The organism is Microbacterium songi, from assembly GCF_042747925.1.
Classification (GTDB): Bacteria; Actinomycetota; Actinomycetes; order Actinomycetales; family Microbacteriaceae; genus Microbacterium.
Map to the genome: position 1 here is coordinate 1 of NZ_JBHZIE010000007.1, position 55,381 is coordinate 55,381.

At 67.7% G+C, this 55,381-nt stretch carries 60 protein-coding genes (1 of these 60 cut by a window edge); 7 read left to right on the top strand and 53 right to left on the bottom strand.

Features of this window, described 5'->3' with window-relative positions; all coding sequences use genetic code 11:
• Positions 1–120 precede the first annotated feature (120 nt).
• Both ACFM35_RS09840 and ACFM35_RS09845 read right to left on the bottom strand, forming a co-directional pair.
• Positions 121–1,524 carry a glycosyltransferase family 2 protein gene (locus ACFM35_RS09840; RefSeq protein WP_378841720.1) on the bottom strand — a complete coding sequence of 468 codons (1,404 nt, stop codon included), beginning with the start codon at positions 1,522–1,524 and terminating at the stop codon, positions 121–123.
• Between the two features lie 257 nt (positions 1,525–1,781).
• Positions 1,782–2,405: a hypothetical protein gene (locus tag ACFM35_RS09845; RefSeq protein ID WP_378841491.1), complete on the bottom strand. Its 624-nt coding sequence runs from the start codon at positions 2,403–2,405 to the stop codon at positions 1,782–1,784.
• 215 nt (positions 2,406–2,620) lie between these two features.
• Between ACFM35_RS09845 and ACFM35_RS09850 the strand changes: the two genes are divergently transcribed.
• Positions 2,621–4,231: a sensor histidine kinase gene (locus tag ACFM35_RS09850; RefSeq protein WP_378841493.1), complete on the top strand. Its 1,611-nt coding sequence runs from the start codon at positions 2,621–2,623 to the stop codon at positions 4,229–4,231.
• Positions 4,228–5,397, top strand: coding sequence for a hypothetical protein (locus ACFM35_RS09855; RefSeq protein WP_378841495.1), 1,170 nt, complete (start codon positions 4,228–4,230; stop codon positions 5,395–5,397). Before ACFM35_RS09850 ends, ACFM35_RS09855 begins: the two co-directional genes overlap by 4 nt.
• A 17-nt stretch (positions 5,398–5,414) precedes the next feature.
• On the opposite strand, the gene ACFM35_RS09860 is transcribed toward ACFM35_RS09855, so the two are convergent.
• The 44 genes from ACFM35_RS09860 to ACFM35_RS10075 form a co-directional block, all read right to left on the bottom strand.
• Positions 5,415–6,107: an endonuclease/exonuclease/phosphatase family protein gene (locus tag ACFM35_RS09860; RefSeq protein WP_378841497.1), complete on the bottom strand. Its 693-nt coding sequence runs from the start codon at positions 6,105–6,107 to the stop codon at positions 5,415–5,417.
• Positions 6,108–6,178: 71 nt separating this feature from the next.
• Positions 6,179–7,045: a tRNA pseudouridine(38-40) synthase TruA gene (gene truA / locus ACFM35_RS09865; RefSeq protein WP_378841499.1), complete on the bottom strand. Its 867-nt coding sequence runs from the start codon at positions 7,043–7,045 to the stop codon at positions 6,179–6,181.
• Positions 7,046–7,357: 312 nt separating this feature from the next.
• Positions 7,358–7,927: a 50S ribosomal protein L17 gene (gene rplQ / locus ACFM35_RS09870; RefSeq protein WP_378841501.1), complete on the bottom strand. Its 570-nt coding sequence runs from the start codon at positions 7,925–7,927 to the stop codon at positions 7,358–7,360.
• A gap of 34 nt (positions 7,928–7,961) precedes the next feature.
• On the bottom strand, positions 7,962–8,951 hold the full coding sequence (locus ACFM35_RS09875; protein ID WP_378841503.1) for a DNA-directed RNA polymerase subunit alpha: 990 nt from the start codon (positions 8,949–8,951) through the stop codon (positions 7,962–7,964).
• Positions 8,952–9,149: 198 nt separating this feature from the next.
• Positions 9,150–9,548, bottom strand: a complete 399-nt coding sequence (gene rpsK, locus ACFM35_RS09880; protein WP_150448852.1) for a 30S ribosomal protein S11 — start codon at positions 9,546–9,548, stop codon at positions 9,150–9,152.
• Between the two features lie 37 nt (positions 9,549–9,585).
• Entirely contained in the window at positions 9,586–9,960 is a 375-nt protein-coding gene (rpsM, locus tag ACFM35_RS09885) for a 30S ribosomal protein S13 (protein ID WP_378841505.1), read from the bottom strand.
• A gap of 158 nt (positions 9,961–10,118) precedes the next feature.
• Positions 10,119–10,235 (bottom strand): 50S ribosomal protein L36, encoded by a 117-nt coding sequence (gene rpmJ, locus ACFM35_RS09890; RefSeq protein WP_378841507.1) that lies wholly within the window; start codon positions 10,233–10,235, stop codon positions 10,119–10,121.
• A gap of 79 nt (positions 10,236–10,314) precedes the next feature.
• Positions 10,315–10,536, bottom strand: a complete 222-nt coding sequence (gene infA / locus ACFM35_RS09895; RefSeq protein WP_017201569.1) for a translation initiation factor IF-1 — start codon at positions 10,534–10,536, stop codon at positions 10,315–10,317.
• Positions 10,537–10,803: 267 nt separating this feature from the next.
• Positions 10,804–11,487, bottom strand: coding sequence for a DsbA family protein (locus ACFM35_RS09900; protein ID WP_378841509.1), 684 nt, complete (start codon positions 11,485–11,487; stop codon positions 10,804–10,806).
• Positions 11,488–11,497: 10 nt separating this feature from the next.
• The gene (map, locus tag ACFM35_RS09905; protein WP_378841511.1) at positions 11,498–12,334 is read right to left on the bottom strand and encodes a type I methionyl aminopeptidase; all 837 of its coding nucleotides are present in this window, start codon (positions 12,332–12,334) and stop codon (positions 11,498–11,500) included.
• Between the two features lies 1 nt (position 12,335).
• Positions 12,336–12,971 carry an adenylate kinase gene (locus tag ACFM35_RS09910; protein WP_378841513.1) on the bottom strand — a complete coding sequence of 212 codons (636 nt, stop codon included), beginning with the start codon at positions 12,969–12,971 and terminating at the stop codon, positions 12,336–12,338.
• Entirely contained in the window at positions 12,968–14,290 is a 1,323-nt protein-coding gene (gene secY / locus ACFM35_RS09915) for a preprotein translocase subunit SecY (RefSeq protein ID WP_378841515.1), read from the bottom strand. The genes ACFM35_RS09910 and secY overlap by 4 nt, the downstream gene beginning before the upstream one ends.
• Positions 14,291–14,389: 99 nt before the next feature.
• A complete protein-coding gene (gene rplO, locus ACFM35_RS09920) occupies positions 14,390–14,950 on the bottom strand; it encodes a 50S ribosomal protein L15 (RefSeq protein WP_378841517.1) in 561 nt (186 codons plus the stop codon).
• A complete protein-coding gene (gene rpmD / locus ACFM35_RS09925; RefSeq protein ID WP_091484804.1) occupies positions 14,950–15,135 on the bottom strand; it encodes a 50S ribosomal protein L30 in 186 nt (61 codons plus the stop codon). Before rpmD ends, rplO begins: the two co-directional genes overlap by 1 nt.
• Positions 15,135–15,818: a 30S ribosomal protein S5 gene (gene rpsE, locus ACFM35_RS09930; RefSeq protein WP_394563820.1), complete on the bottom strand. Its 684-nt coding sequence runs from the start codon at positions 15,816–15,818 to the stop codon at positions 15,135–15,137. Before rpsE ends, rpmD begins: the two co-directional genes overlap by 1 nt.
• 20 nt (positions 15,819–15,838) lie before the next feature.
• Complete coding sequence (gene rplR, locus ACFM35_RS09935; protein WP_378841521.1) at positions 15,839–16,198, bottom strand: 50S ribosomal protein L18; 360 nt, start codon at positions 16,196–16,198, stop codon at positions 15,839–15,841.
• Between the two features lie 2 nt (positions 16,199–16,200).
• Complete coding sequence (gene rplF, locus ACFM35_RS09940; RefSeq protein ID WP_378841523.1) at positions 16,201–16,737, bottom strand: 50S ribosomal protein L6; 537 nt, start codon at positions 16,735–16,737, stop codon at positions 16,201–16,203.
• 7 nt (positions 16,738–16,744) lie between these two features.
• Positions 16,745–17,143, bottom strand: coding sequence for a 30S ribosomal protein S8 (gene rpsH / locus ACFM35_RS09945; protein WP_378841525.1), 399 nt, complete (start codon positions 17,141–17,143; stop codon positions 16,745–16,747).
• Between the two features lie 96 nt (positions 17,144–17,239).
• On the bottom strand, positions 17,240–17,830 hold the full coding sequence (gene rplE, locus ACFM35_RS09950) for a 50S ribosomal protein L5 (protein ID WP_378841527.1): 591 nt from the start codon (positions 17,828–17,830) through the stop codon (positions 17,240–17,242).
• The gene (rplX, locus tag ACFM35_RS09955; protein ID WP_378841529.1) at positions 17,830–18,189 is read right to left on the bottom strand and encodes a 50S ribosomal protein L24; all 360 of its coding nucleotides are present in this window, start codon (positions 18,187–18,189) and stop codon (positions 17,830–17,832) included. Before rplX ends, rplE begins: the two co-directional genes overlap by 1 nt.
• 2 nt (positions 18,190–18,191) lie before the next feature.
• Positions 18,192–18,560, bottom strand: coding sequence for a 50S ribosomal protein L14 (gene rplN / locus ACFM35_RS09960; protein ID WP_378841531.1), 369 nt, complete (start codon positions 18,558–18,560; stop codon positions 18,192–18,194).
• A gap of 34 nt (positions 18,561–18,594) precedes the next feature.
• Positions 18,595–18,897 (bottom strand): 30S ribosomal protein S17, encoded by a 303-nt coding sequence (rpsQ, locus tag ACFM35_RS09965; protein WP_378841722.1) that lies wholly within the window; start codon positions 18,895–18,897, stop codon positions 18,595–18,597.
• A 98-nt stretch (positions 18,898–18,995) separates the two neighbouring features.
• Positions 18,996–19,310: a 50S ribosomal protein L29 gene (gene rpmC, locus ACFM35_RS09970; RefSeq protein ID WP_378841533.1), complete on the bottom strand. Its 315-nt coding sequence runs from the start codon at positions 19,308–19,310 to the stop codon at positions 18,996–18,998.
• Positions 19,310–19,729, bottom strand: a complete 420-nt coding sequence (gene rplP, locus ACFM35_RS09975; RefSeq protein ID WP_378841535.1) for a 50S ribosomal protein L16 — start codon at positions 19,727–19,729, stop codon at positions 19,310–19,312. Before rplP ends, rpmC begins: the two co-directional genes overlap by 1 nt.
• Positions 19,729–20,490: a 30S ribosomal protein S3 gene (gene rpsC, locus ACFM35_RS09980; RefSeq protein WP_378841537.1), complete on the bottom strand. Its 762-nt coding sequence runs from the start codon at positions 20,488–20,490 to the stop codon at positions 19,729–19,731. Before rpsC ends, rplP begins: the two co-directional genes overlap by 1 nt.
• The gene (gene rplV, locus ACFM35_RS09985) at positions 20,490–20,885 is read right to left on the bottom strand and encodes a 50S ribosomal protein L22 (protein ID WP_378841539.1); all 396 of its coding nucleotides are present in this window, start codon (positions 20,883–20,885) and stop codon (positions 20,490–20,492) included. Before rplV ends, rpsC begins: the two co-directional genes overlap by 1 nt.
• Positions 20,886–20,909: 24 nt before the next feature.
• Positions 20,910–21,191, bottom strand: a complete 282-nt coding sequence (gene rpsS, locus ACFM35_RS09990; protein ID WP_378841541.1) for a 30S ribosomal protein S19 — start codon at positions 21,189–21,191, stop codon at positions 20,910–20,912.
• A gap of 12 nt (positions 21,192–21,203) precedes the next feature.
• Positions 21,204–22,043 carry a 50S ribosomal protein L2 gene (gene rplB, locus ACFM35_RS09995; RefSeq protein WP_378841543.1) on the bottom strand — a complete coding sequence of 280 codons (840 nt, stop codon included), beginning with the start codon at positions 22,041–22,043 and terminating at the stop codon, positions 21,204–21,206.
• Between the two features lie 26 nt (positions 22,044–22,069).
• Positions 22,070–22,369: a 50S ribosomal protein L23 gene (rplW, locus tag ACFM35_RS10000; protein WP_378841545.1), complete on the bottom strand. Its 300-nt coding sequence runs from the start codon at positions 22,367–22,369 to the stop codon at positions 22,070–22,072.
• Entirely contained in the window at positions 22,366–23,040 is a 675-nt protein-coding gene (gene rplD / locus ACFM35_RS10005; RefSeq protein ID WP_378841547.1) for a 50S ribosomal protein L4, read from the bottom strand. Before rplD ends, rplW begins: the two co-directional genes overlap by 4 nt.
• 4 nt (positions 23,041–23,044) lie before the next feature.
• On the bottom strand, positions 23,045–23,704 hold the full coding sequence (gene rplC / locus ACFM35_RS10010) for a 50S ribosomal protein L3 (protein ID WP_378841549.1): 660 nt from the start codon (positions 23,702–23,704) through the stop codon (positions 23,045–23,047).
• Between the two features lie 8 nt (positions 23,705–23,712).
• Positions 23,713–24,021: a 30S ribosomal protein S10 gene (gene rpsJ / locus ACFM35_RS10015; RefSeq protein WP_378841551.1), complete on the bottom strand. Its 309-nt coding sequence runs from the start codon at positions 24,019–24,021 to the stop codon at positions 23,713–23,715.
• A gap of 487 nt (positions 24,022–24,508) precedes the next feature.
• The gene (locus ACFM35_RS10020) at positions 24,509–24,724 is read right to left on the bottom strand and encodes a hypothetical protein (protein ID WP_378841553.1); all 216 of its coding nucleotides are present in this window, start codon (positions 24,722–24,724) and stop codon (positions 24,509–24,511) included.
• Between the two features lie 86 nt (positions 24,725–24,810).
• Positions 24,811–25,758 carry a class C sortase gene (locus ACFM35_RS10025; protein WP_378841555.1) on the bottom strand — a complete coding sequence of 316 codons (948 nt, stop codon included), beginning with the start codon at positions 25,756–25,758 and terminating at the stop codon, positions 24,811–24,813.
• A 9-nt stretch (positions 25,759–25,767) separates the two neighbouring features.
• Positions 25,768–27,273: a SpaH/EbpB family LPXTG-anchored major pilin gene (locus ACFM35_RS10030; protein ID WP_378841557.1), complete on the bottom strand. Its 1,506-nt coding sequence runs from the start codon at positions 27,271–27,273 to the stop codon at positions 25,768–25,770.
• Positions 27,274–27,353: 80 nt separating this feature from the next.
• Positions 27,354–31,646 carry a DUF7933 domain-containing protein gene (locus ACFM35_RS10035; RefSeq protein ID WP_378841559.1) on the bottom strand — a complete coding sequence of 1,431 codons (4,293 nt, stop codon included), beginning with the start codon at positions 31,644–31,646 and terminating at the stop codon, positions 27,354–27,356.
• A gap of 305 nt (positions 31,647–31,951) precedes the next feature.
• Complete coding sequence (gene tuf / locus ACFM35_RS10040) at positions 31,952–33,145, bottom strand: elongation factor Tu (protein ID WP_378841561.1); 1,194 nt, start codon at positions 33,143–33,145, stop codon at positions 31,952–31,954.
• Between the two features lie 159 nt (positions 33,146–33,304).
• Positions 33,305–35,419: an elongation factor G gene (gene fusA, locus ACFM35_RS10045; RefSeq protein WP_378841562.1), complete on the bottom strand. Its 2,115-nt coding sequence runs from the start codon at positions 35,417–35,419 to the stop codon at positions 33,305–33,307.
• Positions 35,420–35,524: 105 nt separating this feature from the next.
• On the bottom strand, positions 35,525–35,995 hold the full coding sequence (gene rpsG, locus ACFM35_RS10050) for a 30S ribosomal protein S7 (protein ID WP_378841564.1): 471 nt from the start codon (positions 35,993–35,995) through the stop codon (positions 35,525–35,527).
• 5 nt (positions 35,996–36,000) lie between these two features.
• The gene (gene rpsL, locus ACFM35_RS10055) at positions 36,001–36,369 is read right to left on the bottom strand and encodes a 30S ribosomal protein S12 (RefSeq protein WP_378841566.1); all 369 of its coding nucleotides are present in this window, start codon (positions 36,367–36,369) and stop codon (positions 36,001–36,003) included.
• A gap of 315 nt (positions 36,370–36,684) precedes the next feature.
• Complete coding sequence (locus ACFM35_RS10060) at positions 36,685–38,265, bottom strand: DUF5684 domain-containing protein (protein ID WP_378841568.1); 1,581 nt, start codon at positions 38,263–38,265, stop codon at positions 36,685–36,687.
• A gap of 108 nt (positions 38,266–38,373) precedes the next feature.
• Positions 38,374–39,045 (bottom strand): spermidine/putrescine ABC transporter substrate-binding protein, encoded by a 672-nt coding sequence (locus ACFM35_RS10065; RefSeq protein ID WP_378841724.1) that lies wholly within the window; start codon positions 39,043–39,045, stop codon positions 38,374–38,376.
• Between the two features lie 76 nt (positions 39,046–39,121).
• Positions 39,122–39,595, bottom strand: a complete 474-nt coding sequence (locus ACFM35_RS10070) for a DUF6121 family protein (protein ID WP_378841570.1) — start codon at positions 39,593–39,595, stop codon at positions 39,122–39,124.
• Positions 39,596–39,605: 10 nt separating this feature from the next.
• Complete coding sequence (locus ACFM35_RS10075) at positions 39,606–40,643, bottom strand: ABC transporter (protein ID WP_378841572.1); 1,038 nt, start codon at positions 40,641–40,643, stop codon at positions 39,606–39,608.
• A 130-nt stretch (positions 40,644–40,773) separates the two neighbouring features.
• On the opposite strand from ACFM35_RS10075, the gene ACFM35_RS10080 reads away from it, so the two are divergent.
• On the top strand, positions 40,774–41,403 hold the full coding sequence (locus ACFM35_RS10080) for a hypothetical protein (RefSeq protein WP_378841574.1): 630 nt from the start codon (positions 40,774–40,776) through the stop codon (positions 41,401–41,403).
• Between the two features lie 3 nt (positions 41,404–41,406).
• On the opposite strand, the gene ACFM35_RS10085 is transcribed toward ACFM35_RS10080, so the two are convergent.
• From ACFM35_RS10085 to pxpA, 6 genes are all read right to left on the bottom strand, one after another.
• A complete protein-coding gene (locus ACFM35_RS10085; RefSeq protein WP_378841576.1) occupies positions 41,407–42,015 on the bottom strand; it encodes a hypothetical protein in 609 nt (202 codons plus the stop codon).
• Between the two features lie 160 nt (positions 42,016–42,175).
• A complete protein-coding gene (gene rpoC / locus ACFM35_RS10090) occupies positions 42,176–46,066 on the bottom strand; it encodes a DNA-directed RNA polymerase subunit beta' (protein ID WP_378841578.1) in 3,891 nt (1,296 codons plus the stop codon).
• A 39-nt stretch (positions 46,067–46,105) separates the two neighbouring features.
• The gene (rpoB, locus tag ACFM35_RS10095) at positions 46,106–49,603 is read right to left on the bottom strand and encodes a DNA-directed RNA polymerase subunit beta (RefSeq protein ID WP_378841579.1); all 3,498 of its coding nucleotides are present in this window, start codon (positions 49,601–49,603) and stop codon (positions 46,106–46,108) included.
• Positions 49,604–49,870: 267 nt separating this feature from the next.
• On the bottom strand, positions 49,871–50,764 hold the full coding sequence (locus ACFM35_RS10100) for a 5-oxoprolinase subunit C family protein (RefSeq protein ID WP_378841581.1): 894 nt from the start codon (positions 50,762–50,764) through the stop codon (positions 49,871–49,873).
• Positions 50,761–51,414, bottom strand: a complete 654-nt coding sequence (locus tag ACFM35_RS10105) for a 5-oxoprolinase subunit B family protein (RefSeq protein WP_378841583.1) — start codon at positions 51,412–51,414, stop codon at positions 50,761–50,763. The genes ACFM35_RS10100 and ACFM35_RS10105 overlap by 4 nt, the downstream gene beginning before the upstream one ends.
• Entirely contained in the window at positions 51,411–52,166 is a 756-nt protein-coding gene (gene pxpA, locus ACFM35_RS10110; protein WP_378841585.1) for a 5-oxoprolinase subunit PxpA, read from the bottom strand. Before pxpA ends, ACFM35_RS10105 begins: the two co-directional genes overlap by 4 nt.
• Before the next feature lie 64 nt (positions 52,167–52,230).
• On the opposite strand from pxpA, the gene ACFM35_RS10115 reads away from it, so the two are divergent.
• The 3 genes from ACFM35_RS10115 to ACFM35_RS10125 all read left to right on the top strand — a co-directional run bounded on the left by ACFM35_RS10115 (position 52,231) and on the right by ACFM35_RS10125 (position 54,268).
• Positions 52,231–53,097 carry a spermidine synthase gene (locus ACFM35_RS10115; protein WP_378841587.1) on the top strand — a complete coding sequence of 289 codons (867 nt, stop codon included), beginning with the start codon at positions 52,231–52,233 and terminating at the stop codon, positions 53,095–53,097.
• 120 nt (positions 53,098–53,217) lie between these two features.
• Positions 53,218–53,745, top strand: a complete 528-nt coding sequence (locus tag ACFM35_RS10120; RefSeq protein ID WP_378841589.1) for a hypothetical protein — start codon at positions 53,218–53,220, stop codon at positions 53,743–53,745.
• Positions 53,746–53,779: 34 nt separating this feature from the next.
• On the top strand, positions 53,780–54,268 hold the full coding sequence (locus ACFM35_RS10125) for a SprT-like domain-containing protein (RefSeq protein WP_378841591.1): 489 nt from the start codon (positions 53,780–53,782) through the stop codon (positions 54,266–54,268).
• Between the two features lie 182 nt (positions 54,269–54,450).
• Here ACFM35_RS10125 and ACFM35_RS10130 read toward each other — a convergent pair whose 3' ends face one another.
• A complete protein-coding gene (locus ACFM35_RS10130) occupies positions 54,451–55,119 on the bottom strand; it encodes a 2-phosphosulfolactate phosphatase (RefSeq protein WP_378841592.1) in 669 nt (222 codons plus the stop codon).
• 261 nt (positions 55,120–55,380) lie between these two features.
• Between ACFM35_RS10130 and ACFM35_RS10135 the strand changes: the two genes are divergently transcribed.
• Position 55,381, top strand: partial view of a hypothetical protein gene (locus ACFM35_RS10135; RefSeq protein ID WP_378841594.1) — a 1-nt sliver only. Its footprint extends 515 nt past the window's final position; only 1 of the gene's 516 nt is visible here; the start codon is cut by the window's right edge — 1 of its three bases falls inside, at position 55,381; the stop codon falls past the right edge of the window.

A 55,381-nucleotide genomic window follows, 5' to 3' on the forward strand; every position in this document is an offset into this window, starting at 1 on the left:
CCCCCCCCCCCCCCCCCCCCCCCCCCCCCCCCCCCCCCCCCCCCCCCCCCCCCCCCCCCCCCCCCCCCCCCCCCCCCCCCCCCCCCCCCCCCCCCCCCCGCCGTCGTGTGCGAGGAGGTGTCAGACCTTGTAGCCGTGCTGACGGCGGATCAGCTTCGTGAACATCGACACGGTCTGCAGGATGGTGACGATCCCGACGATCGGCCATCCGACCCACAGGATCGAGGACTGGACCACCGGGCCGAGCATCGACCAGATCACGGCCATCGCGATCACGGCGACGATGAGGATCACGAGCGGGGTCCAGTGGCCGAGGCCGCCGCCGCGCTCCGCCTTGGCCTGCATGGCCCAGTTGTCCACCTTCTTGCGGGAGAGGAATCGCGTCCATGACCGCAGGAAGTGACTGAGCCTGATCCACATGAAGATCTCGGCGGGGAACAGCAGCACGGCGAACATCACGTCGCGACTGTTGTAGTTCTTGATGGTCATGGCCATGCGCAGGTTCAGCAGCATCGCCATCACGATCGGGATGATCCACCACGGCGAGAACACGAAGGCGTTGATCGAGAGCGACCCTGCCAGGAGCACGATGAACGCCACGCGCACGAACAGGTTCACGAGCATCCCGAAGTTCTCCAGCCACCGCACCCGCAGATTGGGGTGGAACGGCTGACCCTTCGTGTCGCCGCGCTGTCCGGGCCACAGAAGCTCGATGGCACCGTAGGTCCACTTGACCTGCTGCGCGTCGTAGCCGCGCAGGGTGGTCATACCGCCCACGTCGGCGCGTGCGTAGGGGCTGATCTTGGTGAGGTATCCGGCGCTCTTGATCTGCAGCGACAGCAGCGAGTCCTCGACCTCGCTGTCCTTCACCCACGGGGTGGACTGGTGGTTCTGCTGCATGGCGTCGCGCAGTGCCTGGGTCGCGAAGATGGAGAACTGCCCGCCCAGCACCGCCATGTTGCGTCCGCGCAGCATGTTCGTCAGGTTGAACGCGGCGAACTGCGTGCGCTGCCCGGTGATGAGGAACTTCGCGATCAGGCCCTTGATCGGCTTGTCATCGATCGAGTAGATCGCCGAGATTCCGCCGATGCGCGTGTCGGACACGGCCTCGGTCTCGAGGAACTCCACCGCGCGGCTGTCGGCGACCGTGTCGCCGTCGACGCCCAGCAGGTAGTCGTAGCCCTCGACTAGGGAGTACCCGTAGTTCAGGGCGCCGACCTTCTTGTCGGGGTTCTTTCCGATGTCGTGCACGAACACCTCGGTGAACTGCTCGCCGAGCTCGGTGGTGATCTCGTGCGCGCCGGCGAACTCGGAGGCGATCTTCACCGTGGCGTCGGAGCTGTTGTTCACGATCACGTGGATGACGTCGGGCACGCGCGTCTGGGCGAGAAGGCCCTCGATCACGTCGCGGATCGACTCCTCCTCGTTGTACGCGGGGATGATGCAGCCGATCGTCGAGCGGTGCACCGAGGTGTGCTCGAGGACCGACTCGAAATCGGTGGCGAGCTGGATGTCGGTGGACATCTCGTCCACGCTCGGCTCGGTCGCTTTGCGCGAGCTGTCGATACTGGTCACGGCGGTCTCGTCTCGTTCTCGTGGATGTCTTCGGAACGGTCCCCCCGCCCTATGGATCCAGAGTGGCGCACGCGCCAGAAGTAATCACCCGAAAACAGCGGACGTAAGCGCAAGGTTTGCGCAAGGAATCAGCGGGGGGCTGCCGACCCCGCCCGCGCCGGTGCGTGAGCGACTCGAGGGCCGACGGAGGCGACGATCGCGACGGGTCAGGAACCCGGGGCGATCGCGACGGTCACCGAGTCCGTCGCGGTCTGCTTCGCGTACTCGTTCGATGTCGGAGTGGTCTGCACAAGGAAGTCGTACGTGAACTGCAGCACGACGTACGTGGACTCCGCGGGGACCGGTCCGACGTTGAACGTCTGCGAGTAGCTGTACGGGCTGAGGACGAGATAGCCCGGGTTGACGCTGGCGGAGTCGATCTGCGGCGACAGCGACGACAGCGCACCATCCGCACTGAACGGGGAAGCCACCATGGTCGCCTTCTGCAGATACACCTTCTGGCCGTCGCTCGGGGTGATCGTGGTCTCGAGCGACATGCTCACCGGCTTCAGCGCACCGGAGGTCCAGTCCACCATCGCGAGGTCCGACCAGTAGTTGACGCTCGCGGCGACCGCGCCGGCCTGGAGTTCGCGCTGGGTGGAGCCCCCGGAGAGGTCGTTGGGGATCGGGGCGGGCACCTCCGACGTGCTCGGGCTGGCGCTCGGGCTCGGGCCGTTGCTCCCCCCGCTTCCCGGGGTCGCCCAGGGCGCCGCTCCACAGCCCGTCAAGACCATCGTCACTGCGACGGCGAGCGCACCCGCCGTCATCCGGCGTCGAGCAACATCGTTCACCTGGGGCCCCCGCTCCGATACGACGTTCCGCGTCGAGCGACCGACGCGAGAACTGAAGACCCGCTCAGTCTAGGGTTCGCGACGCGCGTGGCACGCCCGCGCCGCTCCCGGTGCGGGCAGGGTCCACGAGGACGGACGCGCGAGCGCCTACACTCGGAAACATGACGAGCGGGGGCGCGTCCTCAGTAGGTGAAGCTTTGACGGCGCGGATACGCGTGCCCGTCAGCTCTCGCACGCGATCGATCTGGTTGACGCAGCTCCTTCTCGGAGCCAGCATCCTGATCCTCGCCGTCCTGGTCTTCGCGATCTCCCCGCAGCTCCTCGCGACGTGGCACTTCACGGTGGGATCTCTGGTGATCGTCGTCATCACCCTCGCCTCGCTGGCGGTGCCGTGGGCGAAGCTGCCCCGGGGTGCCGTGCTCGTGCTCCCGTTCCTGGACGCTCTGGCGATCGGAGTGCTCGCCGGCACCACCGAACTGCGATTCGGCTTCCTCTGGGTGTTCCCCGTCGTCTGGGTCGCCATCCACTTCGATGTGATCGCGACGAGCGCGATGCTCGGCTTGATCACGATGATGATGGTGGTCGATCTGGCCAGCGCACCGACGAGCGCCAACGCCCTGCGGACGATCATCGTGACCCTCTCGTTCTCGTTCGTCGCCATCAGCGTGCACCAGGCCATGAGTCAGATCCGCGCCTATCGGCGACTGCAGCGGCGCCAGGCCCGCCGTCTGAAAGCGACGGCGATCCGCCAGGCCGAACTGGAGCGGCAGGCCAACGAGCTGCTGAACAGCGTCGACATGGGGGTGGCCCGGCTGTCGCTCGCGGGACGCATCCTCGCGGTGAACGACACGTACTCCCGCCTCTACGGGCTGGATGCGTTGGACCTCAACCAGCCCGGGAAGTCCGTCGAGTATGCGACTCAGCGAGGCATGCCCGTCCCGATACCCGATCGACCGTTCGCGCGCGCGGCGCGGGGCGAGACGTTCGAGGACGCACGCGTGTGGCTCTTCACGCCGGACGGCGAGTGGCGCGCCCTGTCGATCAGCGCGAGGCGGCTCGGCGGCGCCGATGAAGAGCAGTCCAGCACGCTTCTGCTCGTGCACGACGTCACCGCCATCACGCACGCCCAGCGTGAGCGCGAGCGTCTCGTGGCGATCGCCTCCCACGAACTGCGCAATCCGCTGACGATCATCATCAGCACCGCGGAGCTCGCCCTCGAGGACGACACCCTCGCACCTCGCATGCGGGCGCGGCTCGAGGCGATGCTGAACGCGGGAGACCGGATGCTGGAGATGACGACGACGATGCTCAGTTCGTCGCGCGCGGGCCAGGCAGCCCCGGCTCCGGTCGACGAGATCGACCTACGTGGCATCCTGATCGATTCCGTCGACTCCTTCCGTCCGTCCGCGCGCGCACACGACGTGTCGATCGACATCCGCGCCGACACCCCCCTGCGTGCGGCCGTCGACGCCTTCCGCCTGCGTCAGGTGATCGACAACGTGATCAGCAACGCCATCAAGTACACCCCGCGAGCGGGCGGCGTGAAGATCGTGGGGGCAGTGCTCGACGATGCGGTCGCCGTGACCGTCACCGACACGGGGATCGGGATCTCGCAGGACGATCTGCCGAAGATCATGACCCCCTACTTCCGCACCGCGAACGCCAAGGAGAAGTCCGGCGGGACCGGCCTGGGTCTCGGGATCAGTCGCGACATCGTGTCGGCGCATGGCGGCACCTTGACCATCGAGAGCGAAGCCGGTCAGGGCACGACGGTGACCGTCCGCATCCCCCAGCATGCCGGTGCCGACACGGATGCCGCGCGATGAGCGGCGTGATCATGCAATGGATGCCGTACCTGAGCATCGCCCTGGCCACCTTCGCGACGATCGGAGCCATGCTGTCGATCGGCGTTGCCTTCCTGTTGTCCCCCAGCCGGGCGACGCTGTACTGGTCGTACGCCTACACGCTGCTGATGGTGGGCACGTTCGCGGGCATCACGAGCGGCATCAGCGGCATCCCGCTCCTGCTCCCCCTGTCGTTCGGCGCGATTGCGGGCGTTCCCGCATTGATGTGGTCCGGCCTGCGTGCCGTGCGCGGCGTGCGCAGCCTCCCGTGGATCGCTGCCGTGGTCGCGGTGGGCGCCGGGACGTTGCTCGTCGTCACCTATGAGGCCGACGGCGCCGACGTGGCACGCCGTGCCGTCATCTTCGCCGCGGGAGCCTTCGCCGGACTCATCGTCGTGGAGTGGTGGCGGGTGCCGCGACCTCGACCGGGAATCCTCCTCCCGCTCGTGGTGGCTTCGGCCGCTTTCTTCCTCTTCGGACTCGCCAACGTGGCCGGCGGTTTCACGGTCCAGCTCGCGAACACCGACGCGAGCGTCGATGAAGTGCGCGTCACGTCGATGTTCGTCGTCCTCCTCTACATGGCCTGTTCACTCGTCACCGTGCTGGGGCTGGCGATCGGCCGCCGCTCGCGGCAGGGCCGGCCCGCCGCGGGGCAGTGGGAGGCCTTCGAGCGGGCGGCGTTCACCGATCTCGCGGAGGCTCAGCGTCTCGGCGAATCCTGGTCGGTCGTCGCGATCGTGCTCGATGACGTCGCCGACGTCCGTCAGACCGCAGGGGCCTCGGCCATCGGGGCGATCGTCCGGCAGTTCGAGGCCGAGATCGCGGCGGTGCTCCCGCTGGACAGCACCATCGGCACCCCCGAGCCCGGAGTCGTCATCGCGGTCGTCCCCCGCTCCGACGCCGTGGTGCGCGACCTTCTGCGGGACGTGCTGACGAAAGTGGCGGGGCTGGACGCCGGAGACCGGCCGCTGCAGCTTTCCGCGAGTATCGGCTGGGCGCAGACCTCGACTGTCGGCTACGAACTGAACGCCCTCGTCTACCTGGCACGTGCGGCGGCCGCCCTCGCCACGGACAACGGCGGTGACCGGTGGGAGCGCACGGGCGGTGCCGCCATCCAGACGCTGATCGGCAGTCTGCAGGCGCGCTGACCCGCTCTGTCGGCGGCTCAGGCGACGCCGACCGCCGTATCCGCAGGATGCCGCGCGGTCACCAGGATCGGGAGGTGATCGCTGAGTCCCTGCGGGAGGGTCCGCACTCCGTCGATGGTGAAGCCGACGGATGTCGCGAAGTCGTAGTGCCCGCGGAAGAACTTGTACCGCGTGTACGTGCGGGAATCGCTGAGGTTCAGCTCGTACCCGTGCTCGCGCACCTTCTGTCCGAGATTCTCTTTGAACACCGGGTAGTTGTAGTCGCCCACCATCAGCGCCGGCAGCCCCTCGCCGAGCGCGGACAGCTCGGTCAGAGCCGTCTTGATCTGATGGCGTCGGAGGGAATTGAGCGCCGTGAGCGGCGCCGCGTGGAACGAGGCCACGATCACATCGCGGCGGTCGTCGATGTCGTGGAGCCGGACCCCCAGCATCCGCTCCTCTGCGGGCTTGAGGACGCGGTCGTGCAGCGACTTCTTCAGTGCTAGGGCGCGTACCTCGACGAGCTGGAACGTGTTCTCGCGGTAATACACCGCGAGACCCAGCCTGTTGCGGTTCGTCGAGTCGGCGAGCCTCAGACCCGCGACGCGCTCGGGGATGTCGGTGGTGTCGGCCTCTTGCACGCACAGCACGTCGGCGTTGTAGCGTTCGACCAGAGCCGTCAGCTCTCCGGCGGCCCGATGCTTACGGAGGTTGTACGAGATGACCTTCATGAGGCCCCCAGTTTAGGCCCGCGCCGGTGACCGGAAGGTTACTTCGAAGGGGATGCATAGCGCCGCGACGGTTATCGCTCGCTGCCGCCGATGCGCCCGTCATCCGCGTCCCGCCGGGCCCGCGTCTGCTCCGCGCGCAGGGCCAGCAGGTCATCGGCGGGGTAGCCCACCTCCGTCAGGGTCAGACCGCGAGCAGCCAACACGGTGACGTCGGGCGTGCGCAGCCCGTCGTCCCGGATGCGCTGGACGTCGTCGACGGCGAGCCGCCCCTCCCCCACGGCGACGCAGGCGCCCACCAGCGCGCGGACCATGCTGTGACAGAACGCGTCGGCACGCACCTGTGCCTCGAGGATGCCTCGCTCGTCCCGTCGCCACGCGAAATCCAGGAGGGTACGGATGGTGGTCGCCCCCTCGCGGGGCTTGCAGTAGGCCGCGAAGTCGTGCAATCCGACGAGTGAACGGGCTGCGGCATCCATCGCCTGCTCGTCGAGCCGCGTGCGCACGTTCGTCGTCCGGTGTCGCTCGAGGGGGTCGTAGCCCGCCGACGCATCGGCGATGCGGTACTCGTAGCGGCGCCAGACGGCGCTGAAGCGCGCATCGAAGCCCTCGGGCGCCACGGCGCTGGAGCGTATGGTCACATCGGAATACACCCCGAGCGCGCCGTTTACGCGACGAGCGAGGAGAGCGTCGGAGGCCTCGGCCTGCGCCCTATGCTGCGAGAGCCGTGCCACCTGGGCCTCGTCGAGATCGAGGTGCGCGACCTGCCCGGTCGCGTGCACTCCGGAGTCGGTGCGTCCGGCGACGACCAGGCGCGGGTCGGACCCGAGCACCCGGGCGAGGGCATCCTCGAGGGTGCCCTGAACGGTGCGGAGGCCCGGCTGACGGGCCCATCCGCGGAACGCCGTGCCGTCGTAGGAAAGGTCGAGGCGGAGACGCACGCCCCCAGCCTACGTGCGCCGAGCGCGGCGGCTTCGATCGTTCCGACGTCGGCGACCGCGTGGGCGCTGGTCGGGTAGCCAGTTCATCGCCGCCGCTCGCTTTGCGTCCCCAAGTTCTGCCGCGTGACGCGGGAGTCGTGCTGTGGGGCTGATTCCCGCTGGTGCGCGGCGGTTCGACAGAAGTCGGGGACGGGCGGCCGTCGGGTCGGTCGACCGGTGAGCGGGATCCCTGCATGCACGACGAAGCCCCGCGTGCACGGGGCACGCGGGGCTTCGCGTCGAACGTCGCCGGGGCGAGCCGGCGGGATCGGATTACTCGGACTTCGCCTCGGCCGGGGCCTCGGTCGCGTCTTCGGCGGCAGCCTCGGCGGCCGCGCCCTCCTCGGGCGACTCGGCGCCGGCGTCTGCCGATGCGTCCTCGACCGGAGCGTCCTCGGCGGGAGCGTCCTCGACCGGGGCGGCCTGGACGGGCGCTGCGGCAGCGGCCGCGGCGGACTTCTTGGCCGACTTCGGCTTCGGGTTCACCGGCTCGAGCACGAGCTCGATGACCGCCATGGGGGCGTTGTCGCCCTTGCGGTTGCCGATCTTGGTGATGCGCGTGTAGCCACCCTCGCGGTCGGCGACGAGCGGAGCGATCTCGGTGAAGAGGACGTGCACGACCTCTTTGTCACCGATGACGCCCAGCACGCGACGACGCGCGTGCAGGTCGCCGCGCTTCGCGAACGTGACCAGACGCTCGGCCAGCGGGCGGACGCGCTTGGCCTTGGTCTCGGTGGTGGTGATGCTCTTGTGCGTGAACAGCGCGGCGGCGAGGTTCGCGAGGAGCAGACGCTCGTGTGCGGGTCCGCCTCCGAGGCGGGGTCCCTTTGTGGGCTTAGGCATTCTCAATTACTCCAGATCAGAATTCGGGTGGGGCTCAGACGGCTTCGTCGTCGTAGCCGCCGTAGAAGTGAGCGCCGTCGAACCCGGGGACCGAGTCCTTCAGCGACAGGCCGAGCGAGATGAGCTTGTCGCGCACCTCATCGACCGACTTCTGACCGAAGTTGCGGATGTTCATGAGCTGCGTCTCAGAGAGTGCGACGAGCTCGCTGACCGTGTTGATGCCCTCACGCTTGAGGCAGTTGTACGAACGCACCGAGAGATCGAGGTCTTCGATCGGCATCGACAGTTCGTTGGAGAGGACGGTCTCGACCGGCGCGGGGCCGATCTCGATGCCCTCGGCCTCGACGTTGAGCTCGCGCGCCAGACCGAACAGCTCGGTGAGCGTGCGACCGGCGGAGGCGACGGCATCGCGCGGGTTGATCGAGTTCTTGGTCTCGACGTCGAGCACGAGCTTGTCGAAGTCGGTGCGCTCGCCGGCGCGGGTCGCGTCGACGCGGTAGCTCACCTTGAGGACCGGCGAGTAGATCGAGTCGATCGGGACCTGTCCGGCCTCGGCGTACTCGTTGCGGTTCTGCGTCGCGGAGACGTAGCCGCGTCCACGCTCGATCGTGAGCTCGAGCTCGAACTTCGCGGTGTCGTTCAGGGTGGCGATGACGAGCTCGGGGTTGTGCACCTCGACACCGGCGGGGGCGGAGATGTCGGCTGCGGTGACCTCACCGGCGCCGGTCTTGCGCAGGTACGCCGTGATGGGCTCATCGCGCTCGCTCGAGACCACGAGCTGCTTGATGTTCAGGATGATCTCGGTGACGTCTTCCTTCACACCGGGGATCGTGCTGAACTCGTGGAGCACGCCGTCGATCCGGATGCTGGTCACGGCTGCACCGGGGATGGACGACAGGAGGCTGCGACGCAGCGCGTTGCCGATCGTGTAGCCGAAGCCAGGCTCCAGCGGTTCGATGACGAAACGGCTGCGGAACTCCCCGACCTTCTCCTCGGTCAGTGTGGGACGCTGTGCGATAAGCACTATGTGTTCCTTTCGGCGAAGTGCCCGCTATATGGCACTTGCATGTGGTGAGGTGTTGAGTTTTGTTCGGGATGCCGTGGGGTTCCCGCGATGGCACGGGGCCGAGGCATCCGCTGTCTGAATGCGTGTGGGCCGCCGAGCGACCGTGCCGACCGGCCGGGTGCGGATCCCGTAGGACCCGCACCCTGCGCGAGTCGGTCAGACGCGGCGGCGCTTCGGCGGACGGCAGCCGTTGTGCGCCTGCGGCGTCACGTCGTTGATCGAGCCGACCTCGAGGCCGGCGGCCTGCAGCGAGCGGATCGCGGTCTCGCGGCCCGAACCCGGGCCCTTCACGAAGACGTCGACCTTCTTGACGCCGTGCTCCTGCGCCTGGCGCGCAGCGGACTCGGCAGCCATACCGGCAGCGTACGGGGTCGACTTGCGCGAGCCCTTGAAGCCCACGCCACCCGACGAGGCCCAGCTGATGACGGCGCCGGCCGGGTCGGTGATCGAGACGATGGTGTTGTTGAACGTCGACTTGATGTGGGCCTGGCCCAACGCGATGTTCTTCTTCTCCTTGCGGCGCGGCTTGCGCGCGGCGGTCTTGGCCTGAGCCATAGTTCTGTTCTCCTGAATCCTGAGCGCAGGCGGCGGCCTAGCGCGCCTTCTTCTTGCCGGCGACGGTGCGCTTGGGTCCCTTGCGGGTGCGGGCGTTCGTCTTGGTGCGCTGTCCGCGCACGGGCAGGCCGCGGCGGTGGCGGATGCCCTCGTAGGATCCGATCTCGACCTTGCGGCGGATGTCGGCGGCGACCTCGCGACGGAGGTCACCCTCCACCTTGTAGGTGCCCTCGATGTGATCGCGCAGCTGGATCAGCTGGTCGTCGCTCAGGTCCTTGACGCGGACGTCGGGGCTGATCTCGGTGGCGGTGAGGATCTCGGTGGAACGGGTACGGCCGATGCCGTAGATGTAGGTCAGGGCGATGACCACGCGCTTATCGCGCGGGATGTCGACGCCGGCGAGACGTGCCATGCGGCTCTCCTAGGAGTGTCGTGGAGGTGTGGAGCAGAACCTGTGCCCGGGCCTCCAGCCCGGGGTGTCCCCTCTCGCGAGGTTCTGGTGCTGCCGATGTGTATTCAGTTGTGGGATCCGGATGCCGCGTCGCCGCGGCATCCGGAGAAATCTGTGTCTCAGCCCTGGCGCTGCTTGTGGCGCGGGTTGCTCTTGCAGATGACCATGACGACACCGTGGCGGCGAATCACCTTGCAGTGCTCGCAGATCGGCTTGACGCTGGGCTTGACCTTCATGTTGTGCTTCTTTCGCTGTCTTCGAGTCGATGATCGGATGCCGGAGCACCCGCTCTTCGCTCGTTACTTCTCGACCGGTCTAGCGGTAGCGGTAGACGATGCGCCCGCGAGTCAGGTCGTAGGGGCTGAGCTCCACGACCACGCGGTCCTCGGGGATGATGCGGATGTAGTTCTGCCGCATCTTGCCGGAGATCGTCGCGAGGACTTTGTGTCCGTTGCTCAGCTCAACACGGAACATCGCGTTGGGCAGGGCCTCTGAGATCACGCCTTCGATCTCGATGACACCGTCTTTCTTCGCCATACACTCGCTCACACTTGTGCAGACCGGTCGGTCTGCGTTGGATGGGATTGTGGTGCTCGGGTTCCGCGGATTTCTCCGTCGGACACGCCGAAACGGGCGCAAGCACCAAAGATCAAGTGTATGTGTTATCGGCACTCTCGGCAACTCGGGCGTGTCGCGGAGATCGCGGGTGCGCGACCGAACGATCGATGGGCGCTCGCCCTGCTCCGCACCGCAGCAACGCATCCCATGAACGGTCGTGACACGCCGCCCCCAGCCCGGCTGCTGCTACTGGAAGAGCGACGCCAGTTCGGCCGGCGCGGGCAGCGTCGAGTTCGCGATGACCTCGCCGTTGACCGCGATCGTCGGGGTGCCGATCCCCGACGACCCCGGCGCGACCGGGGTCTTCGGAGTCATCGACGCCACGTACTTCGTGTAGGTGCCGTTCGTGATGCAGTCCGAGGCATCCGTCACGCCCGCGCCCTCGGCGATCGAGACGATCTCCTCATCGGTGAGACCGGTCGAACCCTCGGCGGGGGCGTTCGCGAACATCGCCTGCATGAACGGCAGCGCGTTGTCGGGGTCGGCGGCCGCCACGCAGTACATCGCGCTGGCCGCGCGGGTGGAGAACTCGGTGCCCGACGAGGCGCGGTCGAGGATCGAGATCGGGTGGATGTTCAGCGTGATCGTGCCGTCGTCGACGAGCCCCTGGATCGACGATCCGTAGGACGTCTCGAACTGCTTGCAGACGGGGCACATGAAGTCGATGTAGGTGTCGAGCGTTCCGCTCCCCTCACCTACGGCGATGGCTCCGGTCTCGGCGTTGATGTTCGCGGCCTCGGGTGCGGTCCCGGGGCCCGAGGCGGCGTTGTTCAACACCACGACGAGAGCGGCGACAGCGACGAGAACTACTACCACCGCCACACTGATCCAGATCGCGAACCAATTCCTCTTGCGCACTGCCGTAGCCATAATCCCGTTCCTAGTCCTTTATCGCGACAGGTTCGATGCCGAACGGCGCCAGACCCGCTGCCCCACCATCGGGCGCGGTGAGCACCCAGATTCCGCCATCATGGACGGCGACGCTGTGCTCCCAGTGTGAGCCCGCCGAGCCGTCCACGGTGGAGACCGTCCAGTCGTCGTCCTCGACGAGGGTGGCCTGATCGCCGATCACGACCATGGGTTCGATCGCGACCGCCAGACCCGGGCGCACCTCGGGGCCCGGATCGGCGACGCGGTAGTTGAAGATCGACGGCGCCTCGTGCATCTTGCGACCGATGCCGTGCCCGACGTAGTCCCGGAGGATGCCGTACCCGTGCCCGGTGGCGTCGATGTGCGCCTGGATGGCCGCGCCCACCTCACCGAGATGGGCTGCCGTCGCCAGCGCGGCGATTCCGGCCCAGAGCGATCCCTCGGTCACGCGGGACAGCTCTTCGCGCTCGGCCACGACCTCGGGGCGGGTCTCGTCCGGGATCACGATCGTGAAGGCGGAGTCCCCGTTCCACCCTTTGTACTCGGCGCCCGCATCGATCGAGAGGATGTCGCCGGGCTCGAGTACCCGATCGCCGGGGATCCCGTGCACGACCTGCTCGTTCACCGACGAGCAGATGGTGTGCCGGTACCCGCGCACCATCTGAAAGTTCGACTTCGCCCCGCGGCCCGTGATCACCGCGGATGCCGCGGCGTCGAGTTCGAGCGTCGTCACCCCCGGTGCGACCAGCGCGCGGACGGCGGCCAGCGCGTCAGCCGTGATCAGCCCGGGTTCGACCATGGCCCGCAGCTGCGCGGGGGTCTTGTAGATCGAGCGGCGCAGTCCCACGTCAGGAGGCGGGGACGATGCCGCGCTCGGCCAGCGCGGCCACGATCCGGTGTGTCACGGCATCGAGGGAGCCGACACCGTCGATGTCGTCCACGATGCCGTGGTCGCGGTACACGTCGAGGATCGGCGCCGTCTCGCGTTCGTAGATCGCGAGACGGTTCGAGATGATCTCCTCGGTGTCATCCGATCGACCCTCGACACGGGCGCGCTCGGCGAGGCGGGAGACGCTGATCTCGCGCGGTACGTCGAGGGCGATGACGGCGGTGAGCGCCTCGGACCGCGGAGCCAGGAACTCGTCCAGGAGCCCGAGCTGCGCGAGGTTGCGCGGGAAGCCGTCGAGGAGGAAGCCGCCGCCGGTGTCGCCCTCGTTGAGACGATCGCGCAGCAGCGCGAACGTCAGTTCATCGGAGACCAGGTCGCCCGACTCGATGACCGCCTTGACCTTCGTGCCGAGCTCGGTCTCGTCCTTGATGTGCGTGCGGAAGACGTCGCCGGTCGAGATGGCGGGGATGCCGAACATCTCGGCGACCCGCGCGCCCTGCGTTCCCTTGCCCGAGCCCTGCGGCCCGACGATGAGCAGGCGGGGCTGCTGCGCCGCGGGCCGCCTGTCGTCGGCGTTCTGCGAGGCGTTCGTCATCGGAGGAGCCCTTCGTAGTGACGCTGCTGCAGCTGAGCATCGATCTGCTTCACCGTCTCGAGTCCGACGCCGACGATGATCAGGATGGACGCCCCGCCGAACGGGAAGTTCTGGTTCGCGCCGACCAGGGAGAGCGCGATCAACGGGAGCAGGGCAATCAGACCCAGGTAGATGGACCCCGGGAGGGTGATGCGGGTGAGCACGTAGTCGAGGTACTCGGCGGTGGGCCGACCGGCACGGATGCCGGGGATGAACCCGCCGTACTTCTTCATGTTATCGGCGACCTCGACCGGGTTGAACGTGATGGCGACGTAGAAGTACGTGAAGCCCACGATCAGGAGGAAGTACAGCGCCATGTAGAGCGGGTGATCGCCCTTCGTCAGGTACGTCGTGATCCACACGACCCAGCCGGGGGCGGTCTCGCCGGCCTGCGGCTGGTTGAACTGCGCGATCAGTGCGGGGATGTAGAGCAGCGACGACGCGAAGATGACCGGCACGACACCGGCCATGTTCACCTTGATCGGAATGTAGGTGTTCGTGCCGCCGTAGGTGCGGCGACCCACCATGCGCTTGGCGTACTGCACGGGGATACGTCGCTGCGACTGCTCGACGAACACCACCAGGGCGACCACGACGATGCTCACCGCCACCACCAGCAGGAAGACCTCGAAGCCCTTCGCCTGCCAGATGGACCAGAAGGCGACGGGCACCGATGCCGCGATCGACGTGAAGATCAGGATGGACATGCCGTTGCCGATGCCACGCTCGGTGACCAGCTCGGCGAACCACATGATGAGGCCGGTACCGGCCGTCATGGTGATGATCATCAGGAGCTGAGCCCACCACACGTCATTCGTCAGAAGCTGCTCGCACTCCGGAATGCCGGTGGTGCCGAACAGTGCCCCGCTGCGCGCGACGGTGACCAGCGTGGTCGACTGCAGCAGCGCGAGAGCGATCGTCAGGTACCGGGTGTACTGGGTCAGCTTCGACTGGCCCGCCTGGCCCTCCTTATAGAGAGCCTCGAAGTGCGGGATCACCACGCGGAGCAGCTGCACGATGATCGTCGCGGTGATGTACGGCATGACGCCCAGCGCGAAGATCGACAGCTGCAGGAGCGCGCCACCGGAGAAGAGGTTGACCAACGACAGCAGCCCCTCGGTGCCGGAGCTCTGCGCGAGGCAGGACTGCACGTTGGGGAAGTCGACGAATGGCGCGGGAACGTGGGCGCCGAGGCGGTAGATGGCGATGATCGCCAGAGTGAATGCGATCTTCCGACGTAGGTCGGGGGTCCGGAAGACCCGCGCGATGGCGCTGAACAAGAGGTTGCCTCCAGAGGGGATGCCGGAGCGCGCAGGCGCACCGGCATCCAGGGTAACTCAGAAGGGGCCGGAGCGAACTCCGGCCCCTCCTGTGATGCACTACTTGACGGTGCCGCCTGCGGCGACGATCTTCTCCTGTGCGGAACCGGAGACCTTGTCGACCGCGACGTTCAGCTTCACGCCGATGTCGCCGGCGCCGAGCACCTTGACCTTCTCGTTCTTGCGAACCGCACCCTTGGCCACCAGGTCGGTGACGGTGACGTCGCCGCCCGCCGGGTAGAGCTCCGCGAGCTTCTCCAGGTTCACAACCTGGTACTCGACGCGGAAGGGGTTCTTGAAGCCACGGAGCTTCGGGGTGCGCATGTGCAGCGGCATCTGCCCACCCTCGAATCCTGCCTTGACCTGGTAACGGGCTTTCTGACCCTTGGTACCGCGACCTGCCGTCTTGCCCTTCGAGCCCTCACCGCGACCCACGCGGGTCTTGGCCTTGTGGGATCCGGGCACCGGACGCAGGTGGTGCACCTTGAGCACGCCGGGACGCGATGCCGGAGCATCCGTCTTCGTCGATGCCTTCTTGGGAGCCTTGTCGGCGGCCTTCTTGGAGGCGGCCTTCTTCGGCTCGACGGCGGTGTTCGCCGTGTTGTCAGCCTTGTCGGCCATTAGTCGATCTCCTCAACCTTGACGAGGTGGGCGACGGTCTTGACGTAACCGCGCGTCTGCGCGTCGTCGGGGCGGACGACAGAGTCGTTGATCCGCTTGAGACCGAGGCTGCGCAGCGTGTCGCGCTGGTTCTGCTTCTCGCTCACCTTGGACTTGATCTGGGTCACCTTGAGCCGGGCGGCCATCAGGCACCTACCTTCTGGGCGGCCAAGGCGTCAGCCTCGGCGCGGACGAGACGGGCCGGAGCGACCTGGTCGAACTCGAGTCCGCGACGTGCGGCGACCGCACGCGGCTCTTCGAGCTGCTTCAGCGCCGCGACGGTCGCGTGCACGATGTTGATCGTGTTCGACGAACCGAGCGACTTCGACAGGACGTCGTGGATTCCGGCGCACTCGAGGACGGCGCGGACCGGGCCACCGGCGATCACACCGGTACCGGAGGACGCGGGACGCAGAAGCACGACACCGGCAGCGGCCTCACCCTGCACGGGGTGCGGGATGGTCGAGCCGACACGCGGAACGCGGAAGAAGTTGCGCTTGGCCTCTTCGACACCCTTGGAGATGGCCAGGGGCACTTCGCGCGCCTTGCCGTAGCCGACGCCCACGATGCCGTTGCCGTCGCCGACGACCACGAGTGCCGTGAAGCTGAAGCGACGGCCGCCCTTGACGACCTTCGACACGCGGTTGATGGTGACGACGCGCTCCAGGAACTGGCTCTTGTCATCCCGCGAGCTGTTGCGGTCCCGCTGGTTCTGGTTGCGCTCACGTCCGCCGCGGCGGGGCTCACGCTCACGCTCGACCGGCGCCTCGGTGGCAGCAGCTGCCGCCTCGGTGGTCGCCTGGGCCGGAGCTTCGGTCTCGGCGGTCACAGTGTTCTCCTTGTTGTCACTCACAGGTTCAGACCTCCTTCGCGGGCGCCGTCCGCAATAGCGGCGACGCGACCCGCGTAGCGGTTGCCACCACGGTCGAACACGGCGTCAGAGACGCCGGCGGCCTTCGCACGCTCGGCGACGAGCTCGCCGACCTTGCGCGCCTTGGCGGTCTTGTCGCCATCGAACCCACGGAGATCGGTCTCGAGCGTCGACGCCGAGGCCACGGTGTGACCCTGGCTGTCGTCGACGAGCTGCACGAAGACGTGACGCGCGGAGCGGGTCACGACCAGGCGCGGCCGCACGGACGTACCCACGACCTTCTTGCGAAGACGGGCGTGACGGCGTGAACGGGATACGGACTTAGATGTCACGGCCATGACTACTTACCACTCTTTCCGGCCTTGCGACGAACGACCTCGCCGGCGTACCGCACACCCTTGCCCTTGTAGGGCTCGGGCTTGCGGATCTTGCGGATGTTCGCGGCCGCCTCGCCGACGGCCTGCTTGTCGATGCCGCTCACGGTGACCTTGTTGTTGCCCTCGACGGTGAGCGTGATGCCGGCGGGCGGCTCCACGAGCACGGGGTGCGAGAAGCCGAGGGCGAACTCGATCGAGCCGCCCTTCTGCGCAACGCGGTAACCGGTTCCGACGACCTCGAGGCCCTTTGTGTAGCCCTCGGTCACACCGATGATGTTGTTGTTGATGAGCGTGCGCGTGAGGCCGTGCAACGAGCGCGACTCGCGCTCGTCGTCGGGACGGGTGACGAGCACCTGGCCCTCTTCGACCTTGACCTCGATGGGCCGCGACACGACGAGCGACAGGTCGCCCTTGGGGCCCTTGACCGACACGGCCTGACCGTCGACCGCAATGGTCACGCCGGCCGGGATGTCGATGGGAAGACGTCCGATACGAGACATTCGGGGGTCACCACACGTAGGCGAGAACTTCTCCGCCCACGCCCTTCTGCTCTGCCTGGCGGTCTGTGAGCAGACCGGAGGAGGTGGACAGGATCGCCACGCCGAGGCCACCGAGGACGGTGGGGATCTCGGTCGACTTCGCGTAGACGCGGAGTCCGGGCTTCGAGACGCGCTTGATGCCGGCGATCGACCGCTCGCGGTTCGGGCCGTACTTCAGCGTCAGGGTCAGCGTCTGGCCGACACGAGCTTCCTCGACGAGCCAGCTGCCGATGTAGCCCTCCTGCTTGAGGATCTCGGCGATGTGCGTCTTGAGCTTCGAGCTCGGCAGCGACACGGTGTCGTGGTGCGCCGAATTCGCGTTGCGCAGACGGGTCAGCATGTCTGCGACCGGGTCTGTCATTACCATGTGTGTTTTTCCTTCGTTCACCAGGTTTCGACGCGCGGTGCACGCCCGCCGACCTGTGGTGGTGTGGACCCGGAGAATTCCGGGTCCACGAGAGTCTTACGCCTTCGCGTCCTCGTTGCGAAACGGGAAGCCGAGGTGACGCAGCAGCGCACGGCCCTCGTCATCCGTCGCCGCGGTCGTGACGACCGTGATGTCGAAGCCGCGGACGCGGTCGATCTTGTCCTGGTCGATCTCGTGGAAGACCGACTGCTCCTGCAGACCGAACGTGTAGTTGCCGTGTCCGTCGAACTGCTTGCCCGACAGGCCGCGGAAGTCGCGGATACGGGGCAGAGCGAGGTTCACCAGGCGATCCAGGAACTCCCAGGCGCGGTCGCCACGAAGCGTGACGTGGGCGCCGATGGGCTGTCCCTCGCGCAGCTTGAACTGCGCGATCGACTTGCGTGCCTTGGTGACGATCGGCTTCTGGCCGGTGATCTTGGTGAGGTCGTCGACCGCACCATCGATCACCTTGCCGTCGCGAGCTGCCTCGCCGACGCCGGTGTTCACCACGACCTTCACAAGGCGGGGGATCTGGTTGACGTTCGTGTAGCCGAACTCCTCCTGCAGCTTCTGCAGGATTTCGCCACGGTACTTCTGCTTCAGGCGGGGCTGGGTCTTGCCAGCCTCCACGGCAGTGGTGCTGCTCATCAGAGGTCCTTGCCTGACTTCTTCGCGAAGCGCACACGGACGGTGCGCTTGACGCCGTCCTTGGTCTGCTCCTCGACACGGTGTCCGACGCGGGTCGGCTTCTTGGTCGAGGGGTCGACGAGTGCGACGTTCGAGATGTGGATGGGGGCTTCGAAGGTCTCGATGCCACCCGTCTTGGTGCCGCGCTGGGTCTGGCCCACACGGTTGTGCTTCGTGACGTAGTTCACGCCTTCGACGATGACGCGGTTCTGCTCGGTGAGGATCTCGAGGACCTTCCCCTGCTTGCCGCGGTCTCCGCCACGCTCGGGCTTGGCGCCCGCGATGACCTGAACCAGGTCACCCTTCTTGATTTTCGCCATGATCAAATGACCTCCGGGGCGAGCGAGACGATCTTCATGAACTTCTTGTCGCGAAGCTCACGACCGACCGGTCCGAAGATGCGGGTGCCGCGGGGCTCCCCGTCGCTCTTCAGGATGACGGCGGCGTTCTCGTCGAACTTGATGTACGAGCCGTCGGGACGGCGGGTCTGCTTGACGACGCGAACGACGACAGCCTTGACGACATCGCCCTTCTTGACGTTGCCGCCCGGGATCGCGTCCTTGACCGTGGCGACGATGGTGTCACCCAGGCCGGCGTACCGACGCTGCGAGCCACCGAGCACACGGATCGTGAGCAACTCCTTGGCGCCGGTGTTGTCGGCGACCTTGATGCGGGATTCCTGCTGAATCACTTCTTACTCCTTGGGTTCCAAGTGGGCCGGAGGCCTACTTGGCCTTCTCGAGGATCTCGACCAGACGCCAGCGCTTCGTAGCACTGAGCGGGCGGGTCTCGTTGATGAGCACGAGGTCGCCGATACCGGCGCTGTTGCTCTCGTCGTGGACCTTGACCTTCGACGTGCGGCGGATGACCTTGCCGTAAAGCGGGTGCTTCACGCGGTCTTCGACCTCGACGACGATCGTCTTGTCCATCTTGTCGCTCGTGACGAGGCCACGACGCGACTTGCGGTAGCCACGCGCGGCGGCGTCGCGGACGTCGTGCTCGGAGCTCTCGTGACCCTTGGCCTCCACGACCTCGGCCACGGGGGCCTCGGCAGCAGCCTTCGCGGGTGCACTCTTCTTGGGCGCAGCCTTCTTGGGCGCGGCCTTCTTCTCAGTGGTCTCAGCCATCACTCGGCCTCTTCCTTCACGGCCTCGTCGGCGGCGTCCGCCTTCTTGGCCTTCGTCTTCTTCGCCTTCGTCGCGACCTCAACGGGAGCGGGCGTGGCACGGATGCCGAGCTCGCGCTCACGGATCACGGTGTAGAGCCGCGCGATGTCGCGCTTGACCGCACGGATGCGGCCGTGGCTCTCGAGCTGGCCGGTGGCCGACTGGAAGCGCAGGTTGAACAGCTCTTCCTTGGCCTTGCGCAGCTCCTCGACGAGGCGCTGGTCTTCGAACGTATCGAGCTCGCTCACAGCGAGCTGCTTGGTGCCGATCGCCATTACGCGTCGCCCTCCTCGCGCTTGATGATGCGTGCCTTCAGGGGCAGCTTGTGGATTGCACGGGTCAGGGCCTCGCGAGCGAGCTCCTCGTTGACACCGGCGACCTCGAAGAGGACGCGACCCGGCTTGACGTTCGCGACCCACCACTCGGGCGAACCCTTACCGGAACCCATGCGGGTTTCGGCGGGCTTCTTGGTCAGCGGACGGTCGGGGTAGATGTTGATCCACACCTTGCCGCCACGCTTGATGTGACGGGTCATCGCGATACGAGCGGACTCGATCTGACGGTTCGTCACATAGGCGGGCGTCAGGGCCTGGATTCCGTACTCACCGAACGACACCTTCGTGCCACCGGTTGCCTGGCCCGAACGACCCGGGTGGTGCTGCTTGCGGTACTTGACCTTGCGGGGGATAAGCATCAGGCAGACGCTCCTTCTGCGACGGGGGCCTCGGTGCGGGGCGCACGACGACGGTCGCCACCACGGTCGTCACGACCGCGGGGAGCCTTCGGCGCGTTGGCCTGCTCGCGTGCGAGTTCCTTGTTGGTGAGATCGCCCTTGTAGATCCAGACCTTCACGCCGATGCGGCCGAAGGTGGTCTTGGCCTCGTAGAAGCCGTAGTCGATGTTCGCCCGCAGCGTGTGCAGCGGCACACGACCCTCGCGGTAGAACTCCGACCGGCTCATCTCGGCGCCGCCGAGACGGCCCGAGACCTGGATGCGGACACCCTTGGCGCCGGCGCGCTGGGCGCCCTGCAGACCCTTGCGCATCGCGCGGCGGAATGCCACACGAGCGGTGAGCTGCTCGGCGATACCCTGCGCCACCAGCTGAGCGTCGGCCTCGGGGTTCTTCACCTCGAGGATGTTCAGCTGGATCTGCTTGCTCGTGAGCTTCTCGAGGTCGGAGCGGATGCGCTCGGCCTCGGCGCCGCGACGACCGATCACGATGCCCGGGCGGGCGGTGTGGATGTCGACGCGAACGCGGTCACGGGTGCGCTCGATCTCGATGTTGCTGACGCCCGCGCGGTCCAGGTTCTTCTGGAGGAGCTGACGGATCTTGATGTCCTCGGCCACGTAGTCGGCGTAGCGCTGTCCGGGCTTCGTCGAATCCGAGAACCACCGCGACACGTGATCAGTGGTGATGCCGAGGCGGAAGCCGTACGGGTTTACCTTCTGGCCCATTACTTGCTCGCCTTCTGCTGGGCGGCCGGAGCCGCGTCAGCGACCTCGGGCGTGGAAAGCACGACCGTGATGTGGCTCGTGCGCTTCTTGATCTGGAACGCGCGACCTTGTGCGCGGGGCCGGAAGCGCTTGAGCGTCGAACCCTCGTCGACGAAGGCGTTCTTGACGTACAAGTCCTGGTCATCCAGGTGCTCGTTCGTCGAGTCTGCCTTCACTCGAGCGTTCGCGATCGCAGACGCAACCAGCTTGTAAATCGGCTCACTCGCGCTCTGCGGCGCGAACTTCAGGATGGCGAGGGCCTCTTCGGCCTGCTTCCCCTTGATGAGAGCGACGACACGACGAGCCTTCTGAGGGGTCACGCGGATGTGTCGCACGCGTGCGATGGAGTCCACCATTTCTCTCTCCTCTGCGCCACCGCGTTAGCGGCGACGGCCCTTCTTGTCGTCCTTCACGTGGCCGCGGAAGGTGCGGGTGGGCGCGAATTCGCCCAGTTTGTGTCCGACCATGGTCTCGGTCACGAACACGGGGATGTGCTTGCGACCGTCGTGGACGGCGATCGTGTGGCCGAGCATGGCCGGCACGATCATCGAGCGACGTGACCAGGTCTTGATGACGTTCTTGGAACCCGCCTCGTTCTGGACGACGACCTTGCGAAGCAAGTGATCGTCGACGAAGGGGCCCTTCTTAAGACTGCGTGGCATCTTCCTCTACTCCTACTTGCGCTTCTTGCCGGCGTTGCGACGACGGACGATGTACTTGTCGCTTTCCTTGTTGGCGTGACGCGTGCGGCCCTCTTTCTGGCCCCACGGCGACACCGGGTGACGTCCACCGGACGTCTTGCCCTCGCCACCACCATGCGGGTGGTCGACCGGGTTCATCGCGACACCGCGGACGGTCGGGCGGATGCCCTTCCAGCGGTTGCGACCGGCCTTGCCCCAGTTGATGTTCGACTGCTCGGCGTTGCCGACCTCGCCGATGGTCGCGCGGCAGCGCGAGTCGACGTTGCGGATCTCACCAGAGGGCAGACGCAGCTGGGCGTAGATGCCGTCCTTCGCCACGAGGCGAACGGATGCTCCGGCGGAACGCGCCATCTTGGCACCGCCACCGGGACGCAGCTCGATCGCGTGGATCACGGTACCGGTGGGGATGTTGCGCAGCGGCAGGTTGTTGCCGGGCTTGATGTCCGCGCCGGCACCCGACTCGACGACGTCGCCCTGCGAGAGCTTGTTCGGCGCGATGATGTAGCGCTTCTCACCGTCTGCGTAGTGCAGGAGGGCGATGCGCGCGGTGCGGTTCGGGTCGTACTCGATGTGAGCGACCTTCGCGTCGATGCCGTCCTTGTCGTTGCGACGGAAATCGATGACACGGTACTGGCGCTTGTGCCCACCACCGATGTGACGGGTGGTGATGCGACCCTGGTTGTTGCGGCCACCCGTCTTGCTGAGCGGGCGGAGGAGCGACTTCTCGGGCGTCGATCGGGTGATCTCAGCGAAGTCGGCCACCGACGAGCCGCGACGACCCGGGGTCGTGGGCTTGTACTTGCGAATTGCCATTGTTCTCTAGTCCTCTGTCCCGGCCGTCAGCCGACTGCCGTGAAGATGTCGATGGTGCCCGACTTCAGGGTCACGATGGCGCGCTTGGTGTCCTTGCGCTTCCCCGTGCCGAAGCGGGTCCGGCGGGCTTTGCCCACGCGATTGATCGTGTTGACCGCGGCCACCTTGACGCCGAAGATCTTCTCGATCGCGAGCTTGATCTCCGTCTTGGTCGCACGGGTGTCCACATAGAACGTGTACTTGCCCTCGTCGATGAGCCCGTAGCTCTTCTCCGATACGACCGGCTTCAGGATGATGTCGCGGGGGTCCTTGTTGACGGCGGTCATGCCGTCACCTCCTCGTTGGCGTCGGCCTTGGCCGCGAGCTTCGCCGAGACGAAGGCGTCGTATGCGGCCTTGGTGAAGACGATGTCGTCCGAGACGAGCACGTCGTAGGCGTTGAGCTGGTCGAACGTCAGCACGTGAACGTACGCGAGGTTGCGCACGCTCTTGACCGTGATCTCGTCGTTGCGGTCGATGACCACGAGGACGTTCTTGGTCGCGGAGAACCCGGCGAGCACCGAAGAAGCCGCCTTCGTCGAAGGCGCGCCCTCGATGGCGAAGGACTCCACGACGTGCAGCCGGTTACCCCGAGCACGATCGCTGAGCGAGCCCAGGAGGGCTGCCGCGATCATCTTCTTGGGCGTGCGCTGCGAGTAATCGCGCGGCTTGGGTCCGTGGACGATGCCACCACCGGTCATGTGCGGCGCGCGGATCGATCCCTGACGGGCGTTACCCGTGCCCTTCTGCTTGAAGGGCTTGCGGCCGGCGCCCGAGACCTCACCGCGACGCTTGGTCGAGTGGGTTCCCTGGCGAGCCGCCGCGCGCTGCGCGACGACGACCTGGTGGATGAGCGGGATGTTCGTCTTGACGTCGAACACCGTGGCGGGCAGCTCGACGGAGCCTGCCTTCTTGCCATCGGCGGTCAGGACGTCGAGCGCGAGAGTCGAGTCGGCCATGAGACTAGGCCCCCTTCACTGCGTTGCGGACGTAGACGATGCGGCCGCGAGCACCGGGGACGGCGCCCTTGACGAGCAGCAGACCCTTCTCGGCGTCGACGGAGTGCACCGTGAGGTTGAGGACGGTCACGCGCTCGCCACCCATACGGCCGGCCATGCGCATGCCCTTGAAGACACGGCTCGGAGTCGACGATGCGCCGATCGAGCCGGGCTTGCGGTGGTTGCGGTGCGAACCGTGCGATGCCGAGACGCCCTTGAAGTTGTGACGCTTCATGACACCGGCGAAGCCCTTGCCCTTGCTCGTGCCGACGACGTCGACGAGCTGGCCGGCCTCGAACGCGCCGTCCACGGTGAGCTCCTGGCCCAGCGTGTAGTCGGCGGCGTCCGCGGTGCGGACCTCGGTGAGGTGACGGCGCGGCGTGACGCCGGCGGCCTCGAAGTGCGCGGTCAGCGGCTGGTTCACCTTGCGGGGGTCGATCTGCCCGTAGGCGATCTGCACGGCCTTATAGCCGTCCTTCTCGGGGGTGCGAACCTGGGTGACCACGTTCGGCGCCACCTCGATGACGGTGACGGGGACGAGCTTGCCCTGGTCGTTCCAGACCTGGGTCATGCCGAGCTTCGTGCCCAGCAGTCCCTTCGAAATCTTTGAGTTGATGTCAGCCATGTCGAACCTCAGAGCTTGATCTCGATGTTGACATCGGCCGGCAGGTCGAGACGCATCAGCGAGTCGACGGCCTTGGGCGTCGGGTCGATGATGTCGATCAGACGCTTGTGGGTGCGCATCTCGAAGTGCTCGCGGCTGTCCTTGTACTTGTGGGGCGACCGGATGACGGCGACGACGTTCTTCTCGGTCGGAAGGGGCACGGGGCCCACGACGGTCGCGCCTGCACGGGTCACGGTGTCGACGATCTTGCGGGCCGACGAATCGAGGCCTGCGTGATCGTACGACTTCAGGCGAATGCGGATCTTCTGTCCCGCCATTGTCTGCTCTCTCTCTTCTCGCGTCTTACGTCCCCGGCCCTGTGTCAGGACCGTGAACCGCATTGGACGCACGGGGGTGTGGGATCCGTTATCCCGCACCCATAGGCACTTCGTTCACCGCGTTGCCGCGGCGCATGCTGCACCACTGTTCAGCTGTCAGACCGGCTGCCGAGGCATCCGGCTCCGCTTCCCCGGCACGCACGCGTGCGCCCGGCGCGAACCGGGTGGAGAAGTGGATTATCGTCCTGCTGCCCGCGGCCTAGACTGTGCGCCGGAGCGCCGCCTATGCACTGCCCTGGCAGTGATCCGGGGCACACGAGTGCAACCGCCGGAATGTGGAACCTCAGTAGTCTACGTGTCGCCCGGGCGTGTCGCAAACTCGGGCGTGTCGCGCAGCCCTGGACTCAGCCGCTTCGCAGGTGGGTCGCCCACACACGCGGAAGCGGCCGGCGGGATCATCCGCGCCGGCCGCCTCTGGTGCGAATGCCTACTCGGTGCCGATCTGCTTGTCGACGGAGGCACGGATGCCGTCGACCTTCTCGTCCACGCTGTCGGGAGCGATCTTCTTCACGAACTCGGCGGCCGCGTCGAGCGCCTTGTCGCTCACCTGCTCGGCCTGATCGCTCTTCAGTGCGTCGCCGATCTTGTCCTTGTTCTGATCGAGGAACTGCTTGCCCTGGTTCACGAGGTCATCGATGCCCATATCCCACTCCTTCTTCGCCCGACGTGGACGTCGAGATACATTGTGGCGGCTCGGCCCGCCGCCCGCCACACCCCGGTCACCCCGCGTCACGGCCGTCGATGAGGCCGACCGGAGAGCCAGACGTAGAGCACCAGCACCAGGATCACCCCGACCGCGATGAGGACCCACCATGGAAAGGTGGGGATGTCGGGGCGCTGGCCGGCGTCCGCGAGATCCTGCACCGGAGTGGGGATGATGCGCTCCCCCGTCACCAGGATGCGATGGCTGTTGACGCCCAGCGGCGTGCAGGTCACCAGGGTGATGAGGTCCTTGCCCGTCTCGGGGAGCAGAGCCTCCGTCTCGGACGGTTCTACGACCCGTGTGTCGATCACCCGGTAGGCCAGCACCTCGCCGAAGACCTCCACGGTGAAGACGTCGTCGAGTCGGACCCGGTCGAGGTGCGTGAACAGTTCCGACGTCGCCAGGCCACGGTGCGCCGTCAGGACGGAGTGAGTGGATGCTCCGCCCACTGGAACGGCCGTGCCTTCGAGGTGGCCGACACCGTGGTCCAGGACCTCGTTGCTCGTGCCGTGGTAGATCGGCAGGTCGACATCGATGGACGGGATCTTCAGGCGCGCCATGAGTCCGTCGGCATCGGCGCGGAGTACATCCGCGTAGTCGCCGTCCGGGGTGGGCTCGTCCGCCAGCGGCAGTCGCTCGTTCGCGGCGATGTTCGCGCCGCCGCCGGTCAGCGCTGCGTTGTACGCCCGAGCCTCCTGCACGCGCTCGTGCAGCGTCTCGGCGCCGAGGTCGGCGACGTCGTGGGTCAGTTGATCGATGCGCTGCGACTGCTCGTATTGGCTGAACCAGGAGACGATCGTCGGAAACAGAAGCAGTCCGGCGCCGGCGAGACAGACGAGCGCGATCGCGAGCGGGACGGCGGGAAGCCGCCACCCCGTCGATCGGCGCAGCATCCGGCGCGTCGGGGCCTGCGTGGCCGCTGCCGGGAACGACGAAGGCGGAGCGTCGTGCCGACGCCCCGCCTTCGCTGTCATCACGTCAGGCTACGCGGACGCGCGCTCGGCCAGCGCACGGCGACGCGACACGATGAGCGCGGCGCCGATCGCCAGCATGACGAGGGCGCCACCGCCGACACCGAACCACACACCGCCATCGCCACCCGTGAGCGGCAGGAGGAAGTTCGCTGCCGACACCTGGGTGTGGTTGAACTCGACGTAGTTCTGCACCGGCGGAACGGTCGAGCTCGGGCCGGCGACGACGACCGTCTGCACCGGGTTCGACGTCGGCAGGTTGAAGCCGGTGGGCGGGGTGATCTCACGCACGTAGTAGTTACCGGGGGTGATGATCGGGATCGCGACGAGGCCGTTCGCCGCGGTCGTCCAGTCCGTGATCCCGTTGATGAGGATCGCGTTCTGCTGCAGGTTCGCGTCGTTCTGGTTCAGGTACACCTGATAGACCGCGCCTGCGAGCTGTGCCCGCGGGCTGCCGTTGCCGGCCGAGTACGCGGAGACCGTCAACTGACCGATCGGCGTCGTACCCGTCACCGTCTCGACCGCGCCGTTGATGTTGCCCGTGGCGCTGTTGACGATGAGTCCGTTGCCGGGGATCGACACGGCCCGCGTCAGCACGTTGAAGGACACGACCCCACCCTGCAGAAGAGTCAGACGAGCGAGTCCCGCGGGGGTGAACGCCAGTGTCGAGGTCGCGGCCGTGTTCGTGACCGTGTAGTCCGTGCCGATGGCGAACGACTGCGCGATGCCGGCGGCACTGGTGACCGTCACGGTCGTGGGCGAGACGCCTGCCGGCGGCGTGGCGACGAACTCCAGGTCGGTCGGGACGTTGTCCACCAGCGTGAAGTTGGTGATCGTGTCGCCCGCCGCCAGCGTGGGGATGCTGGAGGCGATCGCCCAGCGGATCAGGTCGGGGTTGCGCGCCTCAGCGGAGTTCGCCGCGGGAACCACCCTCGTCTTGGTCAGCTCGGTCACCGCGTTCTTCGGGTAGACGTGCACGTCGTAGATCCACTGGTTCGCCGGCGCGCCGGACGGTCCGGTGGGCAGCGGCAGGGACACGAGGAACGGTGCCGTGGGGTTGGTCGCGTCTGCGGGCAGGACCGTCTCCTGCACGTAGAACAGGCCGATCGGCATGGTCGACGGGAAGGTCGCGGTGCCGTTCGCGGACGAGGGCGCTGAGGTGAACGACGTCGTGGAGAGGCGTGTCGACGCCGTCTGCGGGGTCAGGTTGGTCGCGATGGCCCAGCCCTCGGGCGTCGTGAGGTCCACGCCCGCGACCAGCGTCGCGGTGAAGACCGCCCCCGGCAGGGGGGTGCCCAGGTTGGTGCCGGCAGGGAGCTCCTGACCCGTGCCCGCCTGAGCCCCGTTTCCGGGGCCGAGCGCGAACTTGTGCACGGTGAGACTGCGTGGCTGCGTGGTGTCGATGTTTCCCGGCGAGGTGACGGCCTGCGCGGGTGTGACGGTCACGATCGCCGCGCCGGCGGCCAGAGCCAGCGCGCCGAGAGCGGCGGTGACCCGCCGGAGAGTGGACGAGGACATGGGATTTCTCCATTCGGTGATGAGGTGGTGTGGAACTGTGTGAGGTGAGGAACGGGTACCGGGCGCAAGAGTCATCGGTGTCAGAAGGCACTCCTTCGCGTACGGCGTCGCCCGTGCCAGACGGCGAGGGCAAGTGCGAGGACCAGCACGGCGGATCCGGTGTACAGGTACACGTCGGTTCCGGTGCCGCCGGTCAAGGGCAGCTGGGGAGGGAGCACGGGCGCGTTGACGAATCGGTAGATCGCCGCCTGGCCCGCTGCCGGGGCCGTGACGGTCGCGGACGACACGGGAGTCCATGTCGATCCGACGAGGCGCTCGAGACGCAGCTGTCGGTACGCCAGGGGACGCGCGGGGTCCGCCGCGGCCTCCGTCAGGGTGTAGGAATGCCCGGGCCGCACCTCGAAGGTGCTCGACGGATTTCCCGTCGCGGAGTAGTCGGCACCCAGCCGGCTCTCGGTCGGAACCACTCCGCCACTGATCGCGGCAGGTGTCGCCGTGACCCGGAAGTTCGCGGGCTGGAAGCCGGTCTGCGGACTCTGCACCTGTTTCAGCAGGGTGATGGATGCTGTGGCATTGGTCACCGTGCAGGTCACCGTCGACGACGACGGCGCGACGACGTCTCCTGCCGACGAGACCGCGACCTGCTGACCGGTACCAGTGACGCACTGCCATGCTCCGGTCTGCACGTACACCAGCGAGCCGGCCGATTCGCCCAGCCGGTAGGGCAGGCCCGGCGTCACCGGGACGGCCGTCGCCTGAGCGCTCCCGGAACGTCCGCTCGGACCGGGGAGGGCGCCTGTGGGGCCGACGGCCGAGAGCACCCAATCGGTGGGGAGCGCGGACCCGGAGCTGACGATCTTCACCAGGGTCAGCGACGCCGTCGGCCGATTCGTCATGGTGCACGCGACGGTCGACGCCGACTGCACACCGGCGATCGTGCCGCTGACGATCCCGGAGCTCGAGGTCGAGAACGACACCGGGGTCGCGACGCCGTTGACCGTGCACGATCCGGAGACGAATGTGAAGCCCGTACGCTGCACCTCCGAGATGGTGAGCGTCGCGCGCGCCGTGACAGCGCTGAACAGCACCGACCAGACAGCCGTCCCCGCAGCATCCGACTGCTGCTGTGGAGCCTCACTGGGGAGAACCGTCGCGGCCCCGGCTGTGGCCGCGGCGGACACGCCGAGTGTCCAGCCGGCGCTGGGCTGCGTGACGCCGGACACCGGATCCTGGACGAGTTTGGTGACGGTGACGGACGATGCCGCCCGGGGCGAATTGAAGTAGGTGCAGACGACCTGAGCACTCAGCCGGGCGGGTATCGTCACGGAACCCGTCGTGGTCGTGCCGGTGGCGAGCCTGACACCGTCGGCCCAGCACTCGTAGATGGTCGTGTAGATCCCGATCACCGACGTCGAGCCTGTCGCCATCGCCTCGGAGATGGTGACGGAGGTGCCCGTGACGACGGGCACGGGTCCGATCTGCGCGGGTTGCCGACCGACCGCCGAGCCCGTGGTGGTGGCCGTGGCGATGGTGACGGCGCCGTTGCTCGCCGTCAGCTGGAACTGGTCGGCCGTCGCGGCCCGGCCGACGATGTTCTTCTGCACCGTCAGGGTGGACGGCGACGTGCACCCCGCGAGGTCGGTGGAGTCGATGGCCACCCGAGGGGTGTTCGGGACACGGGTCCACGTCGTGGGGTCGAACTCGTACGCCGATGTCGTCGAGGACAGGTAGGCGGTTCCCCGCGGAGTGAAGGCGATGCCGTTGACGCTTCCGAAGGTCGGGCTCGTATCGGTGCCGGCCAACACCTTCGACGTGGATGCTCCGACGGCGAGCGTTCCCCCCGTCCCGGCGGCCAGTGCCGCGGCGGTGACCGTGAAGATCGCGGCGCTGTTGGACGTGTCGCTGGTCGCGCCCAGCACGTACAGGTTTCCCCGGGCGTCGAAGGCGATGTCGCCGTTGCCGTTCGGCGCGGATCCGGTGGGGAACGACCCCAGGAACGCGAACCGGGTGGCGGTGGGGTTCGATTCGGTGAAGCTCCAGAGATAGAACTGCGAGTTGGCGAACTTGCCGAAGACATAGCGCTGGCCCGACAGGTCGACCGCTCCGGCCACGATCGAGCCGGTGATCTCTGTTCCGCCGGCGACCGTGGCGAAGCTCGAGCCGGGGAGGGTCTGGAATCCGCCGCCGGCGCTCCACTTGAGAACGGAGGTGACGTCCGTGCCATCCGAGGACCTGTCGATCGAGTAGGCGATCGTGCCCCCCGCACCGATGCCGAGCGCGTTGCTGGACGTCGCCGCGGACCACGAACCCACCGTCGTCGTCGTCCCCGAGACGATGTCGCCCTGCACCAGCGACCCGGCGGGGCTCACCGAGTAGAAGTGGTTGGTGTCGCAGGCGAGCCGCACCGTCTGCGTCGTGTTCGTGAAGGTGCAGACGATCTCGGCGCCCTGGTCGGCCGGTGTCGTGATCGTCCCCGCCGGATTCGCCCCGGCAGCCACGACGGTTCCCCCGCGGACGCACTCGTAGCTGCTTCCGTACGCGAGTCCCGCACCCGATACGGGGGCTTCATGGATCGTGTATGTGGTGTTGGGCTGGACGATGTACCGATTCACCTGAGCGGCCTGGAGACCCGTCGCGGTGCCGGTCGTCGTCGCGGATGCGAGTACCGTCGTGCCGTTGCGGAGCGACAGCGTGAACTGATCCGTCGACGACGCGCGAGACACGATGTTCTTCCGGACGGTGATGGTGGTGGCCGCCGTGACGGCGAGCGTCGCCGTGGTGTCGTCGAGGAGCGGCGTCGTCAGGTCGGCCTGCCCGACCGTGTAACTGCCGACAGAGGTCGACAGCACGTTCACGGTGACGGTGCACGACGTCGTGCCAGCTACCAGGTCGCCGCCGACGGCGGAGACGGTGGACGCGCCCGCCGCGGCCGTGACGGCGAAAGCCGTTCCGGTCGAGTTCGCGCACGTCCCACCCACGGCGGGTGTCGGTGCCACGACGAGACCCGCCGGGAGGCTGTTCGAGAACGACCAGTCGGGCTTGGCAGCTGCTTCGCTGGTGTTCGTGACGGTGTAGGTCAGGGTCGAGACCGTGCCCGCGGGCACCGAGGCCGGCGCGAAAGCGACATCCAGCGCCGGGGTCGCATCGAGCAGCCGAACGTTGTCGATCGCGAAGACGTTCCCGTTCACTGCGCCGGTGCGGTTCGTGACGCGCACACGTGCCGCGGTCGCCTCTGCGGCGGTGAGCAGCACGGCGGTGTCGGCGGTCAGCCGGGCCGCCTTGACGGATGCACCCCACGCGACGTCCACGGGGTTCGTGGTGCTGATCGTGGGCGACGTGTAAAGGTTGCCGGTGAGCGCGCAGGCGTTCAACGCGGACGCCGTCAACTGACGCGGCGTCGTGCCGATGAGCAAGAACATGTCGAGCTGGGCCTGTGTCGAGCCGCACTCGTCGCCGACCATGTCGAGACCCAGGGTGTAGTAGCGCGATGCGGTCGGAGCGATGCCCGTCGCCGCCGCGGACTCGATCACGATCTGATTCGCGGAGGACGAGATGGTCGCCGCGGTGGTCGCCGCGAGTGCGTGGTTGGCCCGCGTCGTCGCCGAGGATTGATTGACGGCCGTCGTCGCTCCACCCACCACGCCGGCCGACACCTGGCCGAGCACATCCGCCATGCGACGCGTCTGTCGTTGCGGGAGGGTACCCAGGCCCAGCAGCGTCGAGCAGTAGGTGTTGCCCGGGAACACCGCGTCGTAGTTCGTCAGCACACCCGTGCAGTTCGACGTGGACTGCCAGAATGCCGCGGCCGTGTAGCGCGCCGCGCCCGAGGTCGGGTATGTCGCGATGCCCGTCGGCACGTTCGCCTGATTCTGCTCGAATGTCTCGATCGCCAGTTGCGTCGGCGCGTCGGGGACACCGGCGGCGAGGATCCCGAATTCCGCCCTGGCCGAGAATGGTCCCGCGCGGGGCTGCTCCTCCCAGCTGTGCGGGTCGGGCGCCGGCGCGTCGGTCGTCGGACTGGACGCCTCCCCCGCGGGGGTCTCACCGGGCACCGGTGCGGTCGTGGGCACCGGAACGCCCGCGTCGGCCGTGTCCGGGTCATCCGTGGGCAGCGCGGGTGAGGAGCTGTCGCTGGGCTCCGGTGTCGCGGTCTCCGCGAGATCGACGCCTTCCGAGGGCTCTTCGGTCTCCGAGGGCGTCGGCGCCGGTGTTTCGACCGCGGACGTGGTCGTCGGCGTCGGTGAGGGCACCGCTGCCGCCGCCTGCCCGCTCGGGGATCCGAGAAGGCCGCCGATCAGCGCGGCCACCAACGCCGTCGACACGGCGAAACCGCCGCCTCGCACGTGTCTGCGGGCGCGACGAAGAGAGTCCATCGGCATCCTTGTTCAGTGGTCCCCCCGGACCACGGGACGAGACTGCCGGGCGAGGACCGGCCGCATCGAGATCGGGCAAAATCGTCGCCTATAGAGGCAACGCTTTCACGCTATGGCCGATCTGGAAGGCCGTCAACCCGGACAAATGGGGGACAAGGACACCGCTTTCCGACCAGGATCACGCACGATCGACGCCCAACCGGGCTGTCAGGACCGGGAGCGACAGGCCCGCCGCCCGATGCGGACGCGCCGGGTACGACGAAGGGGCCGTGCCCGAAGGCACGACCCCTTGCGAGTAGGAGAACCTACTTGATGATCTTCGTGACCGTGCCGGCGCCGACGGTGCGGCCACCCTCACGGATCGCGTAGCCGAGGCCCTCTTCCATGGCGATGGGCTGGATCAGCTCGACCGTCATGTCGGTGGTGTCGCCGGGCATGACCATCTCGGTGCCCTCGGGCAGCGTGATGACGCCGGTGACGTCCGTGGTGCGGAAGTAGAACTGCGGGCGGTAGTTCGTGAAGAACGGGTTGTGACGCCCACCCTCCTCCTTGGACAGGATGTACGCCGTGCCCTCGAAGTTGGTGTGCGGCGTGACCGAACCGGGCTTCACGACGACCTGGCCGCGCTCGACGTCGTCACGCTTGGTGCCACGCAGGAGCAGACCACAGTTCTCGCCGGCCCAGGCCTCGTCGAGCTGCTTGTGGAACATCTCGATACCGGTGACGATCGTCTTCTGCGTCGGGCGCAGACCAACGATCTCGACCTCGGAGTTGATCGACAGGGTGCCACGCTCGGCGCGGCCCGTGACGACCGTGCCACGACCGGTGATCGTGAAGACGTCCTCGACGGGCATGAGGAACGGCTTGTCCTTGTCGCGGATGGGGTCGGGAACCGACGAGTCCACGGCCTCCATGAGCTCGAGGATCTTGTCGACCCACTCGGCGTCGCCTTCGAGAGCCTTCAGGCCCGAGACGCGGACGACAGGGGCGTTGTCGCCGTCGAAGTCCTGGCTCGAGAGGAGCTCGCGGACCTCGAGCTCGACGAGCTCCAGGATCTCTTCGTCATCGACCATGTCGGACTTGTTCAGCGCGACGAGCAGGTAGGGCACGCCGACCTGCTTGGCGAGCAGCACGTGCTCACGCGTCTGAGCCATGGGACCGTCGGTCGCGGCGACCACGAGGATCGCGCCGTCCATCTGGGCGGCACCGGTGATCATGTTCTTGATGTAGTCAGCGTGACCCGGGGCGTCGACGTGCGCGTAGTGGCGCTTCGGCGTCTCGTACTCGACGTGCGAGATGTTGATCGTGATGCCGCGCTGGCGCTCCTCGGGAGCCGAGTCGATCGACGCGAAGTCGCGCTGGACGTTGGTCGCCGACGGGTACTTGTCTGCAAGCACCTTGGAGATCGCTGCGGTGAGCGTGGTCTTGCCGTGGTCGACGTGACCGATCGTTCCGATGTTCACGTGCGGCTTGGTGCGCTCGAACTTGGCCTTAGCCACTGGGTCCTCCTCAGGACGTTCTTGTAGGAGTTCCGGGCACTGGTTTGCGACCGGTTCTCTACGGGGATTGGTTCCTACTTTAGTAGGGAGGGATGGGGTGAAACTGTGAAGTTGTGAATGAGCGGATGCCGCGACCCTGGGGCCGCAGTATCCGGCGGACTACTCGCCCTTGGTCTTCTGGACGATCTCATCCGCGACGGCGCGCGGGACCTCGGCGTAGCTGTCGAACTCCATGGAGTAGACGGCGCGGCCGGAGGTCTTCGAGCGGAGGTCGCCGATGTAGCCGAACATCTCGGACAGCGGGACGTTCGCACGGACCACCTTGACGCCGGCGGCATCCTCCATCGACTGGATCTGGCCACGGCGGCTGTTGAGGTCGCCGATGACGTCGCCCATGTACTCCTCGGGAGTACGGACCTCGACCGACATGATCGGCTCGAGGATGACGGGGTTCGCCTTGCGGACGGCCTCCTTGAAGCCCATGGAACCGGCGATCTTGAACGCCATCTCGGACGAGTCGACGTCGTGCGACGCACCGTCCATGAGGATGGCCTTCACACCCACCATGGGGTAGCCGGCGAGCACGCCGACGTTCATGGCGTCCTGGAAGCCCTGGTCGACCGGCGCGATGTACTCGCGCGGGATACGACCACCGGAGACCTTGTTCTCGAACTCGTAGGTCTTGTCGGCCGTCACCTCGAGGGGCTCGAGCGCGAACTGGATCTTCGCGAACTGACCCGATCCACCGGTCTGCTTCTTGTGCGTGTAGTCGTGACGGTCGACCGACTTCTTGATGGTCTCGCGGTACGCGACCTGCGGCTTGCCGACGTTCGCCTCCACGCGGAACTCGCGCTTCATGCGATCGACGAGGATGTCGAGGTGAAGCTCGCCCATGCCCTTGATGACGGTCTGACCGGTGTCGGAGTTCTGCTCGACGCGGAACGTCGGGTCCTCCTCGGCGAGCTTCTGGATCGCAAGACCCAGCTTCTCCTGGTCGGCCTTCGTCTTCGGCTCGATCGCGACCTCGATGACCGGCTCGGGGAACGTCATCGACTCGAGCACGACCTGGTGCTGCGAATCGGAGAGCGTGTCGCCCGTGGTGGTGTCCTTGAGGCCGATGACGGCGTAGATGTGACCGGCGGTGACCGAATCGACCGGGTTCTCCTTGTTGGCGTACATCTGGAAGATCTTCCCGATGCGCTCCTTCTTGGACTTGGTCGAGTTGACGATCTGCGCACCCGAATCCAAGTGGCCGGAGTACACGCGGATGTAGGTCAGGCGACCGAAGAACGGGTGCGTGACGATCTTGAACGCCAGGGCCGTGAACGGCTCCTCGCGGTCGGAGTGGCGCAGGATGACCGTCTCTTCGTTCTTCGGGTCATGAGCCTCGATGGCCGGTACGTCCAGCGGCGACGGAAGGTAGTCCACGACCGCGTCGAGCATCGGCTGGACGCCGCGGTTCTTGAACGCCGAGCCGCAGAGCACGGGGTAGATCTCCGAGTTGACGGTGAGCTTGCGGATCGCAGCCTTGATCTCGGCGACCGTCAGGGGCTCGCCACCGAAGTGCTTCTCGAGCAGCTCCTCGTCGGTCTCGGCGACCGTCTCGAGCAGCATCTCGCGGTACTTCGCGACGACATCGGCCATGTCGGCCGGGATCTCCTGCACGTCGTACTTGGCGCCCATGGTGACATCACCCTTGGAGTCGCCCGCCCAGACCAGCGCTCGCATCTCGACCAGGTCGACGACGCCGACGAAGTCGTTCTCGACGCCGATGGGCAGCTGGATGACCAGCGGCTTGGCCTTCAGCTTGTTGATGATCGTGTCGACGGTGAAGTAGAAGTCCGCGCCGAGCTTGTCCATCTTGTTGACGAAGCAGATACGGGGGACGTTGTACTTGTCGGCCTGACGCCAGACGGTCTCGGACTGGGGCTCGACGCCCTCCTTGCCGTCGAAGACGGCGACGGCACCGTCGAGGACGCGGAGCGAGCGCTCCACCTCGACCGTGAAGTCCACGTGGCCGGGGGTGTCGATGATGTTGATCTGGTTCTTGTCCCAGAAGCAGGTCACTGCAGCAGAGGTGATCGTGATGCCACGTTCCTGCTCCTGCTCCATCCAGTCGGTCGTCGAGGCGCCGTCGTGGGTCTCGCCGATCTTGTGGTTGGTTCCCGTGTAGTACAGGATGCGCTCGGTCGTCGTCGTCTTGCCGGCATCGATGTGAGCCATGATGCCGATGTTGCGGACCTTGGTGAGGTCGGTGAGCACGTCTTGTGCCACGGGGATGTCCTTACTTGTGGTTTTGGTTCAGAGGCGTTCCGTCTCGCCCGCTCGCTCACCGACCGGGGTCGGTCGGTGAGCGAGCGAAGTCGGAGACGAAGCGGGTTACCAGCGGTAGTGCGCGAAGGCGCGGTTCGACTCGGCCATCTTGTGGGTGTCCTCGCGGCGCTTGACCGCGGCACCCAGGCCGTTCGAGGCATCCAGGATCTCGTTCTGGAGACGCTCGATCATCGTCTTCTCGCGACGGCCCTTGGCGTAGCTCACGAGCCAGCGCAGCGCCAGCGTGTTCGCGCGGTGCGGCTTGACTTCGATCGGCACCTGGTAGGTGGAGCCACCGACGCGGCGGCTCTTGACCTCGAGGGTGGGGCGGACGTTGTCGAGCGCCTTCTTGAGGGTGGCGACCGCGTCGCCGCCGTTCTTGGCCTCCACGCCGCGGAGGGCGGTGTAGACGATCGACTCGGCGATGGACTTCTTGCCGTCCACGAGGATCTTGTTCACGAGCTGGCTGACGATCGGAGCACCGTAGACCGGGTCGTTGACGACGGGGCGCTTGGTGACGGGACCTTTACGAGGCATCGGGGTCAGCCCTTCTTCGCGCCGTAGCGGCTGCGAGCCTGCTTACGGTTCTTGACGGCCTGGGTGTCCAGGGCGCCACGGACGATCTTGTAACGCACACCGGGGAGGTCCTTCACGCGACCGCCGCGGACGAGCACGAGCGAGTGCTCCTGCAGGTTGTGACCCTCGCCGGGAATGTAGGCGGTGACCTCGGCGCCGTTGCGGAGCTTCACACGGGCGACCTTGCGCATCGCCGAGTTCGGCTTCTTGGGCGTGGTCGTGTACACGCGGGTGCAGACACCCGCCTGCTGCGGGTTCGCCTTGAGCGCCGGCGCCTTGGTCTTCGTGACCTTGGGCGAGCGTCCCTTGCGAACCAACTGCTGAATAGTTGGCACGTTCTCTCCTTGTTGTTGCTGCACGGTGACAGCGTTCGTGTTCTCTCCACCGAGGCATCCCGAATCTTTCGATTCGTGACGAACGGGTTCACGTGGATCCACCTGCGCGACAGAATGACCGTCGGGTGTGTGGTGGACATGCCGTGGGGGTTGACCTGTTCGCAGGTCGGTTCCCTGAGATGGTGCGGCAGCTCCCCATGCTGTGCCGAGGCACAACGCAGGGCGCGCATGAGCGCACACCCTCCAATGATACGCGTGATCACCCGGGTGGGTCAAACGTGGCCGGTCTCGCGATGATCGCCTGCCGCGAACACCTCAGGTCAGGGGGACGTCCCTGATCAGATGGAGCTCCGCGTCGCCGAGGAGGAAGCTCGTGCCGACGGGCTCGGCCACCCCCGGTGCGGCGTCCTCCTCCGTGCCGTCGTCCCGCAGCAGGACGACGCCGTTCGTCGAATCCAGGTCGATGATGACCCACTCGTCGCCGCGCAACTCCAGCCGGGCGTGCGTCTTGGACATCGTCCGCGTCTCGTCCGAGATCGGGACGAGCTGAGCGTCGGGGAAGTCGGGATCGGTCGCCGGTCGCCGACCGAGGATCAGCACGTCGCTCGTCACCGCGATCGGTGCGCCCAGCGGCGGGCTCAGGTGCCACACCGCGCGACGGCGGACGGCCACGACGGTCTCGTCGAAGACGTCATCGTCGTCGTCGAGCGGCGACTCGTCGACGCGGAACACCGCGTCGTCCGGCAGAGCTGCACCGGTTTGGACGGCCGAGACGGAGGACATCGCGGACACCGGCGCACCCAGCGTGGGGGCCCCTGCAACCGCCGAGACCTCGAAGGACGTGTCGAACGGTTCGTCCGCGAATTCGTCCGGCGCCGGTGCGGCACGACGAGACCGGAGCGGCCCCGCCGAGTACGCCGGCGGAGGCGGCGCGATCTCGGGAGCAGCCCACGCATCCGCATCGGCAGGCACGGCCGCATCGTCACGACCGAGGCCGCCGACGTCGCGGGTGTCCTCATCGAGGGGATCGAGCCCCACCGCGTTCGAACGACGGGGCAGCGGGGGTTCGTCGGCCAGAGGCGGGACCGGGGGGACCGCCCACCAGTCCAGCGGCGCGGCATCCTCCTCTCGGGACGAGGACGTCGCCGAAGGCGCAGGGGCAGGCGACGCGGTCGGCGCCGCAGTCGGCACGGGCGTCGGCACGAAGGCAGGAGGCTGAGCGACGGTCGCGGTGGGGTGAGAAAGCTCGTCTGCGGAGACGGCGGACGAACGGCGGGGCGCGGGAGCCGAGTCGACGCTCGGCGCCCAGGCCGGAGCGACGGGACGGCGGGTGTCGTCGGTCCTGCCGGTCGACGACGGGCTCGTGTGAGGCAGCGGTGGGCGAGGCGGCAGTGGTGGAACGGACGACGCGTCGGCGGGACCGGACGTGGCAGACGCCCTGGTCGGCGCGTCTCCGCTCACCGCCGGGTGGTAGGCCGCCGGTGCTCTCTGCCCGTGGTCACCGCCCTCGCCTCTGCGCATCGGTCCTGCGGCGGCCGTGGGCGCTCCCACCCATCGCGCGGAACCCCATCCGAGGATGCTCGACCAGACCGGTAGCAGCAGGGCGGCGAGGACGGTCATGCCCACGCCGTAGCCGAAAGCGAGATTGATGCGGTGGTAGGCGATGATCAGGAGGACCAGCAGACCGATGTTCGCCAGCGGCACGAGGCCGAGCAGGACGAACCAGCCGGAGAACCCTCCCAGCTGCAGCAGCGTGGCGACGTTCAGGAACGGCACCCAGGCCTTCCAGCCTTCCTCGCCGGCCTTGCGGAACAGTGCGTGCAGGCTGGCGGCGGTCCAGACGTAGACGGCCAGCCAGAGGAAGACTCCGATGATCACGGGGGAAAGGTCACTCATGTACGCGGGCGTGTCCGATGCAGAACGCGCCCCCTCCTCTCGGCGATCTCGGGCCAGATCAGAATACTCGACACGGTGCCGTCGACGTCGAGGGCCGACGAAGGCCCCTCAGCGGGGTGGAGAACCGGCGTCCCCGGAGTCTCGCGGGTCGAAGGGAGCGTCCAGCGATCGGGTGAGTTCGTCGAGCATCGCCTCGATCTGCGGCTCGACGTATTGCGCGATGGCCGCCTGGATGCGCAGACGATGGTGGAGCAGGATCGCGCAGACTTCCCGCCCGATCATGTTCGCGTAATCGTCGGCGAGACCGACCTCTTGGCGCAATGCCGCCTTCGCCGCGGGGGTGAGCGGCGGCAGTGCCGGGACATCCGCGGCCGCCTCCTCGGCGAGCTCCGAGATCGTGAAGAGGAAGGGCGCGCCGGGGACCGGCTCGGGGTCGAGCGGGAGACCCTCGAACTCCGGCTCAAGGCCCTCCGCCGGGCGATAGCTGCGTGCGCGGTTGCGCTCCGACTGCTGATCGAGCTCGGTCTGCAGCATCGGAAGGTTCCGAGCCGTGTACTCGGCGACCGAGTGATCGACGATGGTCTTGATGCGCGTGGACAGTCCGTGCTGCACGCCGTGCGGCACGTCGGCGCCGAGTCCCGCTGCCGACAGCACGGGCGAACCGAAGCAGCGCCGACAGGGAGCGATCCGTCCACGGTGTGTCGCGGGCTCCCAGCGGGGTAGCCAGCGCAACCAGACATCCACCGCCTGGCTCACCTGAGTCTCGAGCGAACGCTCCACGTGCTCCACCGTACTGCGCTGCATCCGGGAATCGCCGGTTCACCGGCGATGATTCCGCGGGAAGGGGATGTCGTGACTACTCGTCGCCGTTCTCCCACGGCCAATGGGGGCGTGCGGTCCGCGGTCGGACGAGCGCGACACCGCCTGCGGCGCAGACCAGGCCGGTGACCGCGACGACCATTCCGAACCAAGACGTCGCCACGCCACCGACGGCTGCCACCGCCTGGACGAGGCCGGCGTCGCCGACCAGCGCGCCGAAGCCGAGACCCACCAGATAGAACAGGAACGACGCGATCGCCACCGGCAGTGCGACGACGTAGGACGGGTGGACGCTGCGGATGCCGAGCCACAGGGAACCCGCGAATCCCCCAGCCGCGCACACGAGCGCGAACACCCCCGGGATGGGTCCGAGCCCTTCGACCGCGATGACGTCGGAGTCGGTGATGAGACTCGTCATTCCGAACCCGAAGATCGCGAGCGCGAAGAAGCCGACGAGCGAGAAGACGAGCGCCATGCCCGGGCGGACGGGAACGCCCGACGGCTCGGGCATTCCCGACATCTCAGGCGCGGACGAGCTGCGGGCCGGCTTCGAGCGTGCGCTCGTATTCGCGCTGCGCCTCGATGTTCAGCTCGGTCACCTTCCGCCCACGGGCGGCGACCCATGCGCCGAACCAGATCGTGATCTCACGGCCCAGCACGAAGGCGACGATCGCGAGAGGAGCGAGCAGCTGGCTCTCGATGAGTTCCTGTCCTGCGGTGGCCGTCAGCATCCAGAACGGCGCCTGGAAGAGCTGGCCGAGGATGTGGCCGCCGTAGCTCGCTGCCCCGACGAGCAGGCCGAAGATCACCCAGATGCCCCAGCGACCGCGGTTGATGATCGCTCCGAGCAGCCAGAAGGAGATGTAGAAGACGACGACGGGAACCCAGAAGGCCCAGGTCCCGAAAGTGGACACCACGGTCTCGCCGACGTTCTGCGCCGTCACGGTGCCGTCGAGGGTGCCGAGCGCCAGCCACGCACCGAGGTAGAGGATCGCGAAGACGACGGCGGCGAGGAGACCGATCGCACCTGCCGCGGCGCGGTTCCCGCGCGGACGCGGCATCTCCGGCGCCTGCACGAAGATCGGCTGCGGGGCCGGGGAGGCGACCGCCGCCGGCGCCGCGACGGCGGCAGACGTGATGTAGGCGGATTCGTCGAAAGAGAGGTCGCCCGAGTCGGACGCGGGCGTCACCACCGTGTCCGCGTCGTCGCGCGCACGGTCGGTGGCGGGGACGGCCACGATCGGCTCCGCCGACTCGACGGGTTCGACCGGAGTGGCGAAGGCGGGCTGGGCGACGTCGCGCGACGAGTCGCGCGCGGAGTGGTCGTGGGGGGACGTGGAGTCGCCGTCCACGAGGGCATCGGCGACAGGCTCCGATGCGGATGCGTCGGAGAACCGCACCGTGTCGTCGCCGGGAGTCTCGTCGACCGCGCTGCGCGCGGCCTCTGCGTCTGCCAGGCCCGCGTGCGCACTCCCCACGACGTCGTCGACATGCGTGGTGTCGTCGACCGGTGTCGTGTCTTCGACCGGTTCGCCGTACGTCGACTTGTGGTCACTCATCGGAAGCACTCCTCACGCGAGGGACGTCCCCGCATACGGAGGCTAGCGCGCACCCTCTGCGGGGCCCCGCAGGCATGCCGTCGCGTGTCGCATCCGCGGGGAAGATGGTCGCCGCCGCTATCGTGGGCGCATGACACGACGGCGCCGTCACACCGTACTCCTCGCAGCATCCGTCGTCGCGCTGAGCGCCGTGCTGGCCGCCTGCGCTCCCACGGACGGCGAGGCGACACCCGCGACGTCCGCACCGTCCCGCACAGACGGCGCCACATCCGGAGCCTCGCCGGGCGTCTCCGGGTCGCCCACCGGCAGCCCCTCCCCCGCGCCGACCTCCACGAGCGCTCCGGTCGCCATTCCCGTGGACTGCGAAGCGATGCTCTCCGATGCGGTCCGCGCGCAGCTCGCCGGCACCCCGCTGAACGACCCCGCGCTCGGCGTGCCCACCGGCGTGCAGGCCGACGGCAGCCTCGAGTGCGCCTGGCGCGATCCCCGCGCCGACACGACCGGCCTGTTCACCACCATCTCGCGGATGAACCGCGGACCGGCGTTGGACATGCTGAACGACCTCGCCGACACCGAGGGCTTCAACTGCTACACGCCCGACATGGGCACGCGGTGCGAGAAGACCTGGCAGAACACGCAGTATCCCGTCACCGACGGTCGGACGCTCTATTGGCGCGACGGTGTCCTCATCGACACGATGTACTCCAACCTCGCACCGTCCGGGTACACCGACAGCATCATCGCATCGATCTGGGGCTGAGCTTCACCCCCAGATGAAATCGCGGACACGGGCCGTGTACCCCACCGGATGCCAGGCCGACTCGACGCTCGAGATCCACAGGTCGTCCCGCACGAGGTGCTCCTCGACGACATCGCCCGACGCGCGGATGCAGAGGAGTCCGGCATGGGTGTCGCAGGTGAATCCGGAGGCCGTGAGTGCGGCCTGTGCGACGTCGGCGGAGCCGCCCGCCACGGCCGCGACCGTCGTGGAGATCGACCTGCCGCCGGGCGCGTTCCAGACGCACGTGACCCGGACGTCGGGCGCCAGCGCCGCGGTCAGGGGTGCGTCCCCCGCGGGCGGCCCGGTCGTCTGCTCGAGCAGCACGTCCGGCGTCCACGTGAGCTCCGACCACAGGCTGTCGGGGTAGAGCGACCGGCACCCCGACGTCGTCGCCGACGCGAACGCCTGCGGCGACCCGGGGGTGGCGCTGGGCTCGGTGTACGTGGACGCGGTGCGCAGGGAATCACCGACCCACGTCGCAGCGACGGGGATCATGGGTGCCGAGAGCACCACCAGCGCACCCACGACAGCGGTGCACAGCACGCCGACCGGTATCGCGATCCACAGATTGCGCCCGCCTATGCGTGCCACGTTCCACCTCCCCCGCCCGCCTCCACGCTAATCGTCAGGCTGCCACGCCCCCGGCTCGGCACGCGGGGACGACGAAGGGCCCCGGCGTGAACCGGGGCCCTTCGAGGAGGAGCGGATGCCTCATCCGTGCGCAGTGCGCAGGGACGAGGCATCCGATCGATCAGTTGTACGTGCCGGGCGTGAAGTCGTCCGTCGAGAAGCTGTCGAAATCGACGTAGCTCAGGTCGGCGTCGCTGTACGCGCCGTCCGAAGCGAAGATGCGGTTGGGGTACCGCTCGCTCTTCGCCTCGTCCGTCGCCTCGACGATGACGTCGCGGTACTTCGCGAGTCCCGTTCCGGCGGGGATGAGCTTTCCGATGATGACGTTCTCCTTGAGGCCGACGAGCGGGTCGCTCTTGCCCTCCATCGCCGCCTGGGTGAGCACGCGGGTCGTCTCCTGGAAGGAGGCGGCCGACAGCCACGATTCGGTCGCGAGCGACGCCTTCGTGATACCCATCAGCTCGGGACGACCCGACGCGGGACGCTTGCCCTCGGCCACGGCCTCGCGGTTGATCTGCTGGTACTTCTTGAAGTCCACCAGCTCACCCGGAAGCAGGTCGGTGCCGGCGTGGTCGACGACCGTGACCTTGCGCAGCATCTGACGCACGATGACCTCGATGTGCTTGTCGTGGATCGGCACACCCTGCGACCGGTAGACGCCCTGAACGCCGTTCACGAGGTAACGCTGCACCTCGCGGGCGCCCATGACACGCATGACCTCCTTCGGGTCGAGCGTGCCGACCTGCAGGGGCTGACCGACCGTGACGTGCTGGCCGTCTTCGACCAGCAGCGTCGCGCGCTTGAGCACGGGGTAGACGTGCGGCTCCTCACCGTTGTCGGGCGTGAGGATGACCTTCTTGGCGCGGTCGGTCTCGTCGATCGTGATACGACCGTCGGAGTCGGCGATCGGGGACGCACCCTTGGGGGTGCGCGCCTCGAACAGCTCCTGCACGCGGGGAAGACCCTGCGTGATGTCGTCGGCCGACGCGGAACCACCGGTGTGGAAGGTACGCATCGTCAGCTGGGTGCCGGGCTCGCCGATCGACTGGGCGGCGATGATGCCTACCGCTTCGCCGATGTCGACGATCTTGCCGGTCGCGAGCGAACGGCCGTAGCACTGCGCGCAGACACCGACAGCCGACTCGCACGTGAGCACCGAGCGCACCTTGATGGTCTCGACACCCGCCTCGACCAGCTTGTTGATGAGGATGTCGCCCACGTCGTCGCCGGCCACCGCCAGGACCGTGCCGTCGGGACCGGTGACCTCGGACGCGAGCGTCCGGGCGAACACCGAGTTCTCGACGTTGGGGTCCTTGACCAGGGCGCCGTCGGCACCCGCGGTCGCGATCGGCAGCTCGAGGCCCTTGTTCGTGCCGCAGTCCTCTTCACGGATGATGACATCCTGCGAGACGTCGACCAGACGACGCGTGAGGTACCCCGAGTCTGCGGTACGCAGAGCCGTGTCGGCCAGACCCTTGCGGGCACCGTGCGTCGCGATGAAGTACTCCGCCACCGACAGACCCTCGCGGTACGAGGAGATGATCGGACGGGGGATGATCTCACCCTTGGGGTTGTTCACCAGGCCTCGCATACCCGCGATGTTGCGGATCTGCAGCCAGTTACCACGAGCACCGGAGGACACCATGCGGTTGATGGTGTTGTCTTCCGGGAAGTTGGCCCGCATCGCGACCTGCACCTCGTCGGTGGCCTCGGTCCAGATCTTGATGAGCTCCTGACGACGCTCGGCGTCGGTGGTGAGTCCCTTCTCGAACTGCGACTGGACTTTGGCTGCGCGCTTCTCGTGACGACCGACGATCTCGCCCTTGTTGGGGGGCGTGAGGATGTCGGACAGCGCCACGGTGACACCCGAACGGGTGGCCCAGTAGAAGCCGGCGTCCTTGATCCGGTCGAGGGAGGCCGCGACCTCCACCTTCGGGTACTCCTCCGCCAGCTTGTTCACGATCTGCGAGAGCTTGCCCTTGTCGGCCGGCTCGCGGACGAACGGGTAGCCCTTGGGCAGGGTGTCGTTGAAGATCGCCTGACCCAGCGACGTCTCGACGAGGCCGTTGCGCTCGTACGCCGCGATGGACTCGGGGGTGTCACCCTCGGCCTCGAGGAACGTCAGACCGGGGATGCGGATGCGCGCCTTGGCCTGCAGGTCGAGAGTTCCCTCGTCCTTGGCCAGGATCGCCTCGCCCACCGAACCGAACGCGCGGCCTTCGCCGATCGCCCCCTCCTTGAGGGTGGTCAGGTGGTGCAGGCCGATGATCATGTCCTGCGACGGCAGGGTGACCGGACGACCGTCCGACGGCTTCAGGATGTTGTTCGACGCGAGCATCAGGATGCGCGCCTCGGCCTGGGCCTCGACCGACAGCGGCAGGTGGACAGCCATCTGGTCGCCGTCGAAGTCCGCGTTGAACGCGGTGCAGACGAGCGGGTGCAGCTGGATGGCCTTGCCCTCGACGAGCTGGGGCTCGAAAGCCTGGATGCCGAGACGGTGCAGGGTCGGTGCGCGGTTCAGCAGCACGGGGCGCTCGCGGATGATCTCCTCGAGCACGTCCCACACCTCGGGGCGCGCGCGCTCGACGGAGCGCTTGGCCGCCTTGATGTTCTGCGAGTGACCGAGGTCGATCAGGCGCTTGATGACGAACGGCTTGAAGAGCTCGAGTGCCATCTGCTTGGGCAGACCGCACTGGTGCAGCTTGAGCTGGGGTCCGACGATGATGACCGAACGACCCGAGTAGTCCACGCGCTTGCCGAGCAGGTTCTGGCGGAACCGGCCCTGCTTGCCCTTCAGCATGTCGCTGAGGGACTTCAGCGCCCGGTTGCCGGTACCCGTGACGGGACGACCGCGGCGGCCGTTGTCGAACAGTGCGTCGACGGCCTCCTGCAGCATCCGCTTCTCGTTGTTGACGATGATCTCGGGGGCGCCGAGATCGATCAGACGACGGAGACGGTTGTTGCGGTTGATCACGCGACGGTACAGGTCGTTCAGGTCGGAGGTCGCGAAGCGGCCACCGTCGAGCTGGACCATCGGGCGCAGCTCCGGCGGGATCACCGGGACGACGTCGAGCACCATCGAAGCGGGGCTCATGCCGGTCTGCAGGAACGAGTTGACGACCTTGAGGCGCTTGATCGCTCGGATCTTGCGCTGGCCCTTGCCCTCGGAGATCTGCAGGTGCAGGTCTTCGGACTCCTGTGCGAGGTCGAACGCGAGCAGACGACGCTTGATCGACTCCGCGCCCATGTGGGCCTCGAAGTACTGACCGAAGCGGTCCTGCAGCTCGTGGAAGATCTCGTCTTCGCCCTTGAGGTCGCCGACGGAGAGGGTGCGGAAGTCTTCCCACACCTTCTCGAGGCGGGTGACCTGGTCATCCGCGGTCTTGCGGATCGAGGCCATCTCTTTCTCGGCGGCGTCCTTGACCTTCTTCTTCTGGTCGGCCTTGGCGCCCTCCTCCTCGAGCGCCGCGAGCTCCTCTTCCAGCTTCTGGAGTCGGGTCGCGATGCGCGAATCACGGCGGTCGGCGAGGGTCTTCAGCTCGAGCCGGATGTTGCTCTCCTGCGTGGGGAGGTCGCGGTGACGCGCCTCCTCATCGACGGAGATCACCATGTAGGCGGCGAAGTAGATGACCTTCTCGAGGTCCTTCGGCGCCATGTCCAGCAGGTAGCCGAGGCGCGAGGGCACGCCCTTGAAGTACCAGATGTGGGTGACGGGTGCGGCGAGCTCGATGTGGCCCATACGCTCACGGCGGACGGAGGACTTGGTGACCTCCACGCCGCAGCGCTCGCAGACGATGCCCTTGAAGCGGACGCGCTTGTACTTGCCGCACGCGCACTCCCAGTCACGGCTGGGTCCGAAGATCTGCTCTCCGAAGAGGCCGTCCTTCTCGGGCTTCAGCGTGCGGTAGTTGATGGTTTCGGGCTTCTTGACCTCACCGAACGACCAACGACGGATGTCGTCGGCAGTGGCGAGGCCAATGCGAAGCTGGTCGAAAGTGGTTGATTCGAGCACTGGTTCTCCTGTGTCGGAATTCTTGCGGGGAGGCCGGGATCAGATCTCGTCGATGGACGAGGACTCGAAGCGGCTGGAGATGTTGATGCCGAGTTCTTCGGCTGCACGGAACGCGTCGTCGTCGGTGTCGCGGAGATTCACCGGCGTGCCGTCGGCCGAGAGGACCTCGACGTTCAGGCAGAGCGACTGCATCTCCTTCATGAGCACCTTGAACGACTCGGGGATGCCGGGCTCCTGGATGTTCTCGCCCTTGACGATCGCCTCGTAGACCTTGACTCGGCCGAGGATGTCGTCGGACTTGATCGTGAGGAGCTCCTGGAGGGCGTATGCCGCACCGTAGGCCTCGAGGGCCCACACCTCCATCTCGCCGAAGCGCTGACCACCGAACTGTGCCTTACCACCCAGCGGCTGCTGCGTGATCATCGAGTACGGACCCGTCGAGCGCGCGTGGATCTTGTCGTCGACGAGGTGGTGCAGCTTCAGGATGTACATGTAGCCGACCGAGACGGGTGCCGGGAACGGCTCGCCGGAGCGACCGTCGAACAGCAGCGTCTTACCCGAGGAGTCGACCAGACGCTCACCATCACGCGTGAGGGTCGTGGAGTCCAGCAGACCCGCGATCTCGTCCTCGCGCGTTCCGTCGAACACCGGGGTCGCGACCTTCGTGCCGGCGGGTGCCGAGAAGGCAGCCTCCGGAAGGTGAGCCGCCCACTCGGGGTTGCCCTCGACCTTCCAGCCCTGCTTGGCGATCCATCCGAGGTGAAGCTCCAGCACCTGGCCGAAGTTCATGCGGCCGGGGATGCCGAGCGGGTTCAGGATGATGTCGACCGGCGTGCCGTCGGCCAGGAAGGGCATGTCCTCGATCGGAAGGATCTTGGCGATGACGCCCTTGTTGCCGTGACGACCCGCGAGCTTGTCGCCCTCGGTGATCTTGCGCTTCTGGGCGATGTAGACCACGACGCGGCGGTTGACGCCCGAGCCCAGCTCGTCGTCGCCGTCCTCGGCGTTGAACTCCTTGACCGCGATGATCGTGCCCTGCTCACCGTGGGGCACCTTCAGCGACGTGTCGCGGACTTCGCGGCTCTTCTCGTTGAAGATCGCGCGCAGCAGGCGCTCCTCGGCCGACAGTTCGGTCTCGCCCTTCGGCGTGACCTTGCCGACGAGGATGTCGCCCGGGCGGACCTCGGCGCCGATGCGGATGATGCCGCGCTCGTCGAGGTCCTTCAGCAGGTCGGGGCTCACGTTCGGAAGATCACGGGTGATCTCCTCCTTGCCGAGCTTCGTGTCGCGGGCGTCGACCTCGTACTCCTCGATGTGGATCGAGGAGAGGGTGTCGTCCTTCACAAGGTTCTGGCTGAGGATGATCGCGTCCTCGAAGTTGTGGCCTTCCCAGGTCATGAATGCGACGAGGAGGTTTTTGCCGAGCGCGAGCTCGCCGTTCTCCGTCGCAGGACCGTCTGCGATGACCTCGCCGGCCTCGACGCGCTCGCCGGCCGAGACCACGACGCGCTGGTTGTAGCTCGTGCCCTGGTTGGACCGGTCGAACTTGCGCAGGAAGTAGTCCTGCGTGCCGCCCTCGTCGAGCTGGATGGTCACGACATCGGCCGAGACCTCGAGCACCACACCGGCCTTGTCGGCCGTGACGACGTCACCGGCGTCGACGGCCGCATAGCCCTCCATACCCGTTCCGACGATCGGCGACTCGCTGCGCAGCAGCGGGACCGCCTGACGCTGCATGTTCGCACCCATGAGGGCGCGGTTCGCATCGTCGTGCTCGAGGAAGGGGATGAGCGAGGTCGCGACCGACACCATCTGGCGCGGCGAGACGTCCATGTAGCCGATCTCGCCCGCCGGGAAGAGGTCGACCTCGCCGCCGTCGCCGCGACGGGCCAGCACGCGCTCCTGCACGAAGTGGCCGTCGGCCTTCAGCTCGGCGCCGGCCTGGGCGACGATGTAGTCGTTTTCCTCGGAGGCGGTGAGGTAATCGATCTGCTCGGTGACCTTGCCGCTGACGACCTTGCGGTACGGCGTCTCGATGAAGCCGAACGCGTTGATCCGCGCGAACGAGGCGAGCGATCCGATCAGGCCGATGTTCGGGCCTTCGGGGGTCTCGATCGGGCACATGCGGCCGTAGTGCGAGGGGTGGACGTCACGGACCTCGACGCCTGCGCGCTCACGCGACAGACCACCGGGGCCGAGCGCCGAGAGGCGGCGCTTGTGTGTCAGACCCGCGAGCGGGTTGTTCTGGTCCATGAACTGGGACAGCTGCGACGTTCCGAAGAACTCCTTGATCGCGGCGACGACGGGGCGCACGTTGATCAGGGTCTGCGGCGTGATCGCCTCGATGTCCTGCGTGGTCATGCGCTCGCGGACGACGCGCTCCATGCGGGACAGACCGGTGCGGACCTGGTTCTGGATCAGCTCGCCGACCGCGCGGATGCGACGGTTGCCGAAGTTGTCGATGTCGTCGACCGTCATGCGGATGTCGGTCTTCTGACCGCCGCGGAGGCCCTCGAACGTCGCATCACCGCGGTGCAGGCGCACCAGGTACTTGATGGTCGCGACGATGTCCTCGACCGTCAGCACCGACTCGCTCAGCGGCGACTCGAGACCCAGCTTCTGGTTGATCTTGTAACGACCGACCTTCGCGAGGTCGTAGCGCTTGGAGTTGAAGTAGAAGTTGTCCAGCAGCGCGCGGGCTGCCTCGGCGGCGACCTGCTCGCCCGGACGGAGCTTGCGGTAGATGTCGCGGAGCGCGTCTTCCTTCGTGAGGATCGTGTCCTTCGACAGCGTCTCCTCGATCGAGTCGAAGCCGGCGAACTCGGCCATGATGTCTTCGCTGGAGAGGCCCAGGGCCTTCAGGAACACCGTGACGGACTGCTTGCGCTTGCGGTCGATGCGAACGCCGACCTGATCGCGCTTGTCGATCTCGAACTCGAGCCACGCACCGCGGCTCGGGATGACGCGCGCCGAGACGATGTCCTTGTCGGACGTCTTGTCGGGGGTCTTGTCGAAGTAGACACCGGGCGAACGCACGAGCTGCGACACGACGACACGCTCGGTGCCGTTGATGATGAACGTGCCCTTGGCGGTCTGGAGCGGGAAGTCGCCCATGAAGACCGTCTGGGTCTTGATCTCACCGGTCTGGTGGTTCATGAACTCGGCCTCGACGTACAGCGGCGCGGCGTAGGTCTTGCCGCGCTCCTTGCACTCCTCGATCGAGTACTTCTCCGGCTCGAGATACGGGTTCGTGAAGCTCAGCTGCATCGTCTCGCTGAGGTCCTCGATCGGAGAGATCTCCTCGAAGATCTCCTCGAGACCGCTGATCTCGGGAACATCGGTGCGTCCGATGGCTTTCGCCTCCGCAACGCGCGTCTTCCAGAGCTCATTGCCGACGAGCCAGTCGAAAGACTCTGTCTGCAGCGCGAGGAGGTCGGGGACCTCCAGCGTGTCGGAGATCTTGGCGAACGAGAGGCGAGAAGCGCCTCGGCCGTTCTTGTTGGTGGTGGGGTTGGTTGCGTTGGGCGCAGCAGCCAAGGGATAACCTCCATGGGCCCGAGTAGGGCCCTGTTTCCTTGTCGTCAGGTGGAGTGCTCAGATCATTCCCGTGCCCTCACAACACACGCCGTGACTTCCCAACGGGGGTGCGAGGGCGCAGCCGACCACCATATGAAGACAGGGGGAATGGGAGCGCAAAGAACAACTATACGGCGGATGACCCGCCGTGTCCAGTCGGGTCCTTGACGAGTGTGAATGACTGCGGTATAACCGCGCGGAACCGCGGAAATACGCGGCGTCCACCGGTCACCGGTCGACCCTGGCGTGGACGAAGCGCAGTCGTGTGCCCGGCCTGACCTGCCCGAGGGCGTCGAGCGAAGCATCCGCCACCACCGCGATGACGGGGTAGCCGCCGGTCACCGGACCATCCGCGAGGAGGATCGTCGGTCGGCCGCCCGGGGGCACCTGGAGTGCACCGGGCACCATCCCCTCGCTCGGAAGCTCGTCCGTCCGCGCCCGCTCCAGCGCGGGTCCGTCGAGGCGGACGCCGACGCGATCGGCTTTGTCCGAGGCGGTCCATACCGTGTCGTAGAGAACGTGCAGGGCGGATGCCGAGAACCAGTCGGAGCGCGGTCCGGGGGCGAGCCCGATGCGCACGTCGTCGTCGACGGGCGCTCCCCACGGGGCGAGGACGGAGGGTGGGATGGGGAGGACGACCTCCTCGGCGAGCGCGATGTGGTCGCCGGGCCGCAGCGCTCCGGGACCGATGCCCGCCAGCAGGTCGGTCGCACGCGAGCCCAGCACGCGTGGAGCGTCGAGACCGCCTCGGATCGCGAGGTACGCACGGCTGCCGTGCGCGAACCAGTCCACGTCGAGAAGCCCGCCCTGGGGCCAGGGGTGCGCCTCGTAGGGATCGAGGGGTCGGCCGTCCAGGCGGAGCGCGCCCCACGCGCCGGTGACCGCGAACCACAGGTCGCGGACGGCCGTCGCGCGGAACCCGCCCATCGTGACTTCGATCGCAGCCGCCCCCTCGTGGTTGCCGAGAAGGCGATTCGCGGTGCGGAGCGCGCCACGGTCGAGTGCCCCCGAGCGCGCGACGCCGAGCGATGCCGAGCCCGGCCGGCCGAGGTCCTGGATCGTCGCGAGAAGACCGGGCGCGTCGACACGGAGGGCAGGCGTGCCGCCGTCGACCCGGTTCACGGCTCGTCGACCCGGCGGAAGCGCACCGACATTCCCGGAGCGAGCAGCGTCGGGGACGAGGCATCCGGATCGAACAGGCGCGCGGTGGTCGACCCGATCAGGCGCCAGCCTCCCGGAGTCGCTCGCGGATACGCCCCGGTGAATTCACCGGCGAGACCCACCGCTCCCGGCGGAACGTGCGTGCGGGGTGTCGGAAGGCGGGGCACGTCGAAGGTCCAGTCCGCGCTGACGAGGTACCCGAATCCCGGTGCGAAGCCGGTGAAGGCGACGGTCCACCGGGCGGTCCGGTGCGCATCGATGAGCGCGGGAGGCGTGATGCCCAGCAGCAGGGCGGTGTCGGCGAGGTCGGCACCGTCGTAGCGGACGTCGATCGTGACGACGCGGGCGGGCTCCTCCGCCGTCATCACCCGCGACTCCGGAGCGGAGCCGATCCATGCGCGCACCGCCGTGGCGGAGATCCGCGCGGGGTCGAACGAGACGAGGACCGTGCGAGCGGCCGGCACCAGGTCTAAGACGCCCCCGGGACGGGAGGACATCAGGCGTGCGTGCAGCGCGAGCACCTCGCTCAGGGATGGGAGCTCCGCCAGCACGGCGCGCTCCCCCATAGGCAGCAGCACCGGGGTGGTCACGCCGGTACGGCCGTCCTTCACCACGGGGCCCTCACCTCGATCCCCGCCGCGTCGAGCGCGTGACGGACCGCGCGTGCCATCGCCACGGCGTCGGGGGTGTCTCCGTGCAGGCAGAGGGACGCGGCATCCGTCTCGATCCATGATCCGTCGACGGCCATCACCTCGCCGTCGGACGCCAGCCGCAGCGCGCGCTCCGCAACGATCTCGGGGTCGTGGAGCAGCGCTCCGGACGCGTTGCGCGGGATAAGCCCGCCGTCGGGGGCGTACCCGCGATCGAGGAAGGCTTCGCGGACGAACGGCACCCCTGCAGCGGCGGCAGCGGTGGCGACCCGACCGACGAGCCCGAGGATCGGCAGCGTCCGGCCGAGCCGGTCCGCGACATCGGCGACCGCCGCGACGACGGCATCGGCCTGCCCCGGATCGACGGTGACGGCATGGTAGAGCGCACCGTGCGGTTTGACGTAGCGGAGGTCGGCGCCCGCAGCGATCAGACCGTCGAGCTGACGCGTCACGGCTCTGCGCAGCACGAGCGGGTCGACCCGGTGGGCGATGCGCCCGAAGTTCGCCCTGTCCTCATAGGCCGGATGCGCACCGACGGCCACTCCGGCGCGCGCGGCGGCGGCCACCGCCGAGCGCATGGATGCGGCATCCCCCGCGTGGCCTCCGCACGCGATGCTCGCGCTCGAGATGACGGCGAACATCGCCTCGTCGTCGGCCGTCGGCACACCGTCGACGGTCTCGCCGAGGTCGGCGTTCAGGTCGATCGGGCGCATGGGTCCAGGCTAGCGACGTCGATTCCGGGACCTCTCGGTGGCGCGTGACGTCTACCGTGGAGCCATGGCCAGAGCCCGCGTCATCGAGAGCGAACACCCCCAGACGCGTCTGAGCGACGGGACGATCGCGCGCATCGTGCCGTCGGGATTCACCACGGGGTTCGAACTCGACGTCGACGGGACTCCGCAATCGCACGTCGACCTCGACGACCCCACGCATCTGCACTTCGAATACGTCGCCCGGATGGGCGCGGTCATCGACCAGCTGCGGCTTCCCGGCCAACCCCTGACCGCCGTGCACCTCGGCGCCGGCGCCCTGACGATCCCCCGCTACATCGAGGCGACCAGGCCGGGTTCGCGGCAGCAGGTCATCGAACTGGAACAGGCGCTCGTCGACCTCGTCAAGGCGCAGCTGCCCCTCCCCCGCGGGGCGGCCATCCGCACGCGTATCGGAGATGCCCGCGCCGGCGTCGGCCGCCTTCCCGACGCCCTCACCGGCGCCGTCGACCTGCTCGTGTCGGACGTGTACTCCGGCTCGCAGACCCCCGCCCATCTGACGTCGATCGAGTTCTACCGGGCGGCGGCCGACCTGCTCGTTCCCGAGGGAGTGCTGCTCGTGAACGTCGCGGACGGCGCCGGACTCGCGTTCGCTCGTCGTCAGGTCGCGACCGTCCAGGCGGTGCTTCCGCACGTCGTCGTGCTGGCCGAGGTCCAGGTGCTGAAGGGCCGTCGGTTCGGGAACCTCGTGGTCGCGGCATCCGCTGCTGCCCTCCCGACGCAGTGGCTGCCGCGGCTCATGGCGGCGGGGCCGCATCCGGCGAAAGTCGCGCAGGGCGCCGAGGTGCGCGAGTTCACGCGCGGCGCGCTGCCGGTGACGGACGCCGACGCGACGCCGTCACCGAAGCCCGCGGCATCCCTGTTCGAACGCTGATCGGGACGACACGCCGAAGAACGTGCAGAGCGGATGCCGCGCCCGGCGTGCCCTCGAGGATCGTCCGGTCTTCCGGGGCAGACTGGACCGGCGTTCATCCACGCGCGAAGGGAATCGACGGTGAGCTTTATCCACGGGTACGACCAGGACACCCTGCGGGAGATCGTCGACGAGCGGGAGTGCGCAGCACGCCTCGAGGAGATCGGCGAGCAGCGGAGTCTGCCTGCCCTGCTCGAGCGCGTCTGGCTGCTCAAGGTGCTCGGCCGTCTCGAAGACTCCCTGGTGATCTCCGAGCAGTCGGTGCGGGTGGCCCGCATGGCGGGCACGCGCAAGGATCTTCTCCGCGCCCGCATCCTGCACGCCTCCGTACAGCATTTCCGCGGCGCGTACGCGGCCGCCGAGCAGGAGCTGACGATGTGCGCCGACGAGGCGGAAGGCCAGAACTGGTCGGGCATCGCCGCGTTCGCGTATCAGCAGCGCGGGAAGATGTTCTTCGACGCCGGCGACTTCGAGGCTGCCCGTGCGGACTTCAAGCGCACACTGTTCCTGCGCCAGGAGTCGGGTGCCACGGATGCGCAGCTCGAGTCGACGCTGATGGCCGTCGACGCGGCGGACCGACGCCGCACCCGTACATCCGTCGCCAGCTGACCCGAGTGTCGTAGGTACGTTCTAGCCTTGTGACATGTCGGAACTGCATCGTGTGCGCCACTGGGCCGAGGCGCTGATCGCCCAGCACCTGGACTCGTCGTGGTCGTTCGCGTTCGACAACGCGAAGCGCCGCGCCGGGCAGTGCGACTACACCCGAAAGCGCATCAGTGTCTCTCGGTACCTCACGGCACGTTACGACGACGACACGAACCACCAGACGCTGCTGCACGAGGTCGCCCACGCCCTGGCCGGCGCCCCCGCGGCACACGGCCCGACGTGGAAGGCGATCGCCCGCGACCTCGGCTACGTCGGCGGTGTCACCCACCACGGTGAGACCGCCGTCGAGCTGGCTCCGTGGGTCGGCACGTGTCCGGCCGGCCACGTCGCCTACCGGCACCGCCGACCGAACCGACCGACGTCGTGCGTGAAGTGCGCGCCGAGATTCGACGACCGGTTCCTCTTCGCGTGGAGTCGCCGCGACATCTCGACGGCGACCCGACTGGCGGCGATGACGCCCCGCTGACGGGGCCGTCCGGCCGGGCGGGGCAGTTCGGCCGGGCGGGGCAGTTCGGCCGGGCGGGGCAGTTCGGCCGGGCGGGGCAGTTCGGCGGGGCAGGCCGGCGAGGATCGGGCCGGGTCGGCGGGGCCGGGCCGGCGGGGATCGGGCCGGGTCGCGGTCGGCCGCCTCGGCTCGCGGTCGCGCGCTCAGACCAGAGGCTCGAACACCCCGCCGCGAAGCACCGCCACCGCGGTGTCGGCGTCGACCTGTGCGGCGCGGGACACATCTTCACCGTGGCCGGCCGCTGCGAGTTCGCGGCCGGAGCCGCTCGCGCTCACGAGGTGCCGAGCCGCCCGACGGAGCGCACGAAAGGACTCCCCCGCGATCGCGGCCTCGGGCGAGCTGTGGTCGATGCCCCGCACGGCGAGCGCGTCGATGATCGCGCCGGCACCGAGCTGATCCTCGATCGCGAAGCGCACGGGGGCGGACGGTTCCCGCGAGACGAGCTCGCCCGCCGCGACGACGGCGACGCTCGTGCGCGCTCCGCGACGCACCTGCTCGTCGAGGATGGCGCGGGCGACCGCGGACGCGTTCCGCACGCACCCGGCGAGGACGAGGGCCGATGGTCCGCCCCGCTCGGCCGCCGCGGCGGCGACGGCCGCACCGTTGATCGACGTCGCGCGAGCGTCGGAGAGGGCGACCGAGGCGCCTCGGGCCGCGGCATCCGTCACCGACGTCGAGAATCGGAGCACATCGACGACCACGATGACATCGGATGCCGCCAGCCGGCGCAGCCCGTCGACGCCCCACTCGAAGCGCACCTGGTAGGCGTGCTGGTCGAAGGCGATGGCTGTCTGCGGGGGCCGTTCGGACATCCTTCGAGCCTAAGACGTCGCCGAATGCCCCGCCGTCGGGGCCGGGTGCGGGGCGGTGCCGGGCGGGTGCCGGGGTACCGGCGAGCGCACGAGGTCGCGCCGAACGCACGGGTTCACGGCGCACCGACGTCGTCCACTCGGCGGCGGGCCGTGCGTTCAACGGGTGGGCACGGGGCGGTGGATCCTGGCGGATCGGGTCTGCCGGGTCAGACGGGGAGCGCCTGCGCGGCCCGCCTGCGATGCCGATGCGAGACTGGAGTCA

What these genes read in the sequence shown, in the direction of transcription:
- ACFM35_RS09840 (WP_378841720.1), bottom strand. Translation starts at nt 1,524, where the DNA reads ATGTCCACCGACATCCAGCTCGCCACCGATTTCGAGTCGGTCCTCGAG.
- ACFM35_RS09855 (WP_378841495.1), top strand. Translation starts at nt 4,228, where the DNA reads ATGAGCGGCGTGATCATGCAATGGATGCCGTACCTGAGCATCGCCCTG.
- ACFM35_RS09860 (WP_378841497.1), bottom strand. Translation starts at nt 6,107, where the DNA reads ATGAAGGTCATCTCGTACAACCTCCGTAAGCATCGGGCCGCCGGAGAG.
- rplQ (WP_378841501.1), bottom strand. Translation starts at nt 7,927, where the DNA reads ATGCCTAAGCCCACAAAGGGACCCCGCCTCGGAGGCGGACCCGCACAC.
- rpsK (WP_150448852.1), bottom strand. Translation starts at nt 9,548, where the DNA reads ATGGCTCAGGCCAAGACCGCCGCGCGCAAGCCGCGCCGCAAGGAGAAG.
- rpsM (WP_378841505.1), bottom strand. Translation starts at nt 9,960, where the DNA reads ATGGCACGTCTCGCCGGCGTCGACATCCCGCGCGATAAGCGCGTGGTC.
- rpmJ (WP_378841507.1), bottom strand. Translation starts at nt 10,235, where the DNA reads ATGAAGGTCAAGCCCAGCGTCAAGCCGATCTGCGAGCACTGCAAGGTG.
- infA (WP_017201569.1), bottom strand. Translation starts at nt 10,536, where the DNA reads ATGGCGAAGAAAGACGGTGTCATCGAGATCGAAGGCGTGATCTCAGAG.
- ACFM35_RS09900 (WP_378841509.1), bottom strand. Translation starts at nt 11,487, where the DNA reads ATGGCTACGGCAGTGCGCAAGAGGAATTGGTTCGCGATCTGGATCAGT.
- ACFM35_RS09910 (WP_378841513.1), bottom strand. Translation starts at nt 12,971, where the DNA reads ATGACGAACGCCTCGCAGAACGCCGACGACAGGCGGCCCGCGGCGCAG.
- rplO (WP_378841517.1), bottom strand. Translation starts at nt 14,950, where the DNA reads ATGGCCGACAAGGCTGACAACACGGCGAACACCGCCGTCGAGCCGAAG.
- rpmD (WP_091484804.1), bottom strand. Translation starts at nt 15,135, where the DNA reads ATGGCCGCCCGGCTCAAGGTGACCCAGATCAAGTCCAAGGTGAGCGAG.
- rplR (WP_378841521.1), bottom strand. Translation starts at nt 16,198, where the DNA reads ATGGCCGTGACATCTAAGTCCGTATCCCGTTCACGCCGTCACGCCCGT.
- rplF (WP_378841523.1), bottom strand. Translation starts at nt 16,737, where the DNA reads ATGTCTCGTATCGGACGTCTTCCCATCGACATCCCGGCCGGCGTGACC.
- rpsH (WP_378841525.1), bottom strand. Translation starts at nt 17,143, where the DNA reads ATGGTAATGACAGACCCGGTCGCAGACATGCTGACCCGTCTGCGCAAC.
- rplE (WP_378841527.1), bottom strand. Translation starts at nt 17,830, where the DNA reads ATGAGCAGCACCACTGCCGTGGAGGCTGGCAAGACCCAGCCCCGCCTG.
- rplX (WP_378841529.1), bottom strand. Translation starts at nt 18,189, where the DNA reads ATGGCGAAAATCAAGAAGGGTGACCTGGTTCAGGTCATCGCGGGCGCC.
- rpmC (WP_378841533.1), bottom strand. Translation starts at nt 19,310, where the DNA reads ATGGCGATCGGCACCAAGCAGCTCGCTGTGAGCGAGCTCGATACGTTC.
- rplP (WP_378841535.1), bottom strand. Translation starts at nt 19,729, where the DNA reads ATGCTTATCCCCCGCAAGGTCAAGTACCGCAAGCAGCACCACCCGGGT.
- rpsC (WP_378841537.1), bottom strand. Translation starts at nt 20,490, where the DNA reads ATGGGCCAGAAGGTAAACCCGTACGGCTTCCGCCTCGGCATCACCACT.
- rplV (WP_378841539.1), bottom strand. Translation starts at nt 20,885, where the DNA reads ATGGTGGACTCCATCGCACGCGTGCGACACATCCGCGTGACCCCTCAG.
- rpsS (WP_378841541.1), bottom strand. Translation starts at nt 21,191, where the DNA reads ATGCCACGCAGTCTTAAGAAGGGCCCCTTCGTCGACGATCACTTGCTT.
- rplB (WP_378841543.1), bottom strand. Translation starts at nt 22,043, where the DNA reads ATGGCAATTCGCAAGTACAAGCCCACGACCCCGGGTCGTCGCGGCTCG.
- rplW (WP_378841545.1), bottom strand. Translation starts at nt 22,369, where the DNA reads ATGACCGCCGTCAACAAGGACCCCCGCGACATCATCCTGAAGCCGGTC.
- rplD (WP_378841547.1), bottom strand. Translation starts at nt 23,040, where the DNA reads ATGGCCGACTCGACTCTCGCGCTCGACGTCCTGACCGCCGATGGCAAG.
- rplC (WP_378841549.1), bottom strand. Translation starts at nt 23,704, where the DNA reads ATGGCTGACATCAACTCAAAGATTTCGAAGGGACTGCTGGGCACGAAG.
- rpsJ (WP_378841551.1), bottom strand. Translation starts at nt 24,021, where the DNA reads ATGGCGGGACAGAAGATCCGCATTCGCCTGAAGTCGTACGATCACGCA.
- ACFM35_RS10020 (WP_378841553.1), bottom strand. Translation starts at nt 24,724, where the DNA reads ATGGGCATCGATGACCTCGTGAACCAGGGCAAGCAGTTCCTCGATCAG.
- ACFM35_RS10025 (WP_378841555.1), bottom strand. Translation starts at nt 25,758, where the DNA reads ATGACAGCGAAGGCGGGGCGTCGGCACGACGCTCCGCCTTCGTCGTTC.
- ACFM35_RS10030 (WP_378841557.1), bottom strand. Translation starts at nt 27,273, where the DNA reads ATGTCCTCGTCCACTCTCCGGCGGGTCACCGCCGCTCTCGGCGCGCTG.
- ACFM35_RS10035 (WP_378841559.1), bottom strand. Translation starts at nt 31,646, where the DNA reads ATGGACTCTCTTCGTCGCGCCCGCAGACACGTGCGAGGCGGCGGTTTC.
- rpsG (WP_378841564.1), bottom strand. Translation starts at nt 35,995, where the DNA reads ATGCCTCGTAAAGGTCCCGTCACCAAGCGCCCCGTCGTCAACGACCCG.
- ACFM35_RS10060 (WP_378841568.1), bottom strand. Translation starts at nt 38,265, where the DNA reads ATGAGTGACCTTTCCCCCGTGATCATCGGAGTCTTCCTCTGGCTGGCC.
- ACFM35_RS10070 (WP_378841570.1), bottom strand. Translation starts at nt 39,595, where the DNA reads ATGCCCGAGCCGTCGGGCGTTCCCGTCCGCCCGGGCATGGCGCTCGTC.
- ACFM35_RS10075 (WP_378841572.1), bottom strand. Translation starts at nt 40,643, where the DNA reads ATGAGTGACCACAAGTCGACGTACGGCGAACCGGTCGAAGACACGACA.
- ACFM35_RS10080 (WP_378841574.1), top strand. Translation starts at nt 40,774, where the DNA reads ATGACACGACGGCGCCGTCACACCGTACTCCTCGCAGCATCCGTCGTC.
- pxpA (WP_378841585.1), bottom strand. Translation starts at nt 52,166, where the DNA reads ATGCGCCCGATCGACCTGAACGCCGACCTCGGCGAGACCGTCGACGGT.
- ACFM35_RS10115 (WP_378841587.1), top strand. Translation starts at nt 52,231, where the DNA reads ATGGCCAGAGCCCGCGTCATCGAGAGCGAACACCCCCAGACGCGTCTG.
- ACFM35_RS10125 (WP_378841591.1), top strand. Translation starts at nt 53,780, where the DNA reads ATGTCGGAACTGCATCGTGTGCGCCACTGGGCCGAGGCGCTGATCGCC.
- ACFM35_RS10130 (WP_378841592.1), bottom strand. Translation starts at nt 55,119, where the DNA reads ATGTCCGAACGGCCCCCGCAGACAGCCATCGCCTTCGACCAGCACGCC.